The following is a 53,547-nucleotide window of genomic DNA, read 5'->3' on the forward strand; positions in this document are numbered from 1 at the left end:
TGTGACCAGTGTGACCAGTGTGACCAGTGTGACCAGTGTGACCAGTGTGACCAGTGTGACCAGTGTGACCAGTGTGACCAGTGTGACCAGTGTGAAGAAACTGTAGCTGTGCTCACTGTAGATTGCAAGGAAATACTGTGTAAATTAACAGTTACCAAGACACAAGCTCAAGCTCTTCAATTCTATCTTAATCCTGTTTCGAGCTCGGATCTTCTCCGATTGCTAAACAAGGTCCTGTAACCTCAACCCCATCCACTGAAGCAGTGACAATCAAGGTTGTGGGCTCATCAATTTCCAAGAATGGCATGTCGAAGCCACCGTTGAGCTCCTGCATCGCCCCCTCTATGGATTCCCCGTTTTGATACCCTTCTACTTTTACTTCATGAATTTGCCTATCACCATTCTTAACAGTAACAGCGATGTCTACAGGCTTGTGCACAAGAGGGAACCTCAAGGAGAAGTGGACGCATAGCTTCGGCAACTTTATCGGCATTACTGGCACATACATATGCGTACCATACATGCCGATCAGTGATACTTTGCCACTAATCTCTTGCCTAATGTCGTCACAAAACAGGCCGTATAAACTAATATCATCCATTTTTACTTCCATCCATCGCCGCAGCTACTTCACCTATTGAAACACCAAGCACAGCTGACAAACGCTGAACTGTGGAAAGACGAGGGTCTACCTCACCTTTTTCCAGTTTTGCTACTTGAGGTTGGCTAGTCTCTAGTTTTTTGGCTAGCTCAATTTGTGATAGGCCTGCTTTTAGTCGCAGCGCTTTAAGACTTTGCTTATCGCCAAAGTACTGCTCACCCACCCACGAGCGAGCCTCCTGCATTTCAGCATGCAGACTAGGATCCTCAGCAAGCAAATCACTTATGAAGCTATCAATCGATGATATGTTCTCGCGCGCTGGCAGGAACTCTCGAGCATTTGGGCGAATCTTTTCGCTATCAGGAGAGCTACGTGTAGAAACGCTGTTGTCGAACTTATACTGCGAGGTCGTGATAATCGTGCAGAATACGTTTTGTGAAGCTGTGGTCTGGCTCATAGTTGAAATCCTTTCTGTGGATGACACCAAGCACTACGAAGTTTGCAATACGGTCTAGAGGCAAATATGCATAGATCACTCGGTATGGAAGAGCTCGAGCCCTATCAGGCTCCCATATTTTTATACGGTAAAGGTCATTACCCTGGCGAAATTGCTCCACCCACCGCATAACATCGACCGTCTCTTCATAGTCATCAGTTTTTCTATCGAGCAGTCGTTCTTGAAGCTCGGCGTCAGTCTGCATGTCCTCAAACAATGCAAGAACTTTCAAAGCCCCTGGACGATCGACCGCAATGATGCTTCGAATGTCGTCCTTGGCGTGGTCATGTATCTCAACGGTCTGCACTATATCCAACTCGATATAAGTTTACAATAATCTATTGGTTCTCCATGTACTAATACTCTAACCCACTTTGCTAGAAATCACACCGTTGTACGCGTTTTCTATCCTGATCCCCTCTGCTTGGATCACCAGAGCCCGTACTTGGTCGTAATACCCAAGCTCACGTCCCATCTCATCCCTACCTTTCGCCAGGCGCCCTTCGTACTGTTTCTTGGTCAGGCCCAACCGCCCACACACCACATGAGCAGGCTCATTTGACCAATACCGTTCAGCCAGCAACGTCATGGCGTGCTCCTGTTTGAGAATGCCCTTTACCAGCTTCACCCTAAGGCCTGAACAGCTGATACAGAGCACCTCACTCCCTGTTCCACAGTCGCCACACAGCTGCGGCTTTCCGATCAAGTGCTGCACCACCACAAGCTTCGCATGCTGAGCCCGCGTCATACTCACCGCGCCAATCATAAAGTCATTCGACGTATCCATGCCTGAGGGAGGCGGCAAATCCCCTTTCCACTTCGCCAGTCGCTGCAAATCGTTTTCCGAGTGCCACCCTGCCTGGTGCTGCTCCAGATGGTTCAGGTACACCGCCAGCAGGTTATCGATCCGCTTACGCATTTCCTTATCTACTGCCATCCTCTCCCCCCTTCCCCTGCGCCGACTCAGCATCCACCGGCGTGATCTTCACCCGCACCTGCGGATCCTCGGCATATCGCTTGGTCAAAAACACATCCACCACCTGCGTATCATCCCGCCAGGCCACACCGTTAAGCGCATCACACACCGCCTTCAGGCAGTTATCCGCGTCACACTTCACCGTCGGCATGATGTAACCGGTCAGCGCCTTCTCGCGCTTCTTCTTCGACCAGGACTTCGGTACCGCATGCAGCATGGTCATCTGCAGCAGCACGGGGCCTTGCAGTGGTTGGATGCTGCCCCTCTCCATAACCTGCTGTGCAGCCAGTGCAATCAGGCTTTCATATGCAACGGTCTTCTGCGGGGTGAACATTCGGGCATGACCACCAACACGCCCCACACGCGGACGACCTTTGCCCTGCGGGTTGCCGGGAACGATGAACTCGATCACGACTGCACCTCCCTGTACTGCTCATACACCCTCAAAGCCGGCTCACTCCAATCCACACCCATCTCCACACCTTGGGCATACAGGAACTCGATGAAGTCGCGCCCTTCCTGCACACTGAAGTCCCGGGTCGATGGCCGCAGAGACACCATCCGCTCACCATCAAGACTCGGAACCAAGCGTCCAGGCTTGCGCAGTGGCTCACCCATGGCCTGACGTTCGCGCTCGAACATCTCAACTAGTAGGGCCTTCCAAACCTCGGCGCTGTGTCGTTTGGTGCCATAGAACGTCACCTGCTTGGCGATATCACCGATCATGGCGTGATACTTTCGTTCCTGGTCCCGTGACTTGTTCGGCTTACCGATCGTCACCGCCACGGAGCCACCAGCCCTCACCGCCTGGTTAACCAGCTCCCAAACACGCATCATGCGATCGCGAAGAGAGTCAGGTGACGTAATCACGACCTGTGATTCAGACATACCCATCACACCATCCCTCTCAGCTGAGCCAGCGCATTACGCCCTGCTGTCCGGTCTTTCTCAGTCAGGGGACGCCGACGACCGCGTGTATCCTCCAAAGCAACCGGAATCTCTACATCCAGCTGTTCACCGGCCAATACTCGGCGCGTGGCAATCTCGTAGTTACGACGGAAGCGTTGCTCGATTCGGCCACCCATCTCGGCATGACGCAGGTCGAACCAGCCAGTTTCTCGGCCAGCGACATACACCGCTGGATGGCTCCAGCTAGCCCGACTCGGGTTGTGAGCATTGCTGGCAACTTCTCGGTATGCGCGCTCAGGATCTGGCAAGCCGTGATCAGTCAGGGTGGCGTTCTCGCACAGCTTTCGAAACTGTGGCGCAGTCGGTGGCCATGCATCACCGCTTCGAGCAACTGCCCGCATACCGGAACGCAACTGCTTAGGGTTCAATCCATCCAGACATGCCAGCCAGACGTTATCGCTGTCAGATGAGCCATAGGCACTCACCCAGCGATGGCCGAACATTTGCGTCATGCGCTCCCAGAAAACGCCCATATCGTGATCAGTTAACGTCAATGATCTGCCCCCCTGGGTATGGCTCATAACGGTCTCGATTCGCTTGTCGGACTCGGTCGACAGCGCTGAGTGGTTTGCCGGGTCCGTGAGTAACTGACTGACTGGTTTCACTGGCGGATCCTCCCCGTCGTTTCTTGACAGCTTGCTGAGCAAGTTTCCTGTCCCATTGGTCCTGCGTGTGGAGCCGAGTGGGCTGCGTGACCCAATAGCTCCTGAGTTCGTCGATCAGAGCATCACGTTGCTGAGGTGTCAGGCCTGCCCAATTCACTCTCATTGCACGGCAGTGCCTGATGACACTCTCACTGGGGTACCAATCCCAGGTCATGGCGAAGGACCGACCATCGTGTTGTGCTCCCTGCGCGTGTGATGATGTTGTTGTAATCTCTGACCCTCTGACATGTGTCGGCTTATCAGATTTGAATATGTCGGCTTCTGTGTCGGGTTCGTCGTATGACATAACTTCAACTTGCTGTTTTACCGAATGTTTTTCGGTTTCAGCCATGTCTGAAACTGGGTCGGGTAGGTGTGTCGGCTTAGTGTCGGCTTTTTTCTGGACAGACGTAGACAACCGCGCCAGTGGGCACTCAAACATCAGACGCAACCCTTCACTTCGCTCTATGATCAGCCCCTGTTTGACCAAGTGCTGGGCGGCTCGCCTCACCTGTTGTTTACCGGGCAGGTCTTCTTTGATGCCTGGGGCAGACTCCACCCTGAGCTCACGCGCAAGCCCATGCCAGCTGATCGGGGTAGCAACGCCGACCATTCCGGTTTCGAATGTCATGGATTTACGGATGGCGAACACGTATAGGCGCTGAGCCAGTGCAGGAATACCCATCAGGGCCTCCATCTCCTCCTCCGATATAAAAATGCCCGGCATCCACCTACTCCCGATCACCCTTTCAACTGTTGCCGCTCTCGACTCTGTGTATAGCCGCTCTATACAAGGCGGAGTGCTACTGCCCTTTTGCCCTTTCTTGATACCGTTTTGTTATCCAACCGCTATCAAGGAGCGCCACATGGCCAATCAGCCTCACCGCCACACAACACTGAATACAGTTGTACTGCTCTCAGTCCTGCTCGGCTTTGGTCCATCCAGCCCCAACATCAACATCCAACTGGAGCTGGACGTAATCCAGATCGCAACTGAACAGCACCCTCACTCCCTGCCTACGGGACAGGATAAAAACCCAGCGGCCGAAGATGCTGTTCGGTTGTTGCCCGTCTTTCCGGGCTGTCCGCGACCTTACTGACTCAAGGCGCTGCCCCGCTGCAGCTGTATGACCCCGTGTTTTCAGGAGACCGCCCGGTTAAAGGAATGAAACCCCGTCGATCTGCTGCTGCCTGGTTGTTTCATATCTGGCCACCGACTTCACAGCTATTCGCCAGTCAGCATATTTCCCCTGCTGCCGGGTCGCTCACATGCATTTAGTGCGCCCGGCAATCCCACCGGGCTAAGCTGGATCTCCTGTCAGCTCTTCAGAGAGCCCTGTCACAAGGCGCTGTGAAGAGACCGCCAGATAACCCACTGACGGCGCCGGGATTCCCGTGATAGGTTTGGAGTTCCTACACAACAACCAGCACGGTGCAATTCATGTCCTATCGGTACTCGCTCTACTTCAAGCACGATGGCGACGACTCAAACCCTTCGCACTACACATCCGACTCACCTGTAAACGTCGGCGATATCATTTATTTGGAGAATGGTTGGTATCACTACGTAGCTGAAGTTCTTCCGTCTGGCGCTCGATTGAGGCTGTCCAAATGCGGTGAATCTCCTGAGGAGGCAGCGCTGCTTGCAGAAGACTACGGAGACAGTCGGTAACCAGCTCGCGGGCCTCTATCTGCGTTTCATCCTCTTGGAACTCGGTGCGTGGCCACATCAGGTTGCGCTGAGTGCCGCGCCCGGCGCTGCCCTGAACGGTAATGATCATGGCGGCCAAGAAACGGTTATTGAATGAAGGCGGCTCTTTCAGTTGAAACCGTGGCAGAATCGAGATTTGGCTATGCGGGCCGCAGTTTTCCTTGAGCACCGCCTGTTTCAGGTATTGGAGCCCCAAAGCCAGTGCGGCAACGCCGTTAAAGAAAGCAATCAGCGCCAGCAGCACGAACACCCATACTGTCTGGCCTGTGGTTACCACCACTGCACTCAGGGCCAGCCCAGAAATGGCGCAGAGCACAATCCCCAGCCACAGCAGCAGTCGCGCCAGCAGTCTGAAGTTCATGCGCATTACCAGTGGTTTTCTATTCATTTGTCCTGCCCCAAATTGTGAGGACCACACACGCTCTGCATCTCGCGTATCCCTGCCACCACCTCATTGACGCAATCAGCCAGCGACCTCCCCGACATTTTTTTGATCTCAAAGGCATACCAGAACAGCTTTGTGTTGATCGCCGCATCGATCTGGACTTCCGTGAGCTCTTCAGCGCTCTCAATCACTCCAGCTGAATAAAGCTTTGCGATTTCGTGTTCCTGAAATACTCGTGTTTCAGCCAGCAACGCCTCGCTCTCTTTGCTCTCCAGTCGGGCGATTCGCGCCTCTGCGATCTGAAGAATCTTCTTGGCCTCAGCCACATCCCGCTTTGCTGCATCGATATCGATTGCGTTCACAGCTCTACCCTCATGATTGCTTTTTGAAGCACCCGCACGCAGAAGCTTTAAAAAGGACCGGCGAAAGGGAGAAGCCGGTCAAGGCTCAGCGCCACTGTATGGATCCACACCCCAGCCAACAGATAAAAATTACCGACCCGAACAGCGATACTGGGTCCAGATCGGGAGTCATGCGGCTGAGAGTTCGGGCCAAATTACCGCCCAATCATCAGGGCGAAGCTGTTGACGCGTAACGCAACAATCCGTCTCTCGCTCAACTCGTGCCGCTATTTCAGGCGATGCGACTTTGTTCCCATAGGCAATCTGGCGAAGGTAGCCACGCGTTGTTCCGGTTTTTTGGACCTGCTCGTCGGTTGCTGCTTTCAGCCACTTAAGCAAGGCGTCGTTTCTCATCTGATCATGCTCCAGTTGCAATGCCTGATATTAGATTACCAGATGGTAAACGTAATTCAATACCAACAGGACATTTACCTATAAGTAACCTCATAAGAAACTGCCAATATGGATAAGCGCGAAATAAGAAGACAGAACATGAAGGCGTTGCTGGCACACCTCTACAACGGGGAGCGTGGGGCTCAAGCGCGCTTTGCCTCAATCGTCGGCAAGCAACCGGATTACATCTCCAGATGCATAGCGGACCCATCCAAGAAAGGCTCAAAAACCATAGGCGAGGATTTCGCTGAACTAATCGAGAATACCTTTGGGTTTGAAAGGTACTCATTCAGTTCTGAATCATTTGATCCAGCCGCAGCTAATACGCATAAAAGCCTGATAAAACAGAACGTGACCTACCTGATGGAAAAAGCCGGTATCACCAGCTTTACCCAGGCAGCAGAGCGCGCAAAGCTCAACCAAGCTACTTTGCACCGGATCCTTGAGGGTGAGAGCCGGTACCCTCGTATAGAGAACCTGCAGAAGATCGCCGATCTTTTCGGCATATCAGAGCCTACGGACCTGCTCAAAAAAGATCTAAGCAAGGAGCACCTTAGCAATCAGGGCAACGTAATATCCGCAGATTTCACGCCCAAGGGCCGCCTAAGTGATGAGGAGATCACTATCCCTCAGTTTGATGTACGTGCGGCCATGGGTCCCGGACAGGTTGCATCAGACTATGTCGAGACTGTTCGGCACCTGACCCTGCACAAGCAGTACCTGAAGAATCAAGGGCTTCGTTACTCCGGCGCAAAGCACCTGGCGGTTATCACTGGCTGGGGTCAAAGCATGGAAGGCACCATCAACGATGGCGATCCGGTCATCATAGATCGCGGTGTGCAGACCTTCATAGGCGATGGCGTGTACCTGCTGACTTGGAACGACATGCTCTACATCAAGCGCCTGCAAATGGCGTCTGCTGATACGTTCAAAATGATCAGCGACAACCCAAGCCATGAAAACCAAGAAGTGAATGCAGCCGATATCACTATTCAGGCAAAAGTGCTGATGGTATGGAATGCCAGGAAACTATAGCGAAAGACACATGGCCAGAAGCAAACCGCCGCTAACCGCTGAAGAGAGAGTCGACAATGACAGGCTCAAGGAAATCTGGAACAGCAAGAAGGCTGAGCTAGGGCTCAACCAAGCGTTATTGGCAGACGCAATGAGTATTGGCCAAAGCGCCGTTAGTCACTACCTCAACGGCTACAACAAGCTCAATGCCAAAATTGCAGCAGAGTTTGCAAGTCTTTTGGATGTTGATGTGGCGCAATTTAGCCCAGCACTGGCCATGGAGATTGAATGCATGGCGAGCAAAGCGAAGCACCATGAAGACCAGTCTGACCGCATGACCGTTATAGATAGGATTCAGGCACTGCTCGCGCATCACAATATCCCAAAAAGAGGTGCGAGAAGCGCCCTTCAACGCACATGCGGCATCAGCCACCAGGCTGTGAGCCAATGGTTTACAGGCGAGACGTCAAACATCAAGAACGAGCACTTGGCCGCCATAGCGGACGAATTCGAAAGCAGTCTTGACTGGTTGGTGACCGGCAAAGGCCCGATGATTGTTGGCTCACAGCTTCTAAACCGTGGCGACCAGCTACATCAGGACATTATCAAACGAATAGACGTAGAGCTCATTGCTCGTGGATGGTCCCGTGCTGACTTGGCTAGAGAGCTTGGCAACTATTCCGAACAACGGCTCATGAACTGGTGGAGGCGCGGCATCCCGGCGAATGAATATACTCACATTGCGCAGGTGTTCGATTGGTCCGTGGACAGACTGCTAACGGGCCATATGTGTATGAAAAGTGGCTCGCTATCATCAGGTAGGCGGACCCAGCTAGGCGCAGAAATCGACAACTGGATGGCATCTACCACCCCTCGCTCACGATCCGCTTTGGAGCAGATCGCAACTGCCGCCACCAGTGGTGATTTATCAGAAGCCGACCTGATCATGCTTGAGCAGATCGCTCATAGACTTGCCGACAGCAAGCTCGGCCCAATCACACAAGCAAGGAGCTGATTGCCCATGCAAGCCCTTGCGACAATTGAACCAATAGTTCAACAGGTCAGAGATATGCAGGCTGGTGATCATCGTTCGGAATTCGCTGCCCGGTTAAGCGAAGCATTGAAGAAGAGCGGCCAGGCGCGTCATGGCGCCGGCAGTGTTCTTGCCACCCTTTGCGGCGTTACAACAAAAGGCGCGAACAAGTGGCTTAACGGCGATGCCATGCCTGAGCACGACAAGATCGTGACGATTGCTACCCGTTACGGTATAAGGGCTGAATGGCTAGAATATGGAATTGAGCCAATGATTCCGGCACCCAAAGAAAACCACACCCAGCTTGGCGTGAACGTGGCGCCCGAATGGATGACAGCCCAAGTACCGATCATGGACCAGGCATTTTCAGCCGGCCAAGGTGCGGCAGCTGAGAAGCTGGAAGACTTCGTGGATGGCTTCAAGGACATCAGCCACTCTGACCTGACCGCCCTCAACATCCAGCCGAGTAATGCACGCATCATCAAGATTCGCGGTGACTCCATGTGGTCAACGCTCTGGGATGGTGATGAGGTGCTGGCTGATACCTACGTGCCCCGCCTGATCAGCGGCAAGATCTATGCATTTGAGTTTGATGGTGAGCTGAAGGTAAAGCGCTTCACCAAGAAGATGGACGGCAGCTGGCTGATCTCCAGCGACAACAAAGACGATCCGGCCTATACCGATGAAGTGGTGTCGGCGCACAACGCCCAGCAGCTGCGGGTGATTGCTGAGGTTAAGAAGCTGGTTTCGCGGAATCTTTAATCAGAGTATTGACATCAATTAGCGCAGTAGGAAGTCGCGCTCAAGGACAAAAGGACTGTTTATGAGTGATCACTTCTTTGGTGGGGGATGGACTAGAACAAAGCTGGACCTCCTCCAAGCCTATATTCAGTGCTACACAACTGCAATGAAAAACCAAAGGCTAACACTTCACTATATTGATAGTTTTGCAGGAACAGGTAATCAATCATTTAAAAAAGAAGCCGACCTTTTTACTGAAGACGAAGAAGTAGTACAGATGGAAGGATCAGTGAAAATCGCACTGAAGGAAAGATTCCATCATTATCATTTTATAGAGTTAAAAAAATCACACTTCCAAGCTTTAGAAAGTATTCGGGATAATAATCCAGAGAAAAAAATCGATTTATACCTCGGAGATGCTAACGAGGAAGTTAGAAAACTCTGCAACTCCATTGATTGGCGATACAATAGAGCAGTTCTCTTTTTGGACCCATACGGTATGGAGCTCGAGTGGAGCACTCTGGAAGCAATTCGCAATACTCGCGCAATCGATGTCTGGTTCCTTTTCCCACTTTCTGGCCTGTTCAGAAATGCCGCCACAAAGAAAAGCAAGCTTGATGATGGAAAAATACAAGCTGTTTCACGCATATTAGGTAACGATCAATGGCTTGATGTTTTTTACAGCAGCCCCGAGCCAATGGCCCTTGATCTATTTGATGAACACCAAGAAGACGAGACACGGGAATTAGATGTGAATGGATTAGAGAGTTACGTTACGAATCGTCTTCGGGAGATGTTTCCTTATGTTGAGGCACCTATACGCTTAAATAATAACCGCGGAGTGCCCCATTTTTCCCTTTACTTTGCTATTTCTAATGACCAGCCAAAAGCGTTCGGTCTAGCCAAAAGGCTCTATACTGGAGTCAGGAAAGCACTTCTGACATAGGAATCTCATCATAAATTCGGCCGTTCAATTCTCGGCCATTAACTTTCTTGGAGCGCTTAACTCCATCTGCGCCCCAGCCACCCCACTGTTTAAAGAAAAAGGCGACACCTGCTTTTTCACACTGAATACGAATACGCTCGACCCATTCTTGTTTCATGGGGCGAGCACCTTTTCCTGACTCTCCGCCGACAATAACCCAATGGATATTGGTCAAGTCGATTTCACCAATATCTTCAAGCAATGGCTCAACAGAGAGGAAACGTATCTCAGCGTCAACCTGGCGAAGCGCATCAATCCGCGGAACGCCATACTGCTTGTCTTCCACAGACACGCCGATCCATGCATTTCCGGGCACATTGACGCGGCTTGAAAAGTAATCAGCAAGGCGGTCAGCACGCTTTGTCAGGAGTTGATAAGTATGCCGTGGGGTCTGGCGAATAGTTTCAAAAACACGGTCTATGTATTCAAATGGAACGTCTTCGTGAAACAAGTCGCTCATAGAGTTTACGAAATACATAGTGGGCTTTTGACGCTTTAACGGCTGCGACAGGCGATCAGGCATCAAAGTAAGCTTGAAACCATTCTCGTAACCAGCAGCTCCCATTGCCTGCAAGCGATGGGCCATCACCTCAGCGTAACAATGCTTACAGCCTGGTGAGACCTTGGTACAGCCTGTTACGGGGTTCCATGTCTGCTCAGTCCATTCAATCTTTGACTTAGTACCCATACCAAACCCATGTATATATATCCAGTTAAACCATAAATTGAGGTTAGCACATAGTGCCAAAAAAATCGCCAATTGTTACCCCTTATGGCCTGGACAAGACCGCGTCCTGCAAACCTAATACACACCATACACATTGAATCTTGCAATGAGTGTGTACAGTGTGTATTATTGATTCAACGCATCTACAGAGGAGCCGACTGATGAACAGTCGCGAACTACTGAAGATGCTGGAAGAAGATGGATGGTACATCCACAAGGTGCGGGGGTCGCATCACCAGCTGAAGCACCCCGAAAAAGAAGGCAAGGTTACCTTGCCTCACCCGAAAAAGGATCTGCCATCCAAAACTGTTGCCAGTATCTTGAAGCAAGCCGGGCTGAAGTAGCCCGGCAGCTTTCAGAACTGAACGGATAATAAGGCTGGCAACTACATTAGAATGCATGAAGGTGAAGAAGATGCTGTATCCCGTGGTGATTCATCAAGAGGGAGATAGCGCATACGGTGTGACTGTGCCGGATCTCCCAGGTTGTTTTTCAGCAGGCGATACATTGGAAGAAGCAATCGGTAACGTAGCCGAAGCGATCGACCTGCAACTGGAAACCCTGGTCGAAGACGGGGATGAAATCCCCCAGGCCAGTCGACTGGACGAGCTAACCCATCAGGAGGAGTATAGTGGAGGCGTATGGTTTATGATCGATGTCGATCTGACCAAGTATATGGGCCAGGTAGACCGGCTTAATATTACTTTGCCCCATTTACTTGTAACTAAAATCGATAAAGCAGTGAGCGAAAACAAACTCTTTAAAAGCCGATCCCAGTTTCTGGCCGAGGCTTCCTTAAGACTGTTATCAACGTCACACTAAACCAAGCCCCGCATCTGCGGGGCTTTTTATTGGCTGGTTCAGCAATACTCCCTACAACACCAGCTCCATCCCCATTACCGCATCCTTGCCCAGCACGCGCACCAGCCAGTCATCGGTATCAAAACTGTTGCCTGAAGCGCTCCGCTATCTCACCCAGTTTGAGCGCTACAGAGAAGTCTTTGATCTGGTCGTGCGCGTCAGGACTCAAGAGACCGATGAGCAAAAACACATCCGTCTGTAGCGAGCCCGTGCAGTAAACGAGGTGGTCATCACTGGTGCGCTTGTACTGAATGAGCCTTTCCGGCCAGCCGCCTGCCTGTTTCAGGTGAATGTGCCTGACGTCTTCAAGTAACAGGATTCTGGGTGTGCTTGGGTGGTCATATGGCGCATCGCGGCCAAAGCCAATAGGTGCGATGCCCGTTGTTTTGTAACTGCGGAAGTCATACTCAAGCGCATCCAGCGCTTCGGCGCTGAGCTGTTCTCGAATCATCCCTGATTTGAATACTCGCATGGCTACTCAGTGAACTGCGAAAGCTCGTCAATGCTGCGCTCACGCAGCAGTCGGTTGCCATGAGCGGTGGTGGCCCTCAATTGCTGTGCGCTGAGGTTGAAACGGCCAACCACTCTTTCGGCAGGGATGAACTGACGCACATGAACAAGCAGGGCATTACACATCCTGTGCGCATCATCCAGTTGCTGGATCGCACGTCGATAAGCACCGGCCAGCGGAGCCTGCCACTGCCCCAGCTCTGCGTTGTCCTCAACCGAATGAGCCAAATGAAACCGCAAATACGCTGACATGCCGGTGATCATCTGGTCCATGGTATCGAACAACTCAAACGTTTCCCGCGCAGCATCCACCTCAAATTCAATCTGCAGCGTCAGAACAGAGTCGACTTCTTGTTTCAAGGGCATGATCACGTTATCAAGCGACTCGATCACCCTATCAACCGCCTCAATACCGGCCTGGGCTGCCGCTGCAATATGGTCGGCATTGCCATCAAGAACAACCGGCTCCAGCGCCGAAACCGTCTGCATCATCAGTTGAACGCCGTGTAACAGGTGATTGCCCATATTTGCTGCCCGAGTTGCTCTGCTTAAAAACCGCACACCCACCGGATGGAAGGTAGTCGTCACAGTATAGACGATTGCGCCGACTGAGGCTTTACCTCCCATCAATGGCACGCAGTGCGCGTGCTTCATGCTGTGCGCCTTCAGCCCTACCGAACAACCCTTCATCAGGAAAGTGGCATAGGTACGCTTCACTCTCAAAAATATTTACCTTTTGGTATTGATAATTTAATTACCCTTGGGTAAGTTTGTATCAAGACAACACATCGGAGCACCCACCATGATCACACGCACCGAACACGGCTACGCCCTCGGCCACTGGGAGGGCATCCCAACCCTGCTGGAGTCAGGCCGCAAGCTGACGCCGGGTGAAGTCCGTGCAGCCGTGTGCCGGGCCAATGGCCTCAATGCTGCCGATGCCGGCAGAGAGCTGCACTGCTCGAAGAACACCGTCTACCAGTACTGGCAGGCCCTGTACTTCAAGCTCGACTGCAGTGACGTGGTGGTGGCGATCAACAAGATGATCGAAGTCGGCGCCCTGCACCGCCTGCAGCTGCTGCTGATCGTTGTGGCGCTGTTCGGTGCCGCGGGGTCCGGCAATGACGATGTACTACGCCCACGTGCCCAGGCACGCATCACCGCCCGAACTGGCCGCACCCGCCGTGACGAGCTGTGCGAGATCGGCAGCGGCCCGGACGGACTGGTGCCATCAACCACTCATCTGGGTGTACTGGCATGAGCACTATCGAAGCGGTGTTCCAGTTGTATCTGATGCTGGTGGGTTTGATCAGCATATTCGTCGCGGGCTGGGTAATGGTCACTGCTGGCTTCTGCCTGCGGGCTGTGTTCAAGCGCGAGCCAATACGGCCAGTTTTGAAAATGATGATGGAGGAATGGTGATGCTGGACAGCACCGAAAAACATGCAGCTGAGGCCGTGGAGCTTGTACCCAACCCGGCCTGCAAGCCCCGGCCAATAACTGATACCGAGCTGCTCGATAAAGCCATGAGCAAGATGAAGGTGATTGCGGACGAGAACTATCGCTTACGTTCAGCCATCAAGGCGGTTGCTTCAGCCAACGAAAGCAACTTCAACGCAACATTGGCCACCGCCATCGAGCTGGCAACAGCGCCAGTGCCCTACACGCTGGCTGATTTTCTGCCTGCGCTACGCCACCCCCGTTCAATCAAGGAGCCCTCATGAAAACGCTGACCCTATACGCCTATACCTGGGCAATCGGTGATACCGAAACCGTGAGCTACCGAGTATTCCCGATTGAACCGGACGAAATCCGGCTGGGCATGATCCCGCTGGCTGAGATCGAAGTGGATATTTCTCAGCCCGATCCAGTGGCACTGGCGGCCGCCAAGAAGCGTGGCGTTGCACTGTTCCTGGCTGCACAGAAGATCCGCGAACTGGAGCAAGCAGCATGAATGCGCCGGCCAACCCTTTCGATCTGCAGCTGCAGCCGAACGACGCACCAGTGATCCACGGCCCTGGCTTCTTTACCGGCCTGAGCAATGCCGAATACCACTCTGGCCCCGGCATCAGCAAGAGCGGTCTGGACCTGGTCGCGCACTGCCCCTCCTCCCTGCCCTGGTCAAAAGCGGCCCCAGTGGATGAGGTGAAGACCAAAGCGCTGGACTTCGGTACCGCCCTGCACTGCTTGCTTCTGGAGCCGCACGAATTCGACAAGCAATTCATCGTGTCACCAGAGTTCAACCGCCGCACCAATGACGGCAAGGCCGAGTGGGAAGCGTTCCAGGTTGAGCATGACGACAAGATCATCATGACTGCCGACGAGTGGCGTCAGCTGCAGATCATGCTCGACAGCGTTCAGGCCCACCCGACAGCCCGCTGGATCTTCGAACAGCAGGGCATGAACGAGGCGTCCATCTACTGGACCGATGAGCAGACCGGCGAGCTGTGCCGGGTGCGTCCTGACCGCATCCTGATCGACCACCACATCATCGTGGATGTGAAGAAAGTAGATGGGCTGGACCGGTTCGAGAAACACGTTGAAGAGTTTCGCTACCACGTCCAGCACGCCATGTACTGCGAGGGCTACAAGCAGCATTTCGGCGTGGAGCCGCAGCTCCTGTTCCTGGCGGTCAGCTCCAGCGTCAGCGCCGGTCGCTACGCCGTGGATGTTGTTGATCTCGATCCTGACTGGGTGCGCCGCGGCCATGAGCTGTACCGCGAAGCCCTCGAAACCTATCACCAGTGCCGCGTTAACGATGACTGGGTACACATCCGCCGCCTGGAACGTCCGGGCTGGGCGGTTCGCAATGATGAACGGAGACTTTCATGAACCAGAACACCATGCAGGCCTACCAGCAGCCACAGGCCGTTGCTGACTACCAGCCAGACATGCAGGCCCCTTACGCCACGCACACGGCCAATATGCTGATGTCGCCCCAGATCATGGGCCAGATCCAGAAGTTTGCCGAAGTGATGTCCACTGGCCGCTCCACCGTGCCCAAGCACCTGCAAGGCAGCATGGGCGATTGCATGGCGGTGACCATGCAGGCTGCACAGTGGGGCATGAACCCATTCGCTGTGGCGCAGAAGACGCATCTGGTCAACGGCACTCTGGGTTATGAGGCGCAGCTGGTCAATGCGGTGATCAGCTCTTCCCGCGCCATTCAGGGCCGCTTCAAGTACGAGTACGGCGGTGACTGGCTGAATGAGTCCAAGAAGAATGCCTGGGTGCGTACCGGCGCCGTGTTGGCCGGTGAAACCGATATAACTTGGGGCGAGCCGGTGTACCTGCACACCATCACCACCAAGAACAGCCCGCTGTGGAAGACCAACCCCAAGCAGCAGGCCGCATACCTGGCGGTGAAATATTGGGCGCGCATGTACTGCCCTGACGTGATATTGGGCGTCTACACGCCAGACGAGCTGCACGATCGCACCCCGGTTGAGCGTGAAATCAACCCAGTCGAAACCGGCACTCAGGCTTCATCGCTCAAGAACCGGGTGAACAAGACCCGCACGCCGATCGATGCAGAACCAGCACTGGTGCAGCAACCCACCCAAGAGCCTCAGCAAGGCATGCCGGACTTTGGTGAGCCCCAGCAGCAACCAGCTCAGGACTACTCCAGCGCGATTCAGACCATGATCGATGGCGTGAAGGAATGTACCAGCATTGAAGAGCTCAGCCAGTGGGGACAGGACATCGGTGAGTTTGCCGAAGACCACCCGGAAGTTGACCTGATTGAAGTGAAGCGGGCCTACCAGGCCAAGAAAAATGCCCTGACTGGAGAACACGCATGAACGCACCCGTAACCGAAACCGAAACCACTGCACTGATCAGTGTCGACGCCACTCCCGCTACTGTTGCCTTCAACTATGAAGAAGTTCGCGCTTGGGTGGAAAGCAGTTTAGAGAAATACGATGTCATCGTAACGACTGACACACTACCCAGCTCCAAGAAGCTGGCCACAGAACTAAACAAGATCATTGCCGAGCTCAGCAAGCGCCGTCGAGAAGTTGTTGAGCTGGCCACAGTGTCCATCCGCCAGTTCGAAGGCGAGGTCAAGTCTCTGGAAGCCATGTGCAAAGATGGCCGCAAGCGCATTCTGGACCAGGTCAAAGTGTTTGAAGACGAGGAGCGAGCCAAAGCCAAAACGGCACTGGAGCAAGCCCGGTCTGCAATGTGGAATGAGCAGAATGTTGATGATGAATTCCGGCGCGCACAGGTTGATGATCTGGTTAACCTCAGCACCCTGACCAAGACCGGTAAACTGTCAGCCAAGCCCAAGCAGGAGCTGACAATCCGCGTCAACGCTGATCGCAACCTGCAGCAGCAGACCCAGATCCGCCTGCACCTGCTGGAGAACGACAGCTACCGCGCCGGACTGGCAGCACCGCTGACGCGGGCGCACGTTGAAAACTTCCTTTTTGCCTCTGACGAAGAGTATGGCCAGCGCCTGCAAACCATGATCGCCTCCGAGCTGGAGCGCCAGAAGGTGGCCGAAGAACGCAGCCGCAAGCGATTCGAAGAAGAGCAGCGCCGTGCCGAAGAGGTCCAACAGCGCAAGGCTGACGCAGACCGCCGCCGAGTGGAGGCGGAACAGCAGGCCCAGCAGCAGACGGCACAGCCTGAACCTCAATCGTCAGCGCCTCAGCAATACGCAAACAAACCTGCCTATCAAGCCGAACCGGCATCTGTTGTATCCGCATCGACATCGGTTGCGCAAAGGCATGCCTACGGTCCACTGGATAACCCGGCCGCAGCCGCCATCGCCAAATGCACTCAGGCAGAAGCTGAGACACAGGCCATCCAGCTGTCAGCCAATGCCATGACAGAAGCATTCGGTATCTGGGTACCGGGTGAACTGATCGCCATCGCCTATGGCGGTGCCATTTTCCGCAAGCAGTAATCATCAACAGACAGGAATGATCTCATGAACTCTGCAGCCATGATCGATTTTGATGAAACCGTATTCAGCACATCCGCCCACACCATGCACACCGACCTGATGGGCGTGGTGATCAACACCTGCAAGGCCCTGCCGAACGTCTGGCAGAAGATGAACGAGGAGCAGCAACAGGACTTCATCGACTCCATTGATCGTCAAATCAAGGAGCTGGTGACCAGCTGCGTGAAAACCATCGCTGCGGATGACCGTCCGTTCGTGCTGGCCAAAGTTGACCAGGTGGTATTCAAGGGCGGCATCGAAGCCAAGCTGAAGATTGAGCGTGACGCTCACCAGGAAGGCGCACCCAGTGGTGCGCATGAGCTGGCCGACAACACCGGCGAAAATGGTGATGATCATCCTGCCGGGTCTGGGCGGCTACACAGCATCAGAAAGCGACAAGCCAACCGCCCAGGAAGACCAGCCGGACCTGCTCGATTCTGCCTCCGATGATCTCTATGACGAAGCCGTGGCCTTTGCTACCGAAACCGGAACCATCTCGATCTCTGCCCTGCAGCGTGAACTGAAGGTTGGTTACAACCGCGCCGCGCGGCTGGTCGACATCATGGAGCATGCCGGTGTGGTAGGCCCTCTGGACAACAGCGGACGCCGGAAAGTACTGGGCTGATGCCCTGCCCGACTTGTATTGACGGCATCTGCAGCAGCAGGTGCCTCACTCAGCAACAAGGAGAAATGACATGGCAGACGAAGCCGATATCGCCAACGACTACGCCGAGCAGCAGCTCAAGCATTCACTGCAGAACCTGCAGGCCAACACTACACCGCGCCCAATCCCGGACGGCTGCTGCCACTGGTGCGCCGATGAACTTGATGGCGCTCGACTGTTCTGCGGCCCCGAGTGCGCGCAGCGGTATGAGCACAACATGAGGATGCGGGGATGAATGCCATCAACACCCACTTCACCACCCAGTACGGCCTGCCGCTCAGCGAATACGACGATTATATCAACGTTGATCTGTTCGCCGGTGGCGGTGGCGCAAGCACCGGCCTGGAAATGGGGCTTGAGCGTCCGATACATATCGCCATCAACCACAACCCAAACGCAATCAGCATGCACAAGGTAAACCACCCGGGTTGCCTGCACTTTGAAACCGATGTGTGGGACGTGGACCCTGTCATGGTGCTCGCGGGCCGTCGCGTTGGCTGGTTTCATGCCTCGCCAGACTGTACGCACCACAGCCAAGCAGCTGGAGGGCAGCCTCGTAAGAAGGAGATCCGGGATTTGTCATGGGTGGTCCTGAAGTGGGCCGGCATTGTCCGTCCTCGAGTTATTAGTTTGGAGAACGTGAAGCAAATCAGGCAGTGGGGACCACTCGTTGCCAAGCGCTGCAAGCAGACAGGACGGGTTGTGACGCTGGAAGCGATTAAGTGCCCCGATACTGGTCGATCCATTCACCGAGTTGCTGAGCCTGGTGAGCGCGTCCCTCGTGATAACCAGTATCTGGTACCGGACAAGAAGCGGTCTGGACGTACATGGAGACGTTTCATTGGTCAGCTGCAAGCGCTTGGTTATGATGTTGAGCATGAATTGCTGAGAGCCTGCGACTACGGTGCCGGAACAACCCGGCAGCGGCTGTTCATGGTCGCCCGCTGCGACGGTGGGCCGATTATTTGGCCAGAGCCTACCCACTCTAAGAAGCCAACCAAACAACAGCAGCGTGAGCGTGTAGCGGCCGACTTCATAGACTGGAGTATTCCGTGTCCATCCATTTTCTTGACGAAGAACGAAGGTAAAGAGTTTGGCGTGAAGCGTCCGTTGGCGGATGCCACGCTGCGCCGTATCGCAAAGGGGATTAAACGCGAGGTACTCGATAGAGCTCAGCCGTTCATCGTGCCAATTGCCAACTGGTCCAGTGACTCAGTGCAGCCGGTAGAGCAGCCGTTGAACACGATTACCAGTTGGCCAAAGGGTGGGGCATTTGCTGTCTGCTCTCCCGTGCTCACTCCATTCTATGGCGGGGTGACGAAAGGAAATCGCGCACATAGTATTTTTAACCCTCTCCGTACCCAGACAACTGAAAACCGGTTTGCCCTGGCTACTGCATTCCTCGCTCAGGCCAATGGTGGATACAACACAACTCACAGCAAGCCGCTGACCGAGCCTGTAACGACGATCACGAATACAGGGAGTCAACAGCAGCTTGTGACTGCGTTCCTATCGCGTCAGTTCGGTACCGGGATCAGTTCGAGCATTGACGAGCCGGCACCCACTGTCATGGCGTCAGGTGGTGGCGGGAAGTCAGCGCTGGTCGAGCTCAAATTATCACCCGAGGATGAAGCTGGCGCTTTGCGTTGCGCTGCGTTCCTGATGCGGTATTACGCCAGTGGCGGGCAATGGGGTGACCTGCGAGAGCCGCTGCACACGCTGACCACGAAAGACCGTATTGCGCTGGTGACTGTGTGGGTGAGTGGTTCGCCTTATGTCATCGTTGATATCGGCTTGCGCATGCTGCAACCGCATGAGCTGTATGCGGCCCAAGGATTCCCCAGCAATTACATCATCAACCGTGGGCACGACGGTCGCATTTTCACCAAGGCGCAGCAGGTTCATATGTGTGGTAACTCTGTGAGCCCTCCGCCCATGGCGGCTATTGCCAAGGCAAATAACCCCTACCGCGTCGAGATTGCACAAGGAGTAGCAGCATGACCCAGATAAGCCATATCCCAAAGGGCGGCATGTGCGCCCAGTGCCAGCACTGCCTCACCGACTGCAGCTGGCGAGACTTTGAATCCATGCCGCCACTGGCAGCGAAACACGACCGCGGCGAAGAACTGACCATTGTTAAATGCACAGGGTTTGAGAGGAGAGAGGACGATGAACATCGTGACTGAAATCGCCAGCATGCGTGGCGTCCTGGAAGACCTAAAGAAGCGCATAGGCACCCGTCAGGCAGAAGGCATAACCGACATGGATCCTTTAATTGCTCGGTTGATTGGTCGAAAGGTTGAGTTGGAGCGTGCGCTGGTGGTGATTGAGCCGATGCGGGCTGAGCTGGAGCGGCTGCGCGATGCGCTGGCTTACGGCAAGGCGCTGTGCATGGAGCATGATGCAGAGGTGATTGAGCTGCTCGCTGGAGAGCTGGCAATTATCGCTCGCTCGGATAGCAGTCGTCTTGAGTATCAGAGCGGCTACCTCGCAGCAGTAAATGACTGCTTTGTTAAGGCCCGACAACTCCACAAACAAGCCAAGGAGCAAAACCATGCATCGTGAACAGATCAAAGAACTGGCCCTGACCAACGGATTCAAGCTCAAGCAGCAGTCGGACGGCAGCGAAGACCTGACCCCGTATGTGTATGGGTTCGCCAAAGCATTGGCTGCAAAGGCTGTAATGGATTTCGCAGCAACCCCGGTCGGCGCATACGAAGCCGGGTTTGTTGATACGCCCCACCTGACTATCGCACAGCTATATCAGGTTGCCCGCCACCATGTCCGCGACAACTACGGCGTTGAAACCAAGTCACTGGCTGAAGAAATGGGAGAAGACTTTGCCCGGGAGTGCGCGGGAGGTGCTGGGGATGAGTGACACAGAATACACCGAAGGCATCTGCGAGGACGGCGCTGCTATCCTGCGCGACGGCCAGCCGATGACCGTTGAAGAGATACTGGATGCGCTGCGGGATCGAGAGCAGCTGCAGGCCGAGGTGGAACGCCTGACGGATACCAACAAACGATTCGGAGAGATCATCCACAACCAGGTTGTAGCCAATCAAGCTGCATGGATTCAATGGCAGCGAGGCCAAGGCGCTGAGGCTGCAATGGTATGGATACATAACGGCCTAGCTGGTCCCGGCCTTATCCCTGATGAAAGCGAGCCGTGGTCAGATGATCCCCAAGCCTACTACGACGCCAACCAAGCAGACCCCCTCCCTGTTTGCCCATGCGGCCGCCCATCGAATCAACTCTGGATGGGGTATGGCGCATGCTGTCATGAGCACATGAAAGAGATCCAGCAGAAGGAGCAAGCCAATGAGTGACCTGATTGCAGAGCTGCACGCACTGGCACAGCGCATGGCAGCAGCCGGAGAAACAGACGAGCCGACTACTGTGGCGCTGGCAGCTGAGGAAATTGAGCGACTTCAGGCCGATGTAGAAAAACTTACGCGCCGTAACGGGCTGATTATCGAAGAGGCCGAACGAGAGGACCAGCACAACCGCCAGCTTCGGATCGAACGATTCCGCCAGTTTGGAAATGAGGACTGCTGGATATACGGCGGCGACGATCATGACAATCTGGAAACACTGGTCTGTCCTGTGGTCATGCAGCCGCAGCAGCTGATCGAGATCCTGCAAGAGCGCGATCAGTTGAAGGCTATTTTGCAGGACGTTAATACCTCCGACTATCGGTTCAGTGTTGAACAGCTCTCCGTCCACGATGCCGAGGTGATTCAGCGGTTCAAGAAATCCGCACTTGAAACGGCCGGCCTGTCAGCTGGCTGTGTCCAGCTGGCCGCGCCTGAAGAGGTCCATCGAACATGGGTGCAGTTTGCTGATCACTACATCGACCAGCTCCACCAACAAGCCAAGGAGGTAAAGTCGTGAACCTACGCATCCTGAAGAAGCTCTCCAAGCGCGCAGCCCCTATACTGAAGGTGCTTAAATCACACGGTGAAATCTTCATTGCTGATGATGAATGTTACACCAGCAGCACCCGGCATGATCAGAAGCACATGGAGCGACACGCTGCGCGATACCCTACTTGGGGATTACGCGGAGCCAGGTATTACATGCCAAGACATGGCTTGAGACATGTCGCTCTATGGCAGCCGAGTAATGTTTGGCCGGGCACTGCAATGATTGGCGCCAAGTGCGGTTATGAAGAGCCTGAGTGGGAAGAAGAGGATGCTTGGAGCGCCCTGCGCTCAAATGTATACAGCCACTTCACCGACATCATTCATACCCCGTCCGCCGACGATTTTGGAGGCTACGAGTTCCGCCGAACCCGCAAGCTGAACAGTCCTACTCAGATATTAAAAGCCGCTCAGGATATCGCTATTGCCAAGGGGATGCAGTCGTGACAAGCCGAAAAGTAACCGAGTTTGACTTGCGGATGCCTGAGTTCCGCGATGCCAAGCTGGACGACCTGGAGTTTCGCGCAGACGGCAAAATCGTTCGAAAGGATCGCTGGGAGCGTGGAATCTTCCGAATTGCGAACATGGTTGGCTGCAACAGCCGGGACGGGTTTGAGATCGATGAGGTTGTCGAAAATGTACGTCTGCTCGTCAAGGCACAGGTGGACTGGATGCCTGTCATTGATACCGAAAGTGAAGATATCCCTACCAGTGAAGGCGCTCTTGATATTGAACTGTTTTGCGGAAGCGTACTGAATTGCGTCACTTTTGAGCCTGGCGTCATCGACCGCTGGATTTGGGGTGACGTCATAACATACACCAACACCCAAGTGAAGAACTGGCGTTTACATATAGCCAAGGAGGTGCAGTCGTGACCAGAGATGAAGCACGGACGGCGTTCGATAAAGCTGGACTAAAGTACGCCGACTTGACCCGCAATAACCTGCAGCAGCTCCGCAATCTGATCAATCAGGAGATGGTCGAATCGAGCCTGATTCGAGATTCACTCCGGTGCAAGCAGCGCCCTATTTTCAAGCCTGACAATAAACGCGGCATATGGGCAACCATCCGTTGCAAGGCGTTTTACTTCGATGATCGTGAGGCGGTGAGCTTCAACCCAGATGGCTTTATCGGCTTCGCTGGCTGGGCTGATGAGAGAAACGTACAGCCTATCCTGAATGGCTTTTGCAAATGGGTGGAGATGCAACCATGACAGGCAACAAATTCTTCCGCGCCCTGCCCTACATCGCGATCGTGATTGTTGTAGCGGTGGTGTTCGGTGTCGGGTATGGGATTTATCAGTGGGTGGCGGGATGAGCATTCTCAGCAGAATAACCGGACGCAGGTATCACTATCTTGTTCGGTTCCGGTACCGACCTCATCGCGGCAGTGATAGCCAGTACGCCGATCATGTGATGACCATCTGGATAGACGATCAGCGGCTTATCAACGATCAAAGAACGCTCAAGCAAACTTGCTGGAGCATTGAGGAGCTTCCGTTATGGATGCGGAAAAACGGAACTCTGCAGATCGAGCAGATCAATTATCTCGGCTGGTTCAAGCCGAAGAAGGTAGCGAGGGGGTAGAGCCGTTGTTATCTGCCGAAGGTGAAATGTGGAGAACAGGATATTGAAAGCGATCGGATGGCTGCTCATTGCATTTGGGGTCTTGGTTGTAATTTTCCGGCGAGTTGCCGGGATTGATTTGACCGAAGGGCAGCTATTTGTGCAAGACCTGCCCTGGTGGATCTTGGTCGCTGGCTGCGTGATTGGAGGGGCTGCGATCATCAACAATGCACAAGGCAGATAACCCCGCACTAAATGGCCCGCATCGCGGGTCCAATTTGAGAGCCGTTGTTAAGCGGCCAATGATTATGGAGCGACGGCATGGCAACCGTTTTTGAAATAGTTGAAAAGCTGCGAGCTGGTGAAGAGGTTGTTATTCACAATAAATATCGAGGCATCGTGATGCAACAAATGACAGATCACGAGATTGGTGATATTCGCGTGAACTTTACCCCTTTAGACAAGCACCACACCAAGATGACCTTGGCTGCATAACCCCCTATTAACCGGCCCGGACACCGGGTCCGGGTTTAATTTGTTGTTAGGAGTACGCTGATGGAATACCACCAGACTATGTGGGCTGAAATGTCTCCGGACGTTTATTCCGGTGAAAATTGTGACCAGGTACGGCCTCGTTGGAACGCCCACGCTGACGGCGATATGGACTCTGATTATATAGAGGCGTTAACAATCGATGCCAAGCATTTCCCGCCAGGGACGAAGATACAAATTCTCGAACCGTGTTGCCCAAAATGCGGGCAGATACCGGAGCTGTGCCGGGGTGATGATGGATGTGATTTTAACTGGGATGAATGGGTACTGGGTAAGTACTCCTAACCCATAAGCACACCGGCCCTGGTACAGGGTCCGCGTGGTGCGAGTTGTTAGGCGAGTTAATACAGAGGAATCACGATGAATATTGAAGAGAAGATTATCAAAATAATCACCGAGCAGCTTGGGATGCGTGACGGTGACGTAAATGCAGACTCAACCCACGAAAGCCTCGGCATGGATTCGCTAGATGATATTGAGGTCATTATGGCAATCGAGGAGGCGTTCGGTTTGGAAGTCGATGATCGTGAATTGGAGAAGCTGCTGTCGGTCCAGGCTGTCACCAGATACGTTACTAATGCGCTAAACGCCTAACCATTGGCTTTGTGGCCGGCAAATGAGGACTTGAATATGGAGCACAACGTTTTGAAAGAACAGCAGAAATACGACCCAGACTACGGCCGGTCCACGCGGAGCGAAGCGGAGCAACAACAGCCCGTTGTTAGTGGTACTCAGTTTTATAAGCAGTGCATCGATTGCGGAAAGTTCGTACCGAAAAGCATGTGGATACCGAAAAGCCACCCGACATATAAAGGCGCGATGTGCCTGGATTGCCTGAGCGGATATGACGGGCCAGAGTACCACTAACACCGCAATTATGAGGTATACCCGAAGAGGTACAGCATGAAGAAATCAAAACATGCCCTGGCCTGTGCCGGGGCAATGACAGCACCAATGGCCACCCGAGCCGATGCGGTGCTCTATGGCCCCGGGCTGATCACGATTGATGACCCGGACATGCGAAAAATAGAACGCCAGCTGCACTGGGGACGGGTTGAATCAGCCACTCAGGCGCACGGGCCGCAGCCAGTACCTTCAACATACTGGGACTGGCGAGCGGTGTCACGGCAGATTAATCGGAGGCCCCATGCCGGAAGAACAGCAGATCGACCTATTCGCCCCACCGATCGCACTTGAAGCGGCCCGACAACTGCCGGAGTGGTTTCACATCCAGCGGCTGGCTGATGCCCTCGGGTACGAATCGCACTTCGACAGCAGCTTTAAGCACACCTGGTACCGCGACGTACTGCCCCACCTGGAAGAGCGCGAAATATACCCGGGTAGCCGCTGGCCGGGGCCGGAATATCGAGGGTTTTTTAACGAATACCGGCTGACATGTGCGCCAGCTGTATAGAAATACATCATAGAGAGGACATATATGATGACCATCCGAAAGCGGAAAATGTCAATCGATCAATACCTGGAGCGCGAGTTTACGCCAGAGGCGCGCCCCACCCAGAAAACCGTAATAAACTGGATCAAAAGCGGCAAGCTGGACGGCGTTAAATTTGTAGGTAAGTGGTACGTCTACGAGACGCTGACAGAGGCCGATCTTATGGTGGAACGTGTACTGAGGTCAGCATGAATAGGCCCCGCAACAAACGCAATAAAGACATGCCGCCCAACCTCTACGCCGACCGTAAAGCCGGCGCAGTCTATTACCGGTACAAGCACCCACACACCGGAAAATCGCACGGCATGGGTGCAGACCGCACGCAGGCGATACTGGCAGCGCAGCAGCTCAACAGCATGCTGATGATTGAAGTATCTCTGGTTGATCGAGTGCTGGGCAAGACAGCGCTGTTTTCGGCATGGCTGGATAAATACGAGAAGATCCGCAAGGACGAGAAGAACCTGGCCGAAAAGACAGATAAGCAGCTCACGTATGACTGCACTCTGATGAAGAGCAAGCTCGGGCACCTGCCTGTGATCGATATCACCGTCTATCACTGCGCCGAGTTTCTGGATCAGTGGCTGGCAGAAGGCAAGCGCCGTATGGCATCGCGCATGCGTAGCCAGCTGATCAAGTGCTTCGACTACGCCATTGCTCATGGCCTTGCCGATGAGAACCCTGCTACCAAGACTCTTCCGATTAATGCCAAGGTGCAGCGTAACCGGCTCACCAAAGCCCAGTTCGATGCAATCTATGAACTGGCGCCAGCACACATCCAGAACGCGATGATGCTCGGCCTCATCACTCTACAGCGCCGCGAAGACATTGCCGCCATGCAGTTCAAGGATATCCGTGACGGCGTGCTGTACGTGAAGCAGCAGAAAACATCACGGGCCAAGAAGGGTCAACGTACCGACTCAATCAACGAGGCCGCGCATCTTGCAATACAGGTCACACCGCAGCTGGCAGAAATCATTGGGCGCTGCCGAAAAACCAATATTGTCAGTCGCTACCTGATACATCATCTTCACGGTCGCAAATCGTCAGGTGTTACCAACGTAGCGATCACGCCGGGCATGCCTCTGCAGCCTGACAACATCACAAGGGGATTTGCCAGCGCACGAAACCGCAGCGGGCTGTTCGATGACCTCCCGCAGAAGCAACGCCCAACCTTCCACGAAATACGCTCACTGGGCGCCCACCTCTACCGCGATCAGGGTATCGATCCGCAGGCCCTCCTTGGACACACAGACGCCAAGATGACCAAGCATTATCTGGACGGTCACGGCATAGAATGGACGGTTGTATCTGCCGATCTGGCGATTTAAGGCGCTTTTAGTTTTTCGAATTTATTGCGAAAGTTTTGAGAAAATCGAAAAAGCGCCTTTTACTTCAATGTGTTATATGTTTGTTCGTGTATTGCCTAAGCAAACAAAAAGAATGCGCGTTGGTTTAGTCATCCCTACCCCTGCTATTTAAGTACCAACAGCTGGCGGATTCGTTCCAGATCTTCAGGCGTATCAACCCCTGCAGGCGGTGTTTCATCAGCCGCATCCACATGGATGCCAACACCATTCCAGAGTGCACGCAGCTGTTCCAGGCATTCGGTCTGTTCCAAGGGTGCTGGTAGCCAACGAACAAAGTCATTGAGCAACTTGACCCGATAGGCATACAGGCCAATATGCCTTTGCCAGGAAAACCCTTCCGGCATTGTGGACCGACCTACCTCACTCATGAAGCTGTCACGCGGCCAGGGTATTGGTGCGCGACTGAAATACAGTGCCATGCCCTGGTGGTCGGTCACCACCTTGACTACGTTGGGGTTGACTAGCGTATCAACCGTTTCGATCGGCTCGGACAGGGTTGCAATTCCAGCCATCGGCAGTGCCATAAGGTTGTGTGCAACCTGGTTGATGATTCTGGGTGGAATCAAGGGTTCATCGCCCTGAACGTTCACCACAATATCGTCGGCGTAAAACCCCAGCTTGTGAACGACCTCCTGCAGCCGGTCAGTACCGGAAGGATGGTCGTCTGAAGTCATGCATACTTCAGCGCCAAAGTTCCGGGCAACATGTGCAATACGCTCATCATCCGTTGCAATGATGACGCGAACTGCTTCACTTTCACAGGCACGCTCATAGACATGTTGCAACATCGGTTTGCCGGCAAGATCCGCCAGCGGCTTGCCCGGAAAGCGGCTGGAAGCATATCGAGCAGGAATGACAACTGAAAAACTCATGGCTTACTTGCTCTCTTTGAGTCGTTCATCGGTCGTCAGGGTACGGGCCTCGGACTCCAGCATGACCGGAATATCGTCTCTGATCGGGTAGGCCAGGCCGCTGGCACGGCAGATCATTTCATTGCTTTCCCTGTTCCACTCAAGCGGTGCCTTGGAGACTGGGCAAACGAGAATATCAAGCAGTTTCGGATCCATCTTTGTGTCCTGTGGGTTGTGCCGACCTGAAGGTCAGGCGTGTCAGCAAGGTCTGCTCTACATGAGCATCCAGCTGGGCATCCACTCTAAGAGCCCAGCCATTGGCAAGATCGAACTGGCTGCATTTTACCGCATCTTTCTCGGTCATGATCAACGGTAACCCGGATCCAAAGCTGAGTGCATCTTCATTCAGGTTTGCATGGTCAGCCATAGGGTGCTCAATCGGATCAAAGCCCAGTTCACGCAGAGTTTGAAAAAAACGGGCCGGGTTACCAATACCAGCTACCGCATCGACACGTCGCTCAAGTGGCCAGGTATCGGCCGTTATCGCGTCACCACCAGCAAGCGGATACAGTTTTCCAGCTTCAAGATTCATTGGGCACCATGGCAGGCGAAGATCAGTCAGCTGCTTTCGTGCGGTTGGTGAAAGCGGGCCATTGACGACCACGAGATCCACCAGCTGCAGCCGTTCTGGAGGCTCACGCAGAGGTCCCTCCGGCAGACAGCGCCCATTGCCAAGCCCTCGAGCACCGTCTATCACTGCGATTTCAACCGTACGCGGCAATGCATAGTGCTGCAGGCCATCGTCACTGATCAGAACATCGCAGGCATGATGCTGCAGAAGCTCACGTGCAGCCGCAACGCGATTCGGATCAATATACAGTGGCACTCCTGTTCGCCGCACTATCAGACAGGGCTCATCTCCCCCTTCCCGGGCTGAAGTAGAAGATGTAACTGGCCATGGGTAGCACGCCGGCTTGGCGCCATAGCCTCGACTGATAACGCCCGGTGTCCAGCCGTGCCTTCGCAGCAGTTCAATCAACGCGATGGTAAGCGGAGTCTTGCCCGTTCCCCCTACACTGATATTGCCCACGATGATCACAGGGACCGGCAGCTGATTTTCCGCGGACGCTTCGAAGCGTTTCGAAAACCTCTTGCGGGCAACCCGCTCCACCAGCGCTGACAGTGGTCTCAGCAACTTCAACCAACGGGCATTGCGATACCAGGCAGAGTCTAGTGACATCAGTCAGAGCTGGTTTTTTGGGTGGTGATGCTGAGCTTGCTGAAACCCAGCTTTCCGGCTACATCCATGACGGTAACCACCGACTGGTGTGCCGCCTGGGCATCTGCCGTGATAATGAATGGCACGTCACGCGCCTCACCTGCGAGCTTGAGCAACGCACGGCGAAGGGTCAGGGCATCGCTACTCACCAAAGATTCGCCATTGATTGTGTACTGCCCTTCAGCTCCTACAACCACATCAATGCTGCCTGTCTGTTGCTGGGCTTCTCCTTCCGCAGAAGCCTCCGGCAAACTGATGGTCAGGTGAGCTTCGCGCGTGAAGGTGGTGGATATCATAAAGAAAATCAGCAGCAGAAAGACCACATCAATCAATGGTGTCAGGTTGATATTGATCTCTTCCCTGCGTTGACGTTGAAATTTCACCCTGGACTCCGTTAGCGAATATCAACTTCACGATCACCATGGATCGCTTCGACCAGCTTGATCGATTCCTGCTCCATGGTCAGTACCAGAGAGTCGACGCGCCGCTGGAAATAACGGTGCATGACCAGGGCGGGGATGGCAACAGACAAACCTGCCGCCGTGGTTATCAATGCCTCGGAGATGCCACCAGCCAGCACCCCGGCGTTACCGGTACCCTGAATCATGATCTCCGTGAACACCTTGATCATGCCAATAACAGTACCCAACAGACCCAACAGTGGTGTTATGGCAGCAATGGTCCCCAGAGGGTTCAGGAACCGCTCCATATCGTGCACCACATGTGAGGCTTCTTCCTGGATACTCTCTTTCATGATGTCACGACCATGACGGGAGTTATTCATGCCGGCCAGAATGATGCGCCCGAGTGGGCTTTCCTGTCGGATAACACTCATGTACTCGGCAGTGAGAGTACCACTGCGCGTCATCTCCCAGACTTGGGCCAACAGTCCCGGGGGAGTAATTTTCCGTGGGCGCAACACCATCAGCCGCTCCAGGCAGATAGCCAGCGCAACCACTGAACAGGCAACAATTGGCAGCATCAGCCAGCCACCAGCGACAATAAGTTCAAACACCTTCAGATCACCTCCTGTTGATTGAAATAACTCTAACACAGCCCCATAGGCAGGAGTAGGCGTTAACCAGCTGTCCAGTAACGCTTTTTAAGTTCTCTGTGCGAGATCACGCTACAGCTGTCACTGTCAGCTTTCAGCAGCAGCGCACCCTGCCTGGCAGTACTGCTCCAGGGGATTTCGCGGTTCTCGATGCGTTCAATGACATCCGCATGCGGATGACCGAAGCGATTGCCATATCCGGCACTGATCACAACATGTTCTGGCATGGCGTAATCCAATAACGCCCCTGCAGTGGAATCACGACTGCCATGATGCCCCGCTACCAGCCAGGTAACCGGTTCAACCAGCCCTGACGACAGCAGGCGATATTCACCACTCTGACTCAGATCACCGGTCAGCAGCAGTGAACAGCGCCCATTGCTGACCCTCAATACACAGGAGCGATCATTGCTGCTGAGGTCTGCATAGTCGCCGAAGGGATCCAGCAAGGTGAACGAGATGTCCCCTATTTGCCAGCTGCCGCTGCGACACTCCTGCACCTGTACATTGGGAAGCTCTTCACCTCCCAGCAACGTACCGATTGCATATCCCTGCCGCAACGCTGCAAAACCTCCGCTGTGATCCGCATCTGCGTGACTGACTACCACCCACTCAAGTTCAGAGCGAGCCTGGCTGCGAAGATAGGGCTCCACTGTATATGCAAAGGCTGAACGTCCATTACCAAATCCGGGACCGGTGTCGTAGAGAAGGTGGCCCTCTGCCGTTTCAATCAGGATTGCCTGCCCTTGGCCAACATCAAAAACCCAGGCATTGAAATGCCCTCTTGATGGTTGAGACACCGGCAGAACAAGCAACGGCAAACAGGGCAGCAGTGCGATGGCCCGTATTCGAAACGGAAGCGGCAGTAATATGATTGCTGAACCCAAAATGGCCAGCACCAGTAACATCAGACTCGGGCGACCGACCTGCAACAAAAGACCTGGAATCTGGGCAGCCCATTGCAGCACTCCCCAAATCATCTCAAGGTTCCAGTTCAACAGCGTCGCGGCATCAGGCCACTGAAGCACTAACAGAAGCAGAACCGGCAGCGCCCAGATCGTGGCCGAGATCCAAGGCACGGCAATGAGATTCATCACAATCCCCGCCGGACTGAGCTGATTGAAGTTCATAACCATAACCAGAGACATGCCAGCAAACAGTGTCAGCTGTAATCGCCACCACTCTCCGGGCAAGCGTAACCAGACACAGGAGAGCGGCTGCTGCCGGCGTTGCTGCAGCTGCCAGAGAATCAGTGCCACCGCGCCAAAGGAAAGCCACAGCCCCGGCTCCAATATCGCCAGCGGCTGTACGGATACTATCACCAGCAACGAAAGCTTTAGGCGCTGCCAGCCTGACAGGCTCAACAATTGCCAGTTACCCAGCAGAAACACCACAAGCATTAGCCACGCGCGCTGTACTGGTAATCCCCAGCCTGCCAGTGCCGCATACAGAGTCGCCAGCAGCAAGGCAGCAGCGGTTGGCAGCCAGCGACTGCACCCCATCCAACCGCACAACTGCAGGGGCACCGCGATCAGCCGTCCAAACAGCCAGCCCAGCGTTGCCATTACGGCAATATGCAAACCACTGACGACCAGCAAATGTGCAGTTCCGGTACGGCGCAGCCATTCCCAGTGCTGATCATCCAGCCCTGTGCGATCACCAATGATCAATGCACTTAAGGTGTTTGCTGCCTGTGGTTCAAATTGCTCGTGCAGCCAGTTTTTGACTCTCATACGCACCACACCCACACCGAAAGATTCTGCAGGTTCATGCTTCACAAGCGTGCGGATATACCCGCGAGCGTCAAGGCCCGAAGCAAGGTAGTAGCGTTCAGTATCCCTTGCTTCGGGGTTGTGTAGTCCCCTTGGAGCACGAAGACGTATTATGGCCTTGATCTCATCACCAAAGCCAAAACGGATATCAGTATGGTAAACACTGAGCCGAATGCGTCGCAGCCGTTGATGAGTGGGTAAATCCGACTCTACAGTCAGGACGGCAAGCTCAAATACCTGCCGCTGGTCATCGCGCTGAACCAGACTGTCCACTCGACCGGTAATCTGCAGATCCTGCGCTTGAGGGCTAGATGGCAAACGATGATGCAACTGCCATGCACCCCAAATAGCAGCAACAGCCACACCAAGGAGATAAAACAGAAGCGATTGGCGAAGCCGCTTGAAGCGCAATAGTAGCAGCAACAGAGCCAACAATGCGGCATAGGTCAGTGACGGCAACAGTGCTACTGTAAGAATTCCGCCGATATACGCGATCATCCTTGATCTCCGAGTTGGCTTGGCAGAGCACAGGCGTCATAATGTGGCCACTTTCAGACTCTGGCCGCGACTGTTTCTCATGCCTCGAAAGCTGATCCGAAAATTCATGCCCGACGAACACAAGCTGCGCAACCACCGTCACTTGGGTTGGCTCGGCCGTCATCTGCATGACCCCAACCTCTGGCACCTCACACGCAAGTCCGTTGCGCGTGCCTTTTTGGTGGGGCTTTTCTGTGCATTCCTGCCCATACCAGGGCAGATGCTGGTCGCGGCACTGATCGCCGTGCTAGTCTCCAGCAATCTGCCGATATCAGTCGGGCTGGTGTTTATTACCAATCCTCTGACAATGCCGCCCATCTTTTACCTTTCCTACCGTCTCGGCGTTTGGGTGCTGGGCATTGAACGCGGCATTGCCAGTGAGCACAGCTGGAACCTGCAGACCCTTCAGACCGAGCTTACATCCATCTGGTGGCCCCTTTTAGTGGGCTCCATCATATGCGGGGTTCTCAGCGGCCTGATCGGTTACTTTCTGATAAACCGTTTCTGGATCTGGCATGTCAACAAGAGCTGGCGCCGTCGCATACTGTCACGCAGCCGCCGACCAAAGGACAATAGCTGAGCAAGGCTTCAGGCGTCAAAACGCCCATCCACCAGCTCATACACGCGCCCCATTCTTTCAGCCAGTTGCATGTCATGTGTCACAATAACAAATGCCGTATCAAGCGTCTGATTAAGCTCATCCAAGTAGTGTTGAACATCAGCCGCCGTATGTCGGTCCAGGTTACCGGTAGGCTCATCCATCAAGACACAGGCCGGCTCCATCACCAATGCTCTGGCAATAGCCACACGTTGACGCTCCCCGCCACTGAGCTGGGCTGGCTTGTGCGCAAGCCTGTGCCCAAGACCAACCCGCACCAGTGACTGCTCGGCACGTTCGATCGCCTGTTTGGAGTTCATATCTCCGATTAGAAGTGGCATTGCCACATTTTCCAGTGCCGTAAACTCATGCAGCAAGTGATGAAACTGATACACAAACCCAAGCGACTGGTTACGCAAACGACATCGTTGCGTTTCGGAAATCGAGTACAACGCCTGACCTGCCACTTCAACTTCACCACTATCCGGCGTATCCAGCCCGCCGAGGATATTCAATAGGGTACTTTTGCCGCTGCCCGAACTACCCACTATGGCAACGCGCTCTCCCACAGCCACGGTCAGACTGATGTCGTGCAACACTTCGACTGTATTACCCGCTTCTTCATAACGCTTGTTGATATTACGACAGCTGAGCACTGGCTCACTCATAACGCAGGGCCTCCGCGGGCTGGGTTCGTGATGCTCTCCAGGCTGGATAAAGCGTGGCGACAAAGCTAATCAGGAGAGCGGCAGAGGTAATAAGCCCAACATCCGACCACACCAGCTCAGAGGGCAGGTAACTGATAAAATAGACCTCGGATGACAGAAACTGGATTCCCAGCATGCGCTCAACCCAAGCCACCAGGTCAGTCACGGTCAGTGCCAATGTGACCCCAAGCCCAACGCCGAGTGCCGTTCCAATGAAGCCGATCAAAACGCCCTGCACCATAAAAATCCGCAGGATACTGGCAGGAGTTGCGCCCATGGTGCGCAAAATCGCAATATCCGAACGCTTGTCTGTGACTACCATCACCAGTGTGGACACAATATTGAACGCAGCCACAAACACAATCAAAAGCAACAGCAGCGCAATCATGCGCTTTTCCATCTGAATGGCCTGAAACAGGTTGCCGTGGGTACGGGTCCAGTCGCTGACATAAAACGGCCGTTCCTGCGCCATTGCTACCCTTCTGGCAAGCTCAGGTGCCTTGAACAGATCGTCCAGTTTAAGCCGGAGTCCATCCACCCGCCCCGGCTGCATTCGCTTGAGTCTGGCGGCATCGTCGATATGGATATACGCCAGATTGGCATCCAGTTCGGCACCCACCGAGAACAGGCCCGCCACCGTAAAACGTTTCATGCGGGGAACCACACCTGCCACACTGACCGAAGCTTCGGGCAACACCAGTGTCACCTTGTCACCCACACTGACACCAAGAAACCTGGCAAGCAACTCGCCCAACACGATGTTGTACTCCCCCGCCTGCAGTAACCCGGTCTCACCCTGCTGCATATGATCGCTGATTATCGACACTTCATTCTCAACCCGTGGGTCGATGCCATTGACCTGCACGCCCTGTACTCGACCATAACTGGTCAACATGCCCTGGGCCTGGACAAACGGCGCTACACCAGCTACTCCTGGCTCGAGACGAATTTCCGTGGCCAGCTCTTGCCAGCCATCAAGACCTTCATCTCCATAGGCCCCAAGCGTGGCATGCGGCACCATGCCGAGAATGCGCTGACGAAGCTCGCGGTCAAATCCATTCATGACAGAGAGCACCAGAATGAGCGCCGCCACGCCCAGCATCAGCCCGAGCATCGATACAAGTGAAATGAAGGAGATGAAATGATTCCCGCGTCTGGCTGCGGTATAGCGCAGTCCGACAAAAAGCGACAAAGGTCTGTACATGTGGCCGGTTTCAATCACTGTTGTGGCCGCAGCTCTAACAGCAGCGACACTATGTTGGTTATACTGAATGTTACGCGATTCTATCACTAACCGCAGGAGTATTAACGTGTCTGAAAGGCGTCAATACTATCGGATCGATCATCCGGTCATCATTGAACACAAATGTGTCAGTGACGAGGATGTGGCTCATTCAAATCAGCCGTTCCAATTTGAGGTATCTGCCTATTTTTCATTGCAGGCACAATTGCACGCAATCGATGCCGAATGTAGCCATTATCTGCACCGGATCAGTGAGAGCTCTGCTCCCCTGAGCGCCTACCTCCAGTCCCTTAACAGAAAGATAGAGCTGATTGCACAAGCACTGACTGCCGACAGCCTGAAGCTGGACCAGGGGGAACCCCAGTTCATCAACCTAAGTGAAGGCGGCATCAATTTTTTGTCTCAGCAGTCACTGGAGCCGGGACAGGCACTGGCCCTTAAACTGGTATTCACCGAGTCAAGGCTTGGCATGATGCTCTATGCTCGTGTGATTCGTTCCGAGGCCCAGGCCGAAGACTTCGAAGTTGCTGCAGAGTTCCTGCATATGCCTGAAAACTGCCGCACCCAGCTTGTCCGCCTGATTCTTGAAGCACAGGCTCGACAACGTCAGAACGAGCCCTATCAGGAATGAGCATGAATAATGTCCCCACACCTACGCCTCATCCAAAACTCTACCTGCTGGCCATGGGAGCCGGTTTTGCCGGTCTGATTGCATGGTTCGTGATTGGGCGTTCACTGGGCATATTGGACTGGATAAGCGGCCTGTTTCCTGCGTCACATGCAGGCGCCGGACTTATGGTCGCCATCATGGCACTGATGACACCCGGTTTTCTGCTGTGGAAGTACTATAACCGTTGGATTGAAAAGCGTCTCAAGGTGAAGGGGCGTTATTACGAAGATGGTATCTATCTGCCTCCAAAGCAGAAATGAAACAGCCGGGCTAGGCCCGGCTGAAAAATCCAACACACCAGAGTCGGTTGCTTAAAGGTTCGCAACCCTGTTGAGCCCGGAAATAGCAGCAACACGGTAGGCTTCTGCCATGGTCGGATAGTTGAAGGTTGTGTTGATGAAATATTTCAGTGTATTCGCCTCACCCGACTGGCTCATGATCGCCTGGCCAATGTGAATGATCTCCGAAGCCTGATCGCCAAAACAGTGGATACCAAGAATCTGAAACGTTTCACGATGGAAGAGCACCTTCAGCATGCCTACAGGTTCACCGGAAATCTGGGCACGTGCCGTGTCCTTGAAGAACGCCTGCCCAACTTCATAGGGCACACATTCCGCTGTCAGCTCCTCTTCTGTTTTGCCGATGGAGCTGATCTCCGGGATGGTATAGATGCCGGTCGGGACATCATTGATATAGCGGAAATCATCCGCTGACAACATGTCAGCCGATGCAGACCGCCCCTGATCCAGGGCAGCCGATGCCAGGCTCGGCCAACCGATCACATCACCGACCGCATACACCCCATCGGCCTCGGTGCGATAGTGTTCATCGACTGCCAACTGACCCCGGCTGTTGGCTTCAAGTCCAATCTTGTCGAGCCCCAGACCCGCCGTATTGCCACTGCGGCCATTGCACCAGAGAAACGCATCGGCACGTATCTTCTTACCGGATTGCAATTCGATGGTGACACCATGCGCATCGCCGGTAACCGATTTGTAGTCTTCGTTATGACGAATTTTTACAGCGTTGTTGCGCAGGTGATAGCTCAACGCATCGGAGATTTCATCATCAAGGAATGAAAGCAGTCGATCACGCATATCAATCAGGTCAACCTTAACCCCAAGACCACTGAAAATGGACGCGTATTCACAGCCTATGACGCCGGCGCCAAAAATCACCAGCGTACGCGGTGTGTGACTCAGCTTGAGAATGGTATCGGAGTTATAAATACGCGGATGCGCGAAATCGATATCCGGTGGGCACCAGGGACTGGAGCCGGTTGCGATCACAAAATTACGGCTGCGCAAGGTTTCCTTCGAATTATGCTCTCCCGCTACCTCAATCTCACCAGGCTTCTGGAAGTGAGCACGGCCGAAAAACACATCAACCCGGTTGCGGGCGTAGAAATTGGTCCGCAGCATAACCTGATTGGAGATTACCTTCTCAGCACGCTTTAGCACCTTGGGAAAAGAAAACCAGCGTGGCTCGCCGATATCACGGAACATGGGGTTAGTGTTGAACTCAATGATCTGCTTGACCGAGTGTCGCAATGCCTTGGAGGGAATCGTGCCCTTGTGAGTACAGTTCCCGCCCACGGTATTCTGTTCTTCGACTATGGCAACACGGCGGCCCTGCTTGGCAGCATTGATCGCAGCGCCTTCGCCAGCCGGACCGGAGCCAATCACAACGACATCATAGTCATACACAGCCATTACTTTCCCCTTAGTAGAAAACGAGATCGGAGCCAACTACTCCGCCCTTGGTTGTTGACCAGCATAGAGATACTGCCGGCAACAACCAATTAGCTTTTAGATTTAACCTCATAGGCAAGATCACCACCAACATTGCCCTGTTGGCGCTCCTGCTCTTCATCACACTTGTTCGGATCACCGCCACAGATGTCACATACGGTATCCATGCCAACGGCACTCATGCCGCCGCAGGAACCGGTAATTGGCTTACGCCCCATCAACACCCCCACAGACATGGCTGTGATGATCAACAGCAGCGCAGCGAAGGTCAGAATCATGGTTTCCATTACATACCTCCGAGCATTATCAGTTCAGATAGGCCTCAAAATCAGGCGTGGCGCGGGTTATAAACCCCTCAGCACCCTTGCTTATGAAAAAGGCCTTCACATTATGTTCGATAGCAAAATTGTACCCCTGTTCCTCTCCCATCACCATGAGTGCAGTGGCAAGTGCGTCTGCTTCTGCACAGGTGGGCCTGATCACCGTTACCGAAGCCAGGCGGTGAGTGATGGGACGCGCGGTGCGGGGATCAATGGTATGGGAGTAACGTACACCATTTTCTTCAAAGTAATTACGATAATCGCCTGACGTCGCGACCGCATCACTTTCAAGACTTATAATCGTCTGAGCCACACGCTCAGCGCCGGCCACAGGCGCCTCGATCGCAAGTTTCCAGGCTGAACCGTCCGGTTTAAGCCCCTCTGCTCGCAATTCACCTCCAATTTCAACCAGGTAGCGATCAACTCCTTCTTGCTCCAGCAGATTGGCCAGTGCGTCTACACCATAGCCCTTGGCGATTGCTGAAAGGTCAATGTACTGCTCACCGAGACGCCGAACCTGTCGGGTTGCAGGTATCAGCTCAACAAACCGGTACCCAATCCGCTCCCGCAAATGTTCAATCTGCTCGTCCGTCGGTGCATGTATTATCCGGCCATCCGGCCCAAACCCCCAGAGGTTCACAAGCGGGCCTACGGTTACATCAAACGCACCGTCGGTCCACTCACTGATCCGTTGCGACTCCTGCAGTACAAACATCAGCTCGGCAGGAATAGTCTGAGCATAACCAGGCTCAACACTATTGAGTTTCGACAGCTCCGAGTCGTCAATGTAGGTCGACATTTGACGATTGACTTCAGCCAGCAAAGCACCGGCCTTGGCACGAATCGAGGCAACCCGGGTGTCATCCTCGGCAACCCACTTCACACTAAAGCTGGTTCCCATCGTTAAACCGTCAAAGGAAACAATGCGCTCTCGGGGGCGACTGTCACACCCCAGCAGCCCCAAAACAAAAACGGCCAGCAGCGAAGCTGCCAGCCATTTTGTCAGACGTATCTGATTAGCCATCAATATCAGCCACCAAAGTCGTCCAGCAGGATATTCTCAGGCTCGACACCCATATCTTCAAGCATCTTGATAACGGATGCATTCATCATTGGCGGTCCGCACATGTAGTATTCGCAATCCTCAGGGGCCTCATGCTCCTTCAGATAGTGTTCATACAGCACGTTATGGATGAAGCCCGTATAGCCGGTCCAGTTATCCTCCGGCAGAGGATCGGACAGGGCCAGATGCCAGGTAAAGTTCTCATTCTCTTCAGCCAGCTTGTCGAACTCTTCCACATAGAAAGCCTCACGTACGGATCGAGCACCGTACCAGAAGGAGATCTTGCGCGTAGAGTTAAGACGCTTGAGCTGATCAAAGATGTGTGAGCGCATTGGTGCCATGCCAGCACCACCACCGATGAAGACCATCTCATTATCGGTTTCCTTGGCGAAGAACTCACCGAAGGGTCCGTAAACAGTAATGGTGTCCCCCGGCTTCAGGCTGAAGACGTAAGAAGACATCTGCCCCGGCGGAATGCCCTGGCTGCCCGGAGGCGGCGAGGCAATACGAATATTGAACTTAACCAGTCCACGCTCTTCCGGGTAGTTTGCCATTGAATAGGCACGGATAACCGGCTCATCCACCTTGGAGACAAACTGCCACATATCGAACTTGTCCCAGTCGCCGCGGAACTCTTCCTGGATATCGAAATCCTTGTAGTGCACTTCATGCGGCGGTGCTTCCAACTGTACGTAACCACCGGCGCGGAAATCCACGTTCTCACCTTCAGGCAGACGCAGAGTAAGCTCTTTGATGAAGGTTGCCACGTTCGGGTTGGATTCAACAGTGCACTCCCACTTCTTCACGCCGAAGACATCATCTTCCACGTGGACCTTCATATCCTGCTTAACGGCTACCTGGCAGGACAAACGCCAGCCTTCCTTGCCCTCACGCAGGGTGAAGTGGGATTCTTCGGTCGGCAGCATGGAGCCACCACCATCCAGCACCTGACATTTGCACTGCGCGCAGGTACCGCCACCACCACAGGCAGACGCAAGGAAAATCCCCTTGTCAGCCAGAGTTTGCAGCAGCTTGCCACCTGCAGGAACAGTGATCGATTTTTCCGGATCGTCGTTGATCTCGATGGTCACATTGCCGGAGCTGACCATCTTGGCTCGGGCAGCGAGGATTACGGCTACGAGTGCAAGCACCACCGCCGTGAACATCACTACACCGAGAATGATGACTTCTGTATTCATCGGTTCATCCCATCCTTTTCGCTATTCATGCCAACCGGTTACAGCTGTACGCCGGAGAAGGACATGAAGCCGAGAGACATCAGACCCACGGTAATGAAGGTTATACCCAGACCACGTAAACCGTGCGGCACATCGCTGTACTTCAGCTTTTCACGGATACCTGCCAGCGCAGCGATGGCCAGCGCCCAGCCGATACCGGCGCCAGCGCCGTAGACGACACTCTCACCGAAGGTGTAGTCACGCTCAACCATGAACAAAGCAGCACCCATGATGGCGCAGTTCACGGTAATCAGCGGCAGGAATACGCCCAGCGCGTTGTAGAGGGCCGGTACAAACTTGTCCAGGAACATCTCCAGAATCTGCACAATCGCGGCAATTACGCCAATGTAGGAGATGAAGCCCAGGAAGCTCAGGTCCACTTCAGGATAACCGGCCCACGCCAGTGCACCCTCACGCAGCAGGTGGTTATAGATCAGGTTGTTCACCGGCACAGTGATGACCAGCACCACAATAACGGCAATACCCAGACCAATGGCGGTCTGTACCTTCTTCGAAATCGCCAGGAAGGTACACATCCCGAGGAAGAAGGCCAAGGCCATGTTTTCAACGAAAATCGCCTTAACAGCAAGGCTGATCAGCTGTTCCATGATTTACGCAGCCTCCTTCTTGGTGTTCGGAGCCATTTCGTACTCCGGCTTTTCAACCTGCTCCGGCTTCCAGGTACGGATGATCCAGATGAACATGCCGATCAGGAAGAATGCGCTCGGTGGCAGCAATAGCAGACCGTTGCCCTGATACCAGCCCCCGTTGTTGACCAACGGCAGGATTTCAATACCGAACAACGAGCCTGAGCCGAACAGCTCACGGAAGAAACCGACGAACAGCAGCACCACACCGTAGCCCATACCGTTGCCGAGACCGTCCAGAAAGCTCGGGATCGGCGGATTTTTCATCGCATAGGCTTCAGCGCGACCCATCACGATACAGTTGGTGATAATCAGACCAACGAATACCGACAGCTGCTTGGAGATCTCGTAAGCAAAGGCCTTCAGGAACTGGTCTACTACGATTACCAGCGAGGCAATAATGGTCATCTGCACGATGATGCGGATACTGCCCGGAATGTGGTTACGGATCAGCGATACGAAAAAGTTCGAGAACGCCGTTACCACCATAACCGCCAGGGTCATGACCAGCGCCGTCGCCATGTTGGAGGTAACCGCCAGCGCAGAACATACACCCAGAATCTGCAGAGCGATCGGGTTGTTCTTGAAAATTGGCGTTACCAGAACGTCTTTAGTCTTGGACATGGATTAAGCCTCCCCTGCACGCAGGTTGTTCAGGAACGGCGCGTAGCCATTCTCGCCCATCCAGAACTGAACCAGGTTGGTGACACCGTTGCCGGTCAGCGTAGCCCCAGACAGACCGTCGATCTTGTGCTCGGCATCGGCTGTAGAAGCGTCAACACTGCCCTTGATCAGCTGGATTTTCGGATCCATCTTGTCTTCACCGTAGACTTCCTTACCCGGCCATAGCGCTTTCCAGGCAGGATTGTCGACTTCGCCACCCAGCCCCGGGGTCTCGGCGTGCGAGTAGAAGCCAAGTCCTACCACGGTGTTCAGATCGCCTTCCAGCGCCAGGAATCCGTAAAGGGTGGACCAAAGACCCTTGCCATGAACCGGCAGGACTACCTTCTCGACAGCGCCGTTGGCACTTTCAACCAGGTAGACCGGTTGCACACGCGCAATGGTCTTGATACCGGCCTGATCTTCATCACGGCTCAGACGAATGTTCTGCGCAGGATCCTTTGCAGCCTTGGTTTCGTCATAACTGGACGCAACATCAACGAACTTGCCGGTTTCCAGATCAACATATTTGGTCGTGATTTGCTGGAACAGCTCGTCAACGCTCTTGGCAGGATCACTGATACCGGCCGCAGCAAGAATGTTGCTCTTGCGGTCCAGTTCTTTGTTGGCAACCTGCTTGGGCTTGAGGATTACCGCCGCCGCCGACACCACTACCGAGCAGATAACACACAGCAGGATGGTGACCAGCAGGGTTTTACCCATAGTATCGTTATTAGCCGACATTACGCTTCATCCTCCGCTTAATGTTCGCCTGGACAACGAAGTTGTCGATCAGCGGTGCAAACAGGTTGGCAAACAGAATGGCCAGCATCATACCTTCCGGGAACGCCGGGTTGGCCACACGGATCAGCACTACCATCACACCGATCAGCGCGCCGAAGAACCACTTGCCGGTGTTGGTCATGGATGCAGACACGGGGTCGGTCGCCATGAAAATCATACCGAAAGCGAAGCCACCCAGAACCAAGTGCCAATAGAACGGCATGTTGAACATCGGGTTGGTATCGGAGCCGATCAGGTTGAACAGCGTGGACGTGGCCACCATGCCAAGGAATACGCCCGCAACGATTCGCCAAGCCGCAATCCGGGCAAACAGGATAACCGCACCACCGATTAGAATCGCCAGAGTGGAAGTTTCACCCACCGAGCCTTGAATGGTACCGATGAAAGCATCGAACCAGGTTACGTTCGCAGCCAGAATCGCTTCAACGCCGCCCATGGCAGCCAGACCCAGCGGGGTTGCTCCAGAGAAGCCGTCAACAGCGGTCCAGATCGCATCACCTGACATCTGCGCCGGATAGGCAAAGAAGAGGAATGCACGACCGGTCAACGCCGGGTTGAGGAAGTTTTTGCCGGTACCGCCGAATACTTCCTTACCGATCACCACACCGAAGCTGATACCCAGTGCAACCTGCCACAGCGGGATGGTCGGCGGCAGAATCAGTGAGAACAGGATGGAGGTCACGAAGAAGCCTTCGTTCACTTCATGCCCGCGCTTCATGGCAAACAGCACTTCCCAGAAGCCACCAACAATAAATGTCACTGCATAAATCGGTAGCCAGTAGACAGCACCGTGAATGATGTTGTCCCACACGCTGTCCGGGCTGAACCCGGTCAGTGATGCAGCCAGCGCACCACGCCAGCCGGTAGACTCGGTCAGGCCCAAATCCGCCATGGCGGTATTGGCCTGCAGGCCTATGTTGTACATCCCGAAGAAGATCGCCGGGAAAGTACAAAGCCACACCAGAATCATGATGCGCTTCAGGTCAACACCATCACGTACATGAGCGGCGTTTTTGGTGACCTGGCCGGGTGTATAGAAAATGGTATCCACTGCTTCATACAGGGCGTACCAGTTTTCGTATTTGCCGCCTTTATGGAAATGCGGCTCCATTTTATCCAGAACGGTTCTTAAACTCATGACCAGCCTCTCTTACGCCTCTTTCTCGATGCGCGTCAGGTTGTCGCGAAGAATCGGACCGTACTCGTACTTACCAGGGCACGCAAACGTGCACAGTGCGAGGTCCTCTTCATCCAGCTCAAGACAACCGAGCTGCATCGCGGTCACGATATCGCCGGTCACCAGTGCACGCAGCAACTGAGTCGGCAGGATATCCAGCGGCATCAACGTTTCAAACTGACCTACGGGGATCATCGCCCGCTCGGATCCATTTGTCGTTGTGGTGAAGTTGAATTTCTTGCCCGGTGAAAGCACGGACGCAAACATGTTCAAGACAGAGTACTTATTGCTGCCAGGGGCGATCCAGCCCATAAACTCGCGCTTGTCACCTTCCAGCAGCACGCTCACCTGATTGGCATAACGGCTCAAAAAGGCATGAGGTCCCAGTGCTGCACGGCCGTTCCAGACAGAGCCGCTGATAACACGGTTTTTGCCTGGCAGTAACCGACCGGCGATCAATTCCTCGGTAGAAGCCCCAATACGAGTGCGCACAAGCTGCGGCTTCTCAACCTGAGGACCTGCCAACGCAACAACACGCTCGACCGGCAGACGACCTTCAGTAAACAGGCGTCCAAATGCGATCACGTCCTGATAACCGATGGTCCAGACTGTTTTCTGCTGCGACACCGGGTCCAGGAAGTGTATATGTGTACCGGCATTTCCAGCAGGATGCTTGCCTGCGAACTCGGCCACATCAACACCATCCGCTGTCGGCACGTTGGCGCCGGCAGCCTTGCAGAGATACACCTTGCCACCGCTGAGACAGGTCAGCAGCTTGAGGCCGTTGGTAAATGCGTCAGCCTGTTCATTGATGATCAGCTCAGGACTGGCTGCCAACGGATTGGTATCGATCGCGGTAACGAAGATGGAGTGAGGCGTGGTACCGACCTGTGGCACGCGACTGAAGGGACGAGTCCGCAGCGCAGTCCAGAGCCCGGACGCCTGCAGGTTTTCTTCAATCTGCTCTTGGGTCAGATTACCCAGTTCGGCGGCAGCATAGCGAGTAAATTCAACCGCTTCTTCCTGCTCGTCCAATTCGATGACCACGGACTGCAGTACACGACGCTCGCCACGGTTGATCGCGCGGACCACCCCTGCTCCCGGAGCCGTGTACTGGACCCCTTCTGTTTTTTTATCGGTAAAGATCACCTGACCGAGTTTCACCCGGTCACCCTCTTTGACCTTCATTGACGGCTTCATGCCGACATAATCCTGGCCAAGGAGAGCCACAGTGCGTACAGCGGGACCATCACTGATGGTCTGCTCGGGCGCACCTGCAATCGGTAGATCCAGACCCTTATTGATCTTGATCATTCGTCTCACCCAACTATCAAAAATATTCAGGAGATCACGCCCCCGCCCAAACGCGGTCAGCCAAAATAAAACCAGCCTTCCGTGCCGGGAAACAGACGCAGGATTCCCACCTAAAAATCCGCACAAGTATAACCGACACCCTTGTCGTTTTTCTACAAGCCACTGATTTCCTGAGCTGGAACAGAGTAATAAAAAGGTATATACAAATAGACCGTATAGGAATACATATATTCTATTTAAGAATATATGATTTCAGAAACAAAAAAAGGCCACCCAATACGGGCAGCCCTTTTCAACAGTACAGGCAAACAGATACTTACTTGCTGTTTTTCGGGAACGCCTGCAAAGTGCACTTGGCCAGATGCTGTGCCATGCGAACTACCTGACAGCTGTAACCAAATTCGTTGTCATACCATACGTACAGTACGCAACGATTACCATCCACGATGGTGGCAAGAGCATCAACCACACCCGCCGCACGCGATCCTACAAAGTCGCTGGAAACCGCTTCCGGCGAGTTGCTGTAGTCGATCTGCTTTTGCAGATCAGAGTGCAGTGCCGCATCGCGCAGGAAGGCATTCAACTCTTCCTTGTCGGTGGGCTTTTCCAGGTTCAGGTTCAGGATCGCCATTGACACGTTCGGCGTCGGCACGCGGATCGCATTACCGGTCAACTTGCCTTCCAGCTCCGGCAGCGCCTTGGCAACGGCTTTGGCAGCACCGGTCTCGGTCAGAACCATGTTCAGCGCAGCCGCACGACCACGGCGATCACCCTTGTGGTAGTTGTCGATCAGGTTCTGGTCATTGGTGTAGGAATGCACAGTTTCAACATGTCCATTCACGACACCAAACTGATCGTTAACCGCTTTCAGTACCGGCACGATAGCGTTTGTGGTACAGGAGGCAGCGGACAGAACACGGTCATCATCATTGATATCGTTATGGTTAACACCCATAACAATGTTCTTGACGCCCTTGCCCGGCGCCGTCAACAGCGCACGCGCGACACCCTTGGACTGCAGGTGCAGTGACAAGCCTGCCTCATCGCGCCACTTGCCGGTGTTGTCGATCACCAGCGCGTTCTTGATGCCGTACTGGGTATAGTCAACCTGGTCCGGACCATTGGCAAAAATCACCTTAATGTAATTACCGTTAGCGATGATCGCATTGCTTTCTTCATCGATCTGGATGGTGCCCTTGAAGGAGCCGTGAACCGAGTCACGACGCAGAAGACTGGCACGTTTCTCAAGATCGTTATCGGCGTTACCCTTGCGTACAACAATGGCACGCAGGCGCAGGGAATGGCCACCGCCAGCACGATCCAGCATCAGACGCGCCAACAGGCGACCGATACGGCCAAAGCCGTACAATACAACATCGGTCGATTCGTGCGCTTCAGCCGGCTCGGTAGAAGCGTCGGCCAGTTCATCAGCAAGGAAGGCCTGCAGGGTGCGGCCATTACCTTCGTTGCGGAATTTTACCGCCAGTTTGCCAATATCGATGTGAGCATTGGTCACATCCATTTCGGCCACGGCTTCCAGTACCGGGAAGGTATCCACTACGGACAGCTCTTCAGCTTCCAGCTGGCGCACAAAACGATGTGCCTTGAGAATATTGATCACAGACCGCTTGACGATCAGACGACCATAGACAGAGATCTCTACGTTTCGGTCACGATACAGACGACCCACCAGCGGCACCATCGCTTCCGCGATCGCTTCACGGGCTTTCCAGTCTGCAAAAATCAGTTCTTGGCTCACGGGGTAACTCCGAAATTGTCAACGCTCAATTTGGGTGCGCGCATTATCCTCTTTTCACACGGTCGGGGCAAACCTGACAAGGCTAGACTTTGGTCCCCTTGCTGTCGTGAGGCTGCGTTTTGCAGTTTCAACGGTTAAACTGCTCGCCTTTACAACCTGAAGGGAGAGACAGCATTGGCGGTCGAATTCAACTTTCCATTACCCAAGGGCCCCGGTGACATCCGCCGTCTGGGTCAGGTACAGGGCAGTGCCACCGGCCTGTTGACACAGCAGATCGCTTGCCGTCATAACGGCTTGATGCTGCTGATCTGTCAAGATATGGAAAGCGCGGAGCGGCTGCAGAATGAGGTCAGGTTCTACAGTTGTGACCAACTGCCAGTGCGCTTGCTGCCCGACTGGGAGATTCTGCCCTATGACAGTTTTTCACCGCATCAGGACATTATTTCCACACGCATCCAGACATTGCATCAACTCCCCGAACAGAAACACGGTGTACTTATTCTGCCGATCAGCACACTGATGCACCGCCTTCCCCCACTGAGCTTCATTACCGCCAGCGCTCTGTTTCTTGAGCCTGGACAGAAACTCGACAGCATCGCCTTGCGCCAACGCTTCACGGACGCCGGCTACACTGCCGTAGATACTGTCTATGAGCATGGTGAATTTGCCATCCGCGGCGCAATTATCGACCTGTATCCCATGGGATCTGAGTTGCCGCTGCGCATCGACCTGTTCGATGATGAAATTGACACCATCCGAACATTTGACCCGGAAAGCCAACGCTCCATCGACAAGGTGGATCGGGTAAGACTGTTGCCTGCAAAAGAGTTCCCGTTTCATCAAGATGCCATCACCCGCTTCAAGCAGCGCTGGCGTGAACGCTTTGATGTGGATCACACCCGCTGCCCCATATACCAGGATGTATCCAGCGGACTGACGCCGCCGGGTATCGAATACTACGCCCCACTCTTTTTCGAACAGTCAGCAACCCTGTTTGACTATCTGCCCGAAAACACCCTGATTCTTCATGACCGACAACTCAACTCGGCAGCCGAGCATTTCTACCATGATGTACGCCAACGCCACGATGAACGCCGAGGTGACCTGCAGCGCCCGATACTTTCCCCTGAAGAGCTGTTTCTTTCAGCTGAAGAGCTTTTCAGCACTCTCCGACAACGCCCCGTCATCCGTCTCAATGAAGAGGCGGAAGAGCTCAAGCCTGGCCGTGACAACCTGCCCTGTGTCGACCTGCCCGACTTCAGCACGGATGACCGCCAGACACCGCTGGCCTCTCTTCAGGCGTATCGAGAGCATGACACTACGCCGATCCTGATCTGTGCGGAGTCAGCCGGTCGCCGTGAGGCCTTGCTGGAACATGCACGCAAGGCCGGACTTGATCTTGCTGAGTGTGATAACTGGTCGGATTTCATCTCACAAAGGCCCAACCTGGCCATCACCACCTTCGCACTGGAGCGTGGACTGTTCATACCAGGCCAGCTGCAGCTGATCACAGAGACACAGCTATTCGGACGCCAGGTATTTCAACGTCGTCGGCGTGAAAAACAGCAGATCGACTCGGATCAGGCCATTCGCCACCTGTCCGAACTGACCATCGGTGCACCGGTAGTGCACCTTGATCATGGTGTTGGCCGCTATCAGGGCATGCAAACCATTAGTGTCGATCAACAGCCTGCCGAATTTCTGGTGCTTGAATATGCCGATGAGGCCAAACTGTATGTGCCTGTATCCTCACTACATCTGATCGGTCGGTACTCCGGTGCCAGCGACGAATCAGCCCCATTGCACCGATTGGGGACAGAGCAGTGGAGCAAGGCACGGCGTAAGGCAGCCGAAAAGGTTCGTGACTCTGCTGCCGAGCTGCTCGACATCTATGCACGCCGTGCTGCACGCAAGGGGTTCAGTTTTGATTGCAGCGAGGCTGAATATGCGCGCTTTGCAGCCAGTTTCCCATTTGAGGAAACCCCGGACCAAGCCAATACCATTAATGCAGTGGTAGGTGACATGCGCGCTGCGGCGCCCATGGATCGGCTGGTGTGTGGCGACGTCGGCTTCGGCAAGACTGAGGTTGCCATGCGCGCGGCCTTTATCGCGGTACAGAGTGGCAAGCAGGTCGCCGTACTGGTACCCACCACGCTGCTGGCACAACAGCATTTTGAAAACTTCCGTGACCGTTTTGCCGATTGGCCCGTTGAAGTGGAGCTGATTTCGCGCTTCAAAAGCGCCAAACAACAACAGGCCACTCTTCTCGCACTCAGCGAGGGCAAGGTCGACATCCTGATCGGCACGCATAAACTGCTGCAGGGGGATATCCGTTTCAGTGATCTGGGACTGTTGATTATTGATGAAGAACACCGCTTTGGCGTCCAACAAAAAGAGCGACTCAAATCGCTGCGTTCAGAAGTCGATATTCTGACCCTGACGGCAACCCCGATTCCACGAACGCTTAACATGGCCATGTCCGGTATCCGTGATTTGTCGATTATTGCCACCCCGCCAGCCCGCCGCCTGTCGGTCAAAACCTTTGTGCGCCAGAATGATGCGCCCATGGTGAAGGAAGCGATCCTGCGTGAGCTGCTGCGTGGCGGCCAGGTGTACTACCTCCACAACGAGGTCAAGACGATCGAGAAGGTTGCCGAGGAGATAACGGCTCTGGTACCGGAAGCAAGGGTGGCCATTGGCCATGGTCAGATGCGCGAGCGTGAGCTGGAGCAGGTCATGAGCGACTTTTATCACAAGCGCTTTAACGTACTGGTCTGCACCACCATCATTGAAACCGGCATTGATGTACCCAGTGCCAACACCATTATCATTGATCGCGCCGACAAATTCGGCCTGGCCCAGCTGCATCAGCTGCGGGGTCGTGTGGGCCGCTCTCACCATCAGGCCTACGCCTATCTGTTGACACCGCCCGTTCGGGCCATAACACAGGATGCGATCAAACGACTGGAAGCGATCAGCGAGGCCAACACCCTTGGAGCCGGTTTTACCCTTGCCACCCATGACCTGGAGATCCGCGGTGCGGGCGAGCTGCTGGGCGAAGAGCAAAGCGGTCAGATGCAAAGCGTTGGCTTCGGTCTGTATATGGAAATGCTGGATCAGGCGATCAAGGCGATCCGCGAGGGCAAGACTCCTGATCTGGACAAGCCCCTGCATCATGGCTGCGAGATCAACCTGCACCTGCCCGCACTGATTCCGGATGACTATCTGCCGGACGTACATAATCGACTGATCATCTACAAACGCATCGCCAATGCTGCTGATGCCAACGCACTTGATGAACTGCAGGTTGAAATGATTGATCGCTTTGGCCTGCTGCCCGAACCGACCCGCAACCTGATGAGACTGACGCATCTCAAACTGAAAGCGGAAGCCCTGGGCATCGTCAAGCTTGATGCCGGCGACAAGGCCGGTCGCATCGAGTTTGAAGCCGAGCCGAACATCGATCCACTGACACTGATCACCATGATTCAGCGCCAACCTCAGCGCTTCCGTCTGGACGGTGCCAGCGTATTGCGGTTTACTCAACCCATGGAAAAGGTCGCGTCCCGCTTTGAAGCGGTCGAGTCACTGCTCACCCAACTGTCACCCAAAGAAAAAGAGTAATCCTATGCCCGGTTTACTGCAACGCACCCTGACACTGGTAACCCTTTCAAGCCTGACGGCAATGGCCAGCGCCGCCAACCTGTACAAGGTCGAAATGCTGGTGTTTGCCAATCAAAACGGAATCGGTGTGAACGAGGAATATTGGCCGGATATCGCACCTGCCGACGTCAGTGGTGCCGTATTCCCACGCAGCTGGGACGGCTACCCTCTACAGGCCTTTGAGGAGCTGCCACGCAACGATCTGCGTTTGAGTGCAGATGCCAGCCGTCTGGCCCGCAGCAGCGAGTACAAAGTGCTGTATCACAGCGGATGGCTACAATCCATTGGCAGCAAAAGCCAGGCACGACCCGTGCGCATCAAAGCCAGTACTGAAGGCTACGAGCTAGACGGTTCAATCAGCATCTACCGCAATCGCTTTCTGCACGCTCAGCCAAGCTTGCAACTAAGCAGCCACGGATCGATGCAGCAGACACTGTCTGAAACCGACAGCAGCGACCGCTATAGCCCTGCTGCATGGCTACTGCAGGATGCCCGCCGCATGCGCTCCAACGAGATACATTACATTGATCACCCGCATATGGGCGTGCTTTTGATCATTCGTCCTGTCGGTAACTGAATCGGCTTAACAGGCTTTCAAACTGCATTTAGCTGACGGAAGCGGCTGTCGGGGATAGCCGCCAACGCCTGTGGCGATCCCTCCTCAATCACCTGCCCCTTGTCCATTATCACAACACGATCGAACAACGCTGCCGTTTGCAGATGGTGACTGATCATTACCAGTGTTCGCTCGGGGTAAAGCCGCAACACATTCTCCACAACGGCCGCTTCCGTTGCGGCATCAAGCCCCTCGGTTGGCTCATCAAGCAGCAGGATGGGGGCGTCACGCAATAGCGCCCTTGCCAGTGCCAGCCGCTTGCGCTGCCCCCCGGAAAGGCGGCTGCCAGATTCGCCTATCGAGTATGCAAGAGGCTCTTCGCCCAATTCCATATCCAGTCGCACAGCTGCCAATACCGATGCCATATCGGCCTCATCCGCACTCACATTGGCCAGGGCAAGGTTATCTGCGACAGTACCGGCAAATAGCTGAACCGGTTGTGATAGCACACTCATCTGAGCTCTCAGGGTTGATTCGCTGTAGCAGGCAACCGGCTGACCACCCAACAACACACGCCCCTGTTGCGGATCATGGAATCGAGCCAGCAAGCTGATGAGTGTACTCTTGCCGCTGCCGGTATGTCCCAGCAGCAGTATTTTTTCTCCGGCCGATACCTGCAGTGAGAATCTCTCAAGTACCGCTGATGAAGAACGATTGTAATGGAAATATACCTGATCAAAACTGAAGCTGCCGGGCTGCGACACTGGAGCCTCATCGTCTGGCGGATAGTGGATCAGCGGCTCGGTTGCAGCAACTTCCTGCAGGCGTGCAGCCGCACGGCGAGTCTTGCCAAGATACTGATATGCCAGAGATAGTGGCGCCACAACTTCGAACACAGCCAACACACAGAACAGCACCATAGCCAGCTGAGCAGGTTCTAGCCTGCCATCGTATACGCGCTCAATACCCATGGCCAAAGCCAGCAAGCCAGTTGTACCACCAATAAATACGATCAGCGCCGTCATCAGCCCCGTCAGCAGCGCCATGCGCAGCTGGGTTTTCTGCAGCCGCGCCTCCTCGGCAGCGGTAGCATCAATCGCTCGCTGAACACCGCCATAGATGTACAGGTCGGCCAGCCCCTGTACCAATCCTATCAGCCGTTGACGCAGGCGAGCGGTCGCCACTACCTGCTGCTCGCCCACATGACGTGCTGACAAGTGTGCCAGCAGTGGCGTGATCACCCCTGCCAGCAACAACCCCACAGCTGTCAGCAACGCTATCCCAGGGCTGTACAGTGCCAGAAAACCCAATACCAGTGCCGACACCAGTAACGCAAGTACGCTGGGAGCCAGTACACGCAGATACAGGTTATCCAGCGCATTTACATCAGCGATAAGACGGTTCAAAAGGTCAGCGGAACGAAACTGCTGCAACCGAGCAGGGCCAAGCGGCTCAAGGCAACGATAGAACCAGCTGCGCAGATCGGCCAGCAGACGAAAGGTTGCTTCGTGGGTTGTGACCCGCTCAAAATAGCGCCCAACTGTTCTGGCGATGGCAAAACCTCGCACGCCAGCCCCCGGCGTAAAGTAGTTGAACTGCTGGGCTGTGACCGCACTGATGCCAGCCAGAGCCGCTGCCGAAATGAACCAGCCAGACAGAGTCATCAAACCAATACTGGCCAGCAACGTGACCAGGCCCAGCAAAGTACCAAGCAGGACCCAGTTCAGGTGTGGTCGCATCAGCCCAACGAATGGACGCAATTCTTTCATGTCGCGCCTCCGGCTTCGGGTGCGTCTGTATTCAAGAGATTCAGTTGCCCGTTCTCAAGCTGCCATACCTCATCCGCCCGCAGCATGGAGGAGCGCCGATGTGTCAGCATCAGTACCAGCCTGCCTGCACACAGCGTCTGCAGAGACTCCAGCACCAGTTGCTCACTGTCTCGGTCAAGGTTTGCAGTAGGCTCATCCAGCAACAACACTGGCGCATCCTTAAGAAAGGCTCGCGCCAGCGCCAGGCGCTGAATTTGTCCGCCGGAAAAACCACTCCCCAGCTCTCCCACAGTCGTATCCAGACCGTCAGGAAGGCGCTGTACAAATTCCAGCGCATTGGCTTGTTCCAGTGCCAAATACAGAGCATGCTCGCTGGCTTCGGGGGCCGCCAACAGCAAGTTATCGCGCAGACTGCCCGGAAACAGTGTTGTGTGCTGGCTGACCCAGGCAACCTGTTCCAGCCAGGCATAACTGCCTACCATATCCAGCGGTGTCTGATTAACCTTAACCTGACCTTCGCTGAGTTGACGAAATCCCAGAAGTACTTGCAGCAGGGATGACTTGCCCGCACCACTTGGGCCCACCAGTGCAACAATTCGGCCTCGCTGAAGCGTCAGATTCACGCCCGTAAATACCGGTGTCTGGCGCCCGGGGTAAGTCAATCCCGCACCCTCAAGGTTGATCTGATGGACAGTTGCATCCAACCCCGCTCCCTGCCCGGCTATCGCCTTTGGTGTCGCCTCCAGCAGCTCACGCAGCTTGTCGGCGGCAGCCACTGCCTCCTGTCGCGCGTGGTAATGCGTACCCAGTTCTCGTAAAGGAAGGTAAAACTCCGGCGCCAGCAGCAGTATAAACAACCCCTGGTAGAGGTTGACTGGCGAGTCCCAGTAACCAAAGTCCAGGTGGCCAAGAAAGCTGAAACCCAAATAAACCGCGACTACGGCAATAGATATGGAGGCGAAGAATTCAAGCACAGCCGACGACAAGAATGCCAATCGAAGCACCTGCATCGTACGTTGACGAAACTCATCAGCCCCAGCCTCGATCACCTCCACCTGGGCTCGACTGCGATCAAACAGTTTCAGCGTAACGATACCCTGTACGACATCAAGAAAGTGGGACCCCAGTTGCGACAGCGCAGCGAAGTTACGTCGGTTGGCTTCAGCTGCACGGGTTCCGACCAGCGCCATGAAGAG

70 protein-coding genes (1 of these 70 only partly in view) are annotated in these 53,547 nt (G+C 54.3%); 37 read left to right on the forward strand and 33 right to left on the reverse strand.

Annotation, left to right across the window (positions count from 1 at the left end):
* Positions 1–187 precede the first annotated feature (187 nt).
* From ABIE61_RS01530 to ABIE61_RS01565, 8 genes are read right to left on the reverse strand one after another with little or no spacing between them, the layout of a single operon-like run.
* Positions 188–601, reverse strand: coding sequence for a DUF6941 family protein (locus ABIE61_RS01530; RefSeq protein WP_354406131.1), 414 nt, complete (start codon positions 599–601; stop codon positions 188–190).
* The gene (locus ABIE61_RS01535) at positions 594–1,058 is read right to left on the reverse strand and encodes a helix-turn-helix transcriptional regulator (protein ID WP_354406132.1); all 465 of its coding nucleotides are present in this window, start codon (positions 1,056–1,058) and stop codon (positions 594–596) included. The genes ABIE61_RS01530 and ABIE61_RS01535 overlap by 8 nt, the downstream gene beginning before the upstream one ends.
* The gene (locus ABIE61_RS01540; protein WP_354406134.1) at positions 997–1,404 is read right to left on the reverse strand and encodes a hypothetical protein; all 408 of its coding nucleotides are present in this window, start codon (positions 1,402–1,404) and stop codon (positions 997–999) included. Before ABIE61_RS01540 ends, ABIE61_RS01535 begins: the two co-directional genes overlap by 62 nt.
* A gap of 57 nt (positions 1,405–1,461) precedes the next feature.
* Positions 1,462–2,034, reverse strand: a complete 573-nt coding sequence (locus ABIE61_RS01545) for a hypothetical protein (protein ID WP_354406135.1) — start codon at positions 2,032–2,034, stop codon at positions 1,462–1,464.
* Positions 2,021–2,485, reverse strand: a complete 465-nt coding sequence (locus ABIE61_RS01550; RefSeq protein WP_354406137.1) for a RusA family crossover junction endodeoxyribonuclease — start codon at positions 2,483–2,485, stop codon at positions 2,021–2,023. The genes ABIE61_RS01545 and ABIE61_RS01550 overlap by 14 nt, the downstream gene beginning before the upstream one ends.
* The gene (locus ABIE61_RS01555; protein ID WP_354406138.1) at positions 2,482–2,961 is read right to left on the reverse strand and encodes a recombination protein NinB; all 480 of its coding nucleotides are present in this window, start codon (positions 2,959–2,961) and stop codon (positions 2,482–2,484) included. The genes ABIE61_RS01550 and ABIE61_RS01555 overlap by 4 nt, the downstream gene beginning before the upstream one ends.
* Positions 2,962–2,966: 5 nt before the next feature.
* Positions 2,967–3,515 carry a replication protein P gene (locus ABIE61_RS01560; protein WP_354406140.1) on the reverse strand — a complete coding sequence of 183 codons (549 nt, stop codon included), beginning with the start codon at positions 3,513–3,515 and terminating at the stop codon, positions 2,967–2,969.
* A 7-nt stretch (positions 3,516–3,522) separates the two neighbouring features.
* Entirely contained in the window at positions 3,523–4,383 is an 861-nt protein-coding gene (locus ABIE61_RS01565; protein ID WP_354406141.1) for a DnaT-like ssDNA-binding domain-containing protein, read from the reverse strand.
* Between the two features lie 169 nt (positions 4,384–4,552).
* Here ABIE61_RS01565 and ABIE61_RS01570 point away from each other — a divergent pair, with 169 nt between their 5' ends.
* Positions 4,553–4,786, forward strand: a complete 234-nt coding sequence (locus ABIE61_RS01570; RefSeq protein ID WP_354406143.1) for a hypothetical protein — start codon at positions 4,553–4,555, stop codon at positions 4,784–4,786.
* Positions 4,787–5,221: 435 nt separating this feature from the next.
* Here ABIE61_RS01570 and ABIE61_RS01575 read toward each other — a convergent pair whose 3' ends face one another.
* Positions 5,222–5,758 (reverse strand): hypothetical protein, encoded by a 537-nt coding sequence (locus tag ABIE61_RS01575; RefSeq protein WP_354406145.1) that lies wholly within the window; start codon positions 5,756–5,758, stop codon positions 5,222–5,224.
* 23 nt (positions 5,759–5,781) lie between these two features.
* Positions 5,782–6,144, reverse strand: a complete 363-nt coding sequence (locus ABIE61_RS01580; protein ID WP_354406146.1) for a hypothetical protein — start codon at positions 6,142–6,144, stop codon at positions 5,782–5,784.
* A 501-nt stretch (positions 6,145–6,645) separates the two neighbouring features.
* On the opposite strand from ABIE61_RS01580, the gene ABIE61_RS01585 reads away from it, so the two are divergent.
* The 4 genes from ABIE61_RS01585 (at position 6,646) to tcmP (ending at position 10,310) form a co-directional block, all read left to right on the forward strand.
* Entirely contained in the window at positions 6,646–7,611 is a 966-nt protein-coding gene (locus ABIE61_RS01585) for a S24 family peptidase (protein WP_354406148.1), read from the forward strand.
* A gap of 10 nt (positions 7,612–7,621) precedes the next feature.
* On the forward strand, positions 7,622–8,605 hold the full coding sequence (locus tag ABIE61_RS01590; protein ID WP_354406150.1) for a helix-turn-helix transcriptional regulator: 984 nt from the start codon (positions 7,622–7,624) through the stop codon (positions 8,603–8,605).
* Positions 8,606–8,659: 54 nt separating this feature from the next.
* Positions 8,660–9,385, forward strand: a complete 726-nt coding sequence (locus ABIE61_RS01595) for a LexA family transcriptional regulator (RefSeq protein ID WP_354406152.1) — start codon at positions 8,660–8,662, stop codon at positions 9,383–9,385.
* A 61-nt stretch (positions 9,386–9,446) separates the two neighbouring features.
* Positions 9,447–10,310, forward strand: coding sequence for a three-Cys-motif partner protein TcmP (tcmP, locus tag ABIE61_RS01600; RefSeq protein WP_354406154.1), 864 nt, complete (start codon positions 9,447–9,449; stop codon positions 10,308–10,310).
* Here the strand turns inward: tcmP and ABIE61_RS01605 are convergent.
* Entirely contained in the window at positions 10,288–11,109 is an 822-nt protein-coding gene (locus tag ABIE61_RS01605) for a phage Gp37/Gp68 family protein (RefSeq protein ID WP_354406156.1), read from the reverse strand. The genes tcmP and ABIE61_RS01605 overlap by 23 nt on opposite strands.
* A 128-nt stretch (positions 11,110–11,237) precedes the next feature.
* Here ABIE61_RS01605 and ABIE61_RS01610 point away from each other — a divergent pair, with 128 nt between their 5' ends.
* Positions 11,238–11,420 (forward strand): type II toxin-antitoxin system HicA family toxin, encoded by a 183-nt coding sequence (locus ABIE61_RS01610; protein WP_354406158.1) that lies wholly within the window; start codon positions 11,238–11,240, stop codon positions 11,418–11,420.
* Between the two features lie 70 nt (positions 11,421–11,490).
* Positions 11,491–11,898 (forward strand): type II toxin-antitoxin system HicB family antitoxin, encoded by a 408-nt coding sequence (locus tag ABIE61_RS01615; RefSeq protein ID WP_354406159.1) that lies wholly within the window; start codon positions 11,491–11,493, stop codon positions 11,896–11,898.
* A gap of 118 nt (positions 11,899–12,016) precedes the next feature.
* On the opposite strand, the gene ABIE61_RS01620 is transcribed toward ABIE61_RS01615, so the two are convergent.
* Together ABIE61_RS01620 and ABIE61_RS01625 are read right to left on the reverse strand one after the other, a co-directional pair.
* Positions 12,017–12,409 (reverse strand): type II toxin-antitoxin system YafO family toxin, encoded by a 393-nt coding sequence (locus tag ABIE61_RS01620; RefSeq protein WP_354406161.1) that lies wholly within the window; start codon positions 12,407–12,409, stop codon positions 12,017–12,019.
* Between the two features lie 2 nt (positions 12,410–12,411).
* Positions 12,412–12,939: a hypothetical protein gene (locus ABIE61_RS01625; protein WP_354406163.1), complete on the reverse strand. Its 528-nt coding sequence runs from the start codon at positions 12,937–12,939 to the stop codon at positions 12,412–12,414.
* A 310-nt stretch (positions 12,940–13,249) separates the two neighbouring features.
* On the opposite strand from ABIE61_RS01625, the gene ABIE61_RS01630 reads away from it, so the two are divergent.
* The 25 genes from ABIE61_RS01630 (at position 13,250) to ABIE61_RS01750 (ending at position 26,880) form a co-directional block, all read left to right on the forward strand.
* The gene (locus ABIE61_RS01630; RefSeq protein WP_354406165.1) at positions 13,250–13,708 is read left to right on the forward strand and encodes a helix-turn-helix transcriptional regulator; all 459 of its coding nucleotides are present in this window, start codon (positions 13,250–13,252) and stop codon (positions 13,706–13,708) included.
* A complete protein-coding gene (locus tag ABIE61_RS01635) occupies positions 13,705–13,869 on the forward strand; it encodes a hypothetical protein (RefSeq protein ID WP_354406167.1) in 165 nt (54 codons plus the stop codon). The genes ABIE61_RS01630 and ABIE61_RS01635 overlap by 4 nt, the downstream gene beginning before the upstream one ends.
* Positions 13,869–14,171, forward strand: coding sequence for a hypothetical protein (locus ABIE61_RS01640; protein ID WP_354406169.1), 303 nt, complete (start codon positions 13,869–13,871; stop codon positions 14,169–14,171). The genes ABIE61_RS01635 and ABIE61_RS01640 overlap by 1 nt, the downstream gene beginning before the upstream one ends.
* Positions 14,168–14,401 (forward strand): hypothetical protein, encoded by a 234-nt coding sequence (locus tag ABIE61_RS01645; RefSeq protein WP_354406170.1) that lies wholly within the window; start codon positions 14,168–14,170, stop codon positions 14,399–14,401. The genes ABIE61_RS01640 and ABIE61_RS01645 overlap by 4 nt, the downstream gene beginning before the upstream one ends.
* The gene (locus ABIE61_RS01650; RefSeq protein WP_354406172.1) at positions 14,398–15,279 is read left to right on the forward strand and encodes a PD-(D/E)XK nuclease-like domain-containing protein; all 882 of its coding nucleotides are present in this window, start codon (positions 14,398–14,400) and stop codon (positions 15,277–15,279) included. The genes ABIE61_RS01645 and ABIE61_RS01650 overlap by 4 nt, the downstream gene beginning before the upstream one ends.
* Complete coding sequence (locus ABIE61_RS01655; RefSeq protein ID WP_354406173.1) at positions 15,276–16,247, forward strand: RecT family recombinase; 972 nt, start codon at positions 15,276–15,278, stop codon at positions 16,245–16,247. Before ABIE61_RS01650 ends, ABIE61_RS01655 begins: the two co-directional genes overlap by 4 nt.
* Complete coding sequence (locus ABIE61_RS01660) at positions 16,244–17,356, forward strand: DUF1351 domain-containing protein (protein ID WP_354406174.1); 1,113 nt, start codon at positions 16,244–16,246, stop codon at positions 17,354–17,356. Before ABIE61_RS01655 ends, ABIE61_RS01660 begins: the two co-directional genes overlap by 4 nt.
* Positions 17,357–17,380: 24 nt before the next feature.
* Positions 17,381–17,845, forward strand: coding sequence for a hypothetical protein (locus ABIE61_RS01665; RefSeq protein ID WP_354406176.1), 465 nt, complete (start codon positions 17,381–17,383; stop codon positions 17,843–17,845).
* 16 nt (positions 17,846–17,861) lie between these two features.
* A complete protein-coding gene (locus ABIE61_RS01670) occupies positions 17,862–18,020 on the forward strand; it encodes a DNA translocase FtsK (RefSeq protein ID WP_354406178.1) in 159 nt (52 codons plus the stop codon).
* Between the two features lie 70 nt (positions 18,021–18,090).
* On the forward strand, positions 18,091–18,294 hold the full coding sequence (locus ABIE61_RS01675; protein WP_354406180.1) for a hypothetical protein: 204 nt from the start codon (positions 18,091–18,093) through the stop codon (positions 18,292–18,294).
* On the forward strand, positions 18,291–20,060 hold the full coding sequence (locus ABIE61_RS01680; protein WP_354406182.1) for a DNA cytosine methyltransferase: 1,770 nt from the start codon (positions 18,291–18,293) through the stop codon (positions 20,058–20,060). Before ABIE61_RS01675 ends, ABIE61_RS01680 begins: the two co-directional genes overlap by 4 nt.
* On the forward strand, positions 20,057–20,245 hold the full coding sequence (locus ABIE61_RS01685) for a hypothetical protein (RefSeq protein WP_354406183.1): 189 nt from the start codon (positions 20,057–20,059) through the stop codon (positions 20,243–20,245). Before ABIE61_RS01680 ends, ABIE61_RS01685 begins: the two co-directional genes overlap by 4 nt.
* Positions 20,229–20,624 carry a hypothetical protein gene (locus ABIE61_RS01690; RefSeq protein WP_354406184.1) on the forward strand — a complete coding sequence of 132 codons (396 nt, stop codon included), beginning with the start codon at positions 20,229–20,231 and terminating at the stop codon, positions 20,622–20,624. The genes ABIE61_RS01685 and ABIE61_RS01690 overlap by 17 nt, the downstream gene beginning before the upstream one ends.
* On the forward strand, positions 20,614–20,937 hold the full coding sequence (locus tag ABIE61_RS01695) for a hypothetical protein (protein ID WP_354406186.1): 324 nt from the start codon (positions 20,614–20,616) through the stop codon (positions 20,935–20,937). Before ABIE61_RS01690 ends, ABIE61_RS01695 begins: the two co-directional genes overlap by 11 nt.
* A complete protein-coding gene (locus tag ABIE61_RS01700) occupies positions 20,930–21,388 on the forward strand; it encodes a hypothetical protein (protein ID WP_354406188.1) in 459 nt (152 codons plus the stop codon). Before ABIE61_RS01695 ends, ABIE61_RS01700 begins: the two co-directional genes overlap by 8 nt.
* Positions 21,381–21,953: a hypothetical protein gene (locus ABIE61_RS01705; RefSeq protein ID WP_354406190.1), complete on the forward strand. Its 573-nt coding sequence runs from the start codon at positions 21,381–21,383 to the stop codon at positions 21,951–21,953. Before ABIE61_RS01700 ends, ABIE61_RS01705 begins: the two co-directional genes overlap by 8 nt.
* Positions 21,950–22,429 carry a hypothetical protein gene (locus ABIE61_RS01710; RefSeq protein ID WP_354406192.1) on the forward strand — a complete coding sequence of 160 codons (480 nt, stop codon included), beginning with the start codon at positions 21,950–21,952 and terminating at the stop codon, positions 22,427–22,429. Before ABIE61_RS01705 ends, ABIE61_RS01710 begins: the two co-directional genes overlap by 4 nt.
* Entirely contained in the window at positions 22,426–22,857 is a 432-nt protein-coding gene (locus ABIE61_RS01715; RefSeq protein ID WP_354406194.1) for a hypothetical protein, read from the forward strand. Before ABIE61_RS01710 ends, ABIE61_RS01715 begins: the two co-directional genes overlap by 4 nt.
* Entirely contained in the window at positions 22,854–23,195 is a 342-nt protein-coding gene (locus ABIE61_RS01720; protein WP_354406195.1) for a hypothetical protein, read from the forward strand. Before ABIE61_RS01715 ends, ABIE61_RS01720 begins: the two co-directional genes overlap by 4 nt.
* A 288-nt stretch (positions 23,196–23,483) precedes the next feature.
* Complete coding sequence (locus ABIE61_RS01725; protein ID WP_354406197.1) at positions 23,484–23,615, forward strand: hypothetical protein; 132 nt, start codon at positions 23,484–23,486, stop codon at positions 23,613–23,615.
* Between the two features lie 253 nt (positions 23,616–23,868).
* Positions 23,869–24,042, forward strand: a complete 174-nt coding sequence (locus tag ABIE61_RS01730; protein WP_354406199.1) for a hypothetical protein — start codon at positions 23,869–23,871, stop codon at positions 24,040–24,042.
* 417 nt (positions 24,043–24,459) lie between these two features.
* Entirely contained in the window at positions 24,460–24,693 is a 234-nt protein-coding gene (locus ABIE61_RS01735; protein WP_354406201.1) for a phosphopantetheine-binding protein, read from the forward strand.
* Positions 24,694–25,246: 553 nt separating this feature from the next.
* A complete protein-coding gene (locus tag ABIE61_RS01740; protein WP_354406202.1) occupies positions 25,247–25,513 on the forward strand; it encodes a hypothetical protein in 267 nt (88 codons plus the stop codon).
* Positions 25,514–25,537: 24 nt separating this feature from the next.
* Positions 25,538–25,744, forward strand: coding sequence for a hypothetical protein (locus ABIE61_RS01745; RefSeq protein WP_354406204.1), 207 nt, complete (start codon positions 25,538–25,540; stop codon positions 25,742–25,744).
* Positions 25,741–26,880 carry a phage integrase Arm DNA-binding domain-containing protein gene (locus ABIE61_RS01750; RefSeq protein WP_354406205.1) on the forward strand — a complete coding sequence of 380 codons (1,140 nt, stop codon included), beginning with the start codon at positions 25,741–25,743 and terminating at the stop codon, positions 26,878–26,880. Before ABIE61_RS01745 ends, ABIE61_RS01750 begins: the two co-directional genes overlap by 4 nt.
* Positions 26,881–27,023: 143 nt before the next feature.
* Here ABIE61_RS01750 and kdsB read toward each other — a convergent pair whose 3' ends face one another.
* From kdsB to ABIE61_RS01780, 6 genes are all read right to left on the reverse strand, one after another.
* Positions 27,024–27,791, reverse strand: a complete 768-nt coding sequence (kdsB, locus tag ABIE61_RS01755) for a 3-deoxy-manno-octulosonate cytidylyltransferase (RefSeq protein ID WP_354406207.1) — start codon at positions 27,789–27,791, stop codon at positions 27,024–27,026.
* 3 nt (positions 27,792–27,794) lie between these two features.
* Positions 27,795–27,986, reverse strand: coding sequence for a Trm112 family protein (locus ABIE61_RS01760; protein WP_354406209.1), 192 nt, complete (start codon positions 27,984–27,986; stop codon positions 27,795–27,797).
* On the reverse strand, positions 27,967–29,010 hold the full coding sequence (gene lpxK / locus ABIE61_RS01765; protein WP_354406211.1) for a tetraacyldisaccharide 4'-kinase: 1,044 nt from the start codon (positions 29,008–29,010) through the stop codon (positions 27,967–27,969). Before lpxK ends, ABIE61_RS01760 begins: the two co-directional genes overlap by 20 nt.
* Complete coding sequence (locus ABIE61_RS01770) at positions 29,010–29,432, reverse strand: ExbD/TolR family protein (protein WP_354406213.1); 423 nt, start codon at positions 29,430–29,432, stop codon at positions 29,010–29,012. The genes lpxK and ABIE61_RS01770 overlap by 1 nt, the downstream gene beginning before the upstream one ends.
* Before the next feature lie 11 nt (positions 29,433–29,443).
* Positions 29,444–30,064, reverse strand: a complete 621-nt coding sequence (locus tag ABIE61_RS01775) for a MotA/TolQ/ExbB proton channel family protein (protein WP_354406215.1) — start codon at positions 30,062–30,064, stop codon at positions 29,444–29,446.
* A 62-nt stretch (positions 30,065–30,126) separates the two neighbouring features.
* A complete protein-coding gene (locus ABIE61_RS01780; protein ID WP_354406217.1) occupies positions 30,127–32,373 on the reverse strand; it encodes a DNA internalization-related competence protein ComEC/Rec2 in 2,247 nt (748 codons plus the stop codon).
* Positions 32,374–32,416: 43 nt separating this feature from the next.
* Here ABIE61_RS01780 and ABIE61_RS01785 point away from each other — a divergent pair, with 43 nt between their 5' ends.
* On the forward strand, positions 32,417–32,992 hold the full coding sequence (locus ABIE61_RS01785; protein WP_354406218.1) for a DUF2062 domain-containing protein: 576 nt from the start codon (positions 32,417–32,419) through the stop codon (positions 32,990–32,992).
* A gap of 8 nt (positions 32,993–33,000) precedes the next feature.
* On the opposite strand, the gene lolD is transcribed toward ABIE61_RS01785, so the two are convergent.
* A complete protein-coding gene (lolD, locus tag ABIE61_RS01790) occupies positions 33,001–33,678 on the reverse strand; it encodes a lipoprotein-releasing ABC transporter ATP-binding protein LolD (protein ID WP_091824349.1) in 678 nt (225 codons plus the stop codon).
* Positions 33,671–34,921, reverse strand: a complete 1,251-nt coding sequence (locus ABIE61_RS01795) for a lipoprotein-releasing ABC transporter permease subunit (RefSeq protein ID WP_091824352.1) — start codon at positions 34,919–34,921, stop codon at positions 33,671–33,673. Before ABIE61_RS01795 ends, lolD begins: the two co-directional genes overlap by 8 nt.
* A gap of 106 nt (positions 34,922–35,027) precedes the next feature.
* On the opposite strand from ABIE61_RS01795, the gene ABIE61_RS01800 reads away from it, so the two are divergent.
* Together ABIE61_RS01800 and ABIE61_RS01805 are read left to right on the forward strand one after the other, a co-directional pair.
* Complete coding sequence (locus ABIE61_RS01800; protein ID WP_354406221.1) at positions 35,028–35,591, forward strand: PilZ domain-containing protein; 564 nt, start codon at positions 35,028–35,030, stop codon at positions 35,589–35,591.
* 2 nt (positions 35,592–35,593) lie between these two features.
* Positions 35,594–35,890 carry a hypothetical protein gene (locus ABIE61_RS01805; protein WP_354406222.1) on the forward strand — a complete coding sequence of 99 codons (297 nt, stop codon included), beginning with the start codon at positions 35,594–35,596 and terminating at the stop codon, positions 35,888–35,890.
* Positions 35,891–35,941: 51 nt separating this feature from the next.
* Here ABIE61_RS01805 and sthA read toward each other — a convergent pair whose 3' ends face one another.
* The 10 genes from sthA to ABIE61_RS01855 all read right to left on the reverse strand — a co-directional run bounded on the left by sthA (position 35,942) and on the right by ABIE61_RS01855 (position 46,363).
* The gene (gene sthA / locus ABIE61_RS01810) at positions 35,942–37,342 is read right to left on the reverse strand and encodes a Si-specific NAD(P)(+) transhydrogenase (RefSeq protein WP_091824360.1); all 1,401 of its coding nucleotides are present in this window, start codon (positions 37,340–37,342) and stop codon (positions 35,942–35,944) included.
* Positions 37,343–37,431: 89 nt separating this feature from the next.
* Positions 37,432–37,668, reverse strand: coding sequence for a (Na+)-NQR maturation NqrM (gene nqrM / locus ABIE61_RS01815; protein ID WP_091824362.1), 237 nt, complete (start codon positions 37,666–37,668; stop codon positions 37,432–37,434).
* A gap of 19 nt (positions 37,669–37,687) precedes the next feature.
* On the reverse strand, positions 37,688–38,725 hold the full coding sequence (locus ABIE61_RS01820) for an FAD:protein FMN transferase (protein WP_354406224.1): 1,038 nt from the start codon (positions 38,723–38,725) through the stop codon (positions 37,688–37,690).
* 5 nt (positions 38,726–38,730) lie between these two features.
* Entirely contained in the window at positions 38,731–39,963 is a 1,233-nt protein-coding gene (nqrF, locus tag ABIE61_RS01825) for an NADH:ubiquinone reductase (Na(+)-transporting) subunit F (RefSeq protein WP_091824365.1), read from the reverse strand.
* 38 nt (positions 39,964–40,001) lie between these two features.
* Positions 40,002–40,610 carry an NADH:ubiquinone reductase (Na(+)-transporting) subunit E gene (nqrE, locus tag ABIE61_RS01830; RefSeq protein WP_091824368.1) on the reverse strand — a complete coding sequence of 203 codons (609 nt, stop codon included), beginning with the start codon at positions 40,608–40,610 and terminating at the stop codon, positions 40,002–40,004.
* Between the two features lie 3 nt (positions 40,611–40,613).
* A complete protein-coding gene (locus tag ABIE61_RS01835) occupies positions 40,614–41,273 on the reverse strand; it encodes an NADH:ubiquinone reductase (Na(+)-transporting) subunit D (RefSeq protein ID WP_091824370.1) in 660 nt (219 codons plus the stop codon).
* A gap of 3 nt (positions 41,274–41,276) precedes the next feature.
* Positions 41,277–42,053: a Na(+)-translocating NADH-quinone reductase subunit C gene (locus ABIE61_RS01840; RefSeq protein ID WP_091824373.1), complete on the reverse strand. Its 777-nt coding sequence runs from the start codon at positions 42,051–42,053 to the stop codon at positions 41,277–41,279.
* Positions 42,043–43,251: an NADH:ubiquinone reductase (Na(+)-transporting) subunit B gene (locus tag ABIE61_RS01845; RefSeq protein ID WP_091824376.1), complete on the reverse strand. Its 1,209-nt coding sequence runs from the start codon at positions 43,249–43,251 to the stop codon at positions 42,043–42,045. Before ABIE61_RS01845 ends, ABIE61_RS01840 begins: the two co-directional genes overlap by 11 nt.
* Before the next feature lie 12 nt (positions 43,252–43,263).
* On the reverse strand, positions 43,264–44,604 hold the full coding sequence (locus ABIE61_RS01850) for a Na(+)-translocating NADH-quinone reductase subunit A (RefSeq protein ID WP_354406227.1): 1,341 nt from the start codon (positions 44,602–44,604) through the stop codon (positions 43,264–43,266).
* Positions 44,605–44,920: 316 nt separating this feature from the next.
* On the reverse strand, positions 44,921–46,363 hold the full coding sequence (locus ABIE61_RS01855) for a glyceraldehyde-3-phosphate dehydrogenase (protein ID WP_354406229.1): 1,443 nt from the start codon (positions 46,361–46,363) through the stop codon (positions 44,921–44,923).
* A gap of 174 nt (positions 46,364–46,537) precedes the next feature.
* Here ABIE61_RS01855 and mfd point away from each other — a divergent pair, with 174 nt between their 5' ends.
* Positions 46,538–49,987, forward strand: a complete 3,450-nt coding sequence (mfd, locus tag ABIE61_RS01860; RefSeq protein WP_354406231.1) for a transcription-repair coupling factor — start codon at positions 46,538–46,540, stop codon at positions 49,985–49,987.
* A 4-nt stretch (positions 49,988–49,991) separates the two neighbouring features.
* Positions 49,992–50,603 carry a peptidoglycan binding protein CsiV gene (locus tag ABIE61_RS01865; RefSeq protein ID WP_091824390.1) on the forward strand — a complete coding sequence of 204 codons (612 nt, stop codon included), beginning with the start codon at positions 49,992–49,994 and terminating at the stop codon, positions 50,601–50,603.
* 17 nt (positions 50,604–50,620) lie between these two features.
* On the opposite strand, the gene cydC is transcribed toward ABIE61_RS01865, so the two are convergent.
* Together cydC and cydD are read right to left on the reverse strand one after the other, a co-directional pair.
* Complete coding sequence (cydC, locus tag ABIE61_RS01870) at positions 50,621–52,351, reverse strand: thiol reductant ABC exporter subunit CydC (RefSeq protein ID WP_354406233.1); 1,731 nt, start codon at positions 52,349–52,351, stop codon at positions 50,621–50,623.
* Positions 52,348–53,547, reverse strand: partial view of a thiol reductant ABC exporter subunit CydD gene (gene cydD / locus ABIE61_RS01875; RefSeq protein ID WP_354406235.1) — the 3' portion only. It continues 531 nt past the right edge of the window; only the last 1,200 of its 1,731 coding nucleotides appear in the window; the start codon falls outside the window, past its right edge; its stop codon occupies positions 52,348–52,350. The genes cydC and cydD overlap by 4 nt, the downstream gene beginning before the upstream one ends.

It is taken from the genome of Marinobacterium sp. MBR-111 (assembly GCF_040547585.1).
Lineage (GTDB): Bacteria > Pseudomonadota > Gammaproteobacteria > Pseudomonadales > Balneatricaceae > Marinobacterium > Marinobacterium iners.

What these genes read in the sequence shown, in the direction of transcription:
- lolD (WP_091824349.1), bottom strand. Translation starts at nt 33,678, where the DNA reads ATGAGTGAGCCAGTGCTCAGCTGTCGTAATATCAACAAGCGTTATGAA.
- ABIE61_RS01630 (WP_354406165.1), top strand. Translation starts at nt 13,250, where the DNA reads ATGATCACACGCACCGAACACGGCTACGCCCTCGGCCACTGGGAGGGC.
- ABIE61_RS01730 (WP_354406199.1), top strand. Translation starts at nt 23,869, where the DNA reads ATGGCAACCGTTTTTGAAATAGTTGAAAAGCTGCGAGCTGGTGAAGAG.
- ABIE61_RS01745 (WP_354406204.1), top strand. Translation starts at nt 25,538, where the DNA reads ATGATGACCATCCGAAAGCGGAAAATGTCAATCGATCAATACCTGGAG.
- ABIE61_RS01850 (WP_354406227.1), bottom strand. Translation starts at nt 44,604, where the DNA reads ATGATCAAGATCAATAAGGGTCTGGATCTACCGATTGCAGGTGCGCCC.
- ABIE61_RS01570 (WP_354406143.1), top strand. Translation starts at nt 4,553, where the DNA reads ATGGCCAATCAGCCTCACCGCCACACAACACTGAATACAGTTGTACTG.
- ABIE61_RS01700 (WP_354406188.1), top strand. Translation starts at nt 20,930, where the DNA reads ATGAGTGACACAGAATACACCGAAGGCATCTGCGAGGACGGCGCTGCT.
- ABIE61_RS01780 (WP_354406217.1), bottom strand. Translation starts at nt 32,373, where the DNA reads ATGATCGCGTATATCGGCGGAATTCTTACAGTAGCACTGTTGCCGTCA.
- ABIE61_RS01685 (WP_354406183.1), top strand. Translation starts at nt 20,057, where the DNA reads ATGACCCAGATAAGCCATATCCCAAAGGGCGGCATGTGCGCCCAGTGC.
- ABIE61_RS01660 (WP_354406174.1), top strand. Translation starts at nt 16,244, where the DNA reads ATGAACGCACCCGTAACCGAAACCGAAACCACTGCACTGATCAGTGTC.
- lpxK (WP_354406211.1), bottom strand. Translation starts at nt 29,010, where the DNA reads ATGTCACTAGACTCTGCCTGGTATCGCAATGCCCGTTGGTTGAAGTTG.
- ABIE61_RS01725 (WP_354406197.1), top strand. Translation starts at nt 23,484, where the DNA reads ATGGATGCGGAAAAACGGAACTCTGCAGATCGAGCAGATCAATTATCT.
- nqrF (WP_091824365.1), bottom strand. Translation starts at nt 39,963, where the DNA reads ATGAATACAGAAGTCATCATTCTCGGTGTAGTGATGTTCACGGCGGTG.
- tcmP (WP_354406154.1), top strand. Translation starts at nt 9,447, where the DNA reads ATGAGTGATCACTTCTTTGGTGGGGGATGGACTAGAACAAAGCTGGAC.
- ABIE61_RS01820 (WP_354406224.1), bottom strand. Translation starts at nt 38,725, where the DNA reads ATGGCTAATCAGATACGTCTGACAAAATGGCTGGCAGCTTCGCTGCTG.
- ABIE61_RS01680 (WP_354406182.1), top strand. Translation starts at nt 18,291, where the DNA reads ATGAATGCCATCAACACCCACTTCACCACCCAGTACGGCCTGCCGCTC.
- ABIE61_RS01795 (WP_091824352.1), bottom strand. Translation starts at nt 34,921, where the DNA reads ATGTACAGACCTTTGTCGCTTTTTGTCGGACTGCGCTATACCGCAGCC.
- ABIE61_RS01595 (WP_354406152.1), top strand. Translation starts at nt 8,660, where the DNA reads ATGCAGGCTGGTGATCATCGTTCGGAATTCGCTGCCCGGTTAAGCGAA.
- ABIE61_RS01620 (WP_354406161.1), bottom strand. Translation starts at nt 12,409, where the DNA reads ATGCGAGTATTCAAATCAGGGATGATTCGAGAACAGCTCAGCGCCGAA.
- ABIE61_RS01585 (WP_354406148.1), top strand. Translation starts at nt 6,646, where the DNA reads ATGGATAAGCGCGAAATAAGAAGACAGAACATGAAGGCGTTGCTGGCA.
- kdsB (WP_354406207.1), bottom strand. Translation starts at nt 27,791, where the DNA reads ATGAGTTTTTCAGTTGTCATTCCTGCTCGATATGCTTCCAGCCGCTTT.
- ABIE61_RS01645 (WP_354406170.1), top strand. Translation starts at nt 14,168, where the DNA reads ATGAAAACGCTGACCCTATACGCCTATACCTGGGCAATCGGTGATACC.
- ABIE61_RS01560 (WP_354406140.1), bottom strand. Translation starts at nt 3,515, where the DNA reads ATGGGCGTTTTCTGGGAGCGCATGACGCAAATGTTCGGCCATCGCTGG.
- ABIE61_RS01565 (WP_354406141.1), bottom strand. Translation starts at nt 4,383, where the DNA reads ATGGAGGCCCTGATGGGTATTCCTGCACTGGCTCAGCGCCTATACGTG.
- cydC (WP_354406233.1), bottom strand. Translation starts at nt 52,351, where the DNA reads ATGAAAGAATTGCGTCCATTCGTTGGGCTGATGCGACCACACCTGAAC.
- ABIE61_RS01615 (WP_354406159.1), top strand. Translation starts at nt 11,491, where the DNA reads ATGCTGTATCCCGTGGTGATTCATCAAGAGGGAGATAGCGCATACGGT.
- nqrE (WP_091824368.1), bottom strand. Translation starts at nt 40,610, where the DNA reads ATGGAACAGCTGATCAGCCTTGCTGTTAAGGCGATTTTCGTTGAAAAC.
- ABIE61_RS01760 (WP_354406209.1), bottom strand. Translation starts at nt 27,986, where the DNA reads ATGGATCCGAAACTGCTTGATATTCTCGTTTGCCCAGTCTCCAAGGCA.
- ABIE61_RS01655 (WP_354406173.1), top strand. Translation starts at nt 15,276, where the DNA reads ATGAACCAGAACACCATGCAGGCCTACCAGCAGCCACAGGCCGTTGCT.
- ABIE61_RS01845 (WP_091824376.1), bottom strand. Translation starts at nt 43,251, where the DNA reads ATGAGTTTAAGAACCGTTCTGGATAAAATGGAGCCGCATTTCCATAAA.
- ABIE61_RS01865 (WP_091824390.1), top strand. Translation starts at nt 49,992, where the DNA reads ATGCCCGGTTTACTGCAACGCACCCTGACACTGGTAACCCTTTCAAGC.
- ABIE61_RS01675 (WP_354406180.1), top strand. Translation starts at nt 18,091, where the DNA reads ATGGCAGACGAAGCCGATATCGCCAACGACTACGCCGAGCAGCAGCTC.
- ABIE61_RS01740 (WP_354406202.1), top strand. Translation starts at nt 25,247, where the DNA reads ATGCCGGAAGAACAGCAGATCGACCTATTCGCCCCACCGATCGCACTT.
- ABIE61_RS01635 (WP_354406167.1), top strand. Translation starts at nt 13,705, where the DNA reads ATGAGCACTATCGAAGCGGTGTTCCAGTTGTATCTGATGCTGGTGGGT.
- ABIE61_RS01625 (WP_354406163.1), bottom strand. Translation starts at nt 12,939, where the DNA reads ATGATGCAGACGGTTTCGGCGCTGGAGCCGGTTGTTCTTGATGGCAAT.
- ABIE61_RS01840 (WP_091824373.1), bottom strand. Translation starts at nt 42,053, where the DNA reads ATGTCGGCTAATAACGATACTATGGGTAAAACCCTGCTGGTCACCATC.
- ABIE61_RS01640 (WP_354406169.1), top strand. Translation starts at nt 13,869, where the DNA reads ATGCTGGACAGCACCGAAAAACATGCAGCTGAGGCCGTGGAGCTTGTA.
- ABIE61_RS01530 (WP_354406131.1), bottom strand. Translation starts at nt 601, where the DNA reads ATGGATGATATTAGTTTATACGGCCTGTTTTGTGACGACATTAGGCAA.
- ABIE61_RS01750 (WP_354406205.1), top strand. Translation starts at nt 25,741, where the DNA reads ATGAATAGGCCCCGCAACAAACGCAATAAAGACATGCCGCCCAACCTC.
- ABIE61_RS01805 (WP_354406222.1), top strand. Translation starts at nt 35,594, where the DNA reads ATGAATAATGTCCCCACACCTACGCCTCATCCAAAACTCTACCTGCTG.
- ABIE61_RS01555 (WP_354406138.1), bottom strand. Translation starts at nt 2,961, where the DNA reads ATGTCTGAATCACAGGTCGTGATTACGTCACCTGACTCTCTTCGCGAT.
- ABIE61_RS01650 (WP_354406172.1), top strand. Translation starts at nt 14,398, where the DNA reads ATGAATGCGCCGGCCAACCCTTTCGATCTGCAGCTGCAGCCGAACGAC.
- ABIE61_RS01535 (WP_354406132.1), bottom strand. Translation starts at nt 1,058, where the DNA reads ATGAGCCAGACCACAGCTTCACAAAACGTATTCTGCACGATTATCACG.
- ABIE61_RS01575 (WP_354406145.1), bottom strand. Translation starts at nt 5,758, where the DNA reads ATGAACTTCAGACTGCTGGCGCGACTGCTGCTGTGGCTGGGGATTGTG.
- ABIE61_RS01705 (WP_354406190.1), top strand. Translation starts at nt 21,381, where the DNA reads ATGAGTGACCTGATTGCAGAGCTGCACGCACTGGCACAGCGCATGGCA.
- ABIE61_RS01610 (WP_354406158.1), top strand. Translation starts at nt 11,238, where the DNA reads ATGAACAGTCGCGAACTACTGAAGATGCTGGAAGAAGATGGATGGTAC.
- ABIE61_RS01695 (WP_354406186.1), top strand. Translation starts at nt 20,614, where the DNA reads ATGCATCGTGAACAGATCAAAGAACTGGCCCTGACCAACGGATTCAAG.
- ABIE61_RS01545 (WP_354406135.1), bottom strand. Translation starts at nt 2,034, where the DNA reads ATGGCAGTAGATAAGGAAATGCGTAAGCGGATCGATAACCTGCTGGCG.
- ABIE61_RS01590 (WP_354406150.1), top strand. Translation starts at nt 7,622, where the DNA reads ATGGCCAGAAGCAAACCGCCGCTAACCGCTGAAGAGAGAGTCGACAAT.
- ABIE61_RS01665 (WP_354406176.1), top strand. Translation starts at nt 17,381, where the DNA reads ATGAACTCTGCAGCCATGATCGATTTTGATGAAACCGTATTCAGCACA.
- nqrM (WP_091824362.1), bottom strand. Translation starts at nt 37,668, where the DNA reads ATGGAAACCATGATTCTGACCTTCGCTGCGCTGCTGTTGATCATCACA.
- sthA (WP_091824360.1), bottom strand. Translation starts at nt 37,342, where the DNA reads ATGGCTGTGTATGACTATGATGTCGTTGTGATTGGCTCCGGTCCGGCT.
- ABIE61_RS01735 (WP_354406201.1), top strand. Translation starts at nt 24,460, where the DNA reads ATGAATATTGAAGAGAAGATTATCAAAATAATCACCGAGCAGCTTGGG.
- ABIE61_RS01690 (WP_354406184.1), top strand. Translation starts at nt 20,229, where the DNA reads ATGAACATCGTGACTGAAATCGCCAGCATGCGTGGCGTCCTGGAAGAC.
- ABIE61_RS01835 (WP_091824370.1), bottom strand. Translation starts at nt 41,273, where the DNA reads ATGTCCAAGACTAAAGACGTTCTGGTAACGCCAATTTTCAAGAACAAC.